Genomic DNA, 55741 nt, shown 5'->3' on the forward strand with positions numbered 1-55741 from the left:
TCTTCATTCAGGTATGCAAAACCGACGTCCGGTTCCAGTGGAAGGTGGGGCTGGCGCTGCACATAGAAGTCGTCCTCAACTACATACGGCAGGTTTTCAAGCAGCGGGTCAACCTCTTCTCCCTTTACAATGTGCGTTTCAAAATAAACGTTGGGCGTTCCCGGATGAATCTCGATGGCGTCCTCCGCCATGGCCGCGGGTGCGCTCATATAAGCCGGCAGTTCCTCGATCTCGACTTTGACCTTTTTGGCAGCCTCTTCCGCAATGGATGGAAGATAGGCCAGCACCATGGCAATGGCGTCGCCAAACTGAAAAATCTTCTTGTCGTTCAGGATCGGCCGCTCCTTGCCGCTGCCTTTATTGGAAGGAAATGCCAAGCCGTTGATCCGGTTGGTGCCGGGAACATCCTTGTAGGTGAGAACTCTGTAAACGCCCGGTACCTTTTCGGCCTCCGACGTATCAATGGACAGGATGTTGGCATGGGATACCTGGGCCTGGACCAATTTGATATGCAGCGTACCCTCGGGGAGGTGCAGCCCCAGGTCCGCGCCAAACTCCCATTTTCCCGTTACCTTGGCAAGGGCCGATGGGCGGGGCATACTGGAGCCCAGCATGGTGTCGCCGTTTTTCAGCTTTGGCCACAGCTCCTCCTTGGTCACTTCGCCGCGCATCATTCTGGCCGCGTCCATAACCGCGTCCACCAAGGGCTGATAGCCGGTGCAGCGGCAGACATTCCGATTCTTTTGGAACCAGTCTCGGACCTCTTCTCTGGAAGGATTCACATTCGCGTCAAGCAGTGCCTTGGCGGAGACAATAAATCCCGGCGTACAAAAACCGCACTGCGCCGCGCCGTGGATCATCCACGACAGCTGCAGCGGATGGAGACTCTCCTTGGTCCCCACTCCTTCAATGGTAATGATCTGCGCCTCATCCGGCACCCTTCTCATTTTCACAATGCAGGATCTGACCACTTTTCCGTCCAGAATGACGGTACATGCTCCGCATTCGCCTTTTCCACATCCGACTTTTGTCCCGGTAAGAAGCAATCGTTCCCTTAATACGCTAGCTAGAGTTGCGTCGGGATCTACTACTAAGCGGGTTTCATTTCCATTGACAAACACTGTTTTCTTAAGCATTGGATAGCCCTCCTTGAATAGCACTCCATGAATTGTTTATAGCTAGCTTCTTATTAACAAGCTACAAAGTGCTCTTAAATTTCAACTGTATTATTGGACATTTTGGGAAAATTAATGCAGCTGAAAAAGTAATACGGCTTTCTCCATCATTACCGACTACGCCAAGGATGAGACGCAAAAAAGCGCTATGGTGAGATCGCGGACTATCGGAATCCGGGCGGGAAGAGCGGCGACGCCTGCACCGGTTCCAATCCCCGCCAGCCCAGCCAGGAGGAGATGGTGGAGCTGCTAAAGTGCTGCTATTACGATTCAGACGTTGATTTTTGATAAAAACGCAGGGCCGCCGTCTTTTAAAACGGCGGCCCTATCAGGAAATTTGGGGAAATCACATGGAATTGATCATTAAAAAAACGACAATTAGGATTGAAACAATTTCAAAAGGATGGGACCCCTTCGCTATGCGAGGGGGTCCCATCCTTTATTCCATAATGAACCTGGGCATTGCTTCGTGTATCAGCGCCTTACGCCTTTTTCCGGCGTGCCATCGCGGCCAGCACCAGCAGCATCATAGCCACGCCCAGCGGCAGTGCCAACCACGTCGGAAGTCCGACTGCGGCAAAAATACCCGCCGCAATGTAGGCAATACAGCTCACCGCCGCCGCCGTCATGGCGTAGGGCAGCTGCGTGGTCACATGGCTCACATGGTCGCACTGTGCACCGGCGGAAGCCATGATGGTGGTATCAGAAATGGGAGAACAGTGATCGCCGCAAACCGCGCCCGCCATGCAGGCGGAAACACACACGATGCTCAGCGGATTTCCGCTCTCCAGCGGGAATACGCTCAGTACAATTGGGATCAGAATGCCGAAGGTACCCCAGGATGTGCCGGTGGCAAAGGACAGGAAGCAGCCGATCACGAATATGATGGCGGGCAGGAACAGCTGGAATCCGGCGGCGGAACTCTTGACCACGGCGGCGACAAATTCCCCCGCGCCCAAAGAATCGGTCATGGCCTTCAGGCTCCAGGCAAAGGTCAGAATCATGATAGCGGGGACCATGGCCTTGAACCCCTCCGGGATGCAGTCCATCATCTCCTTGAACTTCATTCGGCGGCGAAGCAGGTAGAACACCACCGTGAACACCAGTCCAAACGCGCTGCCCAGCAGCAAACCCACGGAGGCGTCAGACCCGGAAAAGGCATCCACAAAGCTGGCTCCGGAGAAGAAGCCGCCGGAATAGATCATACCGATTACGCAGCAAATTACCAGCACCAAGATGGGCGCCACCAGATCCAGCACCGTTCCGTTTTCAGCGGCGGCACTCTCGTCCGCCCCGGCATAGGGATTCTTGCCGGAGAACAGATCGCCCTCGATTGCGTTGGCCTCGTGAACAGCCATGGGGCCAAAGTCCGCTTTCATCACCACCAGCCCCACCATCATCACGATGGTCAGCAGTGCGTAGTAATTATAGGGAATAGCCCGGATAAACAGCGCCAGACCCGACCCATCATCCACGAATCCGCTGACGGCGGCAGCCCAAGAGGAAATCGGCGCGATGATGCACACAGGCGCGGCGGTGGCGTCGATCAGATAGGCCAGCTTTGCCCGGGAGACCTGATGGCTGTCCGTCACGGGACGCATCACGCTGCCCACGGTGAGGCAGTTAAAATAGTCGTCAATAAAAATCAGAATCCCCAGTACAATGGTGGCCAACTGCGCACCCGCCCGGGTCTTGATGTTTTTCTGGGCCCAGCGCCCAAAAGCGGCGGAGCCGCCCGCCCGGTTCATGAGACACACCATGGCCCCCAGAATCACCAGAAATGCCAGAATACCCACGTTGTAACTGTTCGCCAGAACTGAGACAATTCCGTCCTGAAACACATGGGTAATCGTTCCCTCAAACGCAAAGCCGGACCACAGCAGCCCTCCGGTGAGAATACCGAGAAAAAGCGAGGAGTAGACCTCCTTGGTAATCAGCGCCAGCGCGATGGCCACCACCGGCGGAAGCAGGGACCAGAATGTCTCGTAAAACCTGGGATCCGCCCCGGTTCCCTCTTCGGCGGCAAAGGCCGGAACTGCCAGCAGAACCAGCAGCACAGCGACCAGCCCCACCGCTGTCCGCGCACGGCGCGTTTTGTTTTTCATGGGTTTTCCTCCAAAAAAATGAAGTCATGACATTGCGTCATGACTTCATACATTCGGCCTGTACGAATCACGACAGCGCTCCGCCCCGTGGGGCGACAGTCCGGCGGATATTCTCCGTCGGCCCGGCTCCGTCTCCCGTCAGGCCACGGAAAACGAAACCTCGGCGGCAGTCCCTTTCCCGTTTTCCCCCGTTAGGCCCGCTGTTGGAAAAACGCTACTTTTGGCTGCCGCGCCTCTATCATGCAGTAAGTTTGATTATAGCAAACTATCTATAAATGTCAACCGTTTCAGCCTTAAATTCGATAATCCGCCCAATTTCCACATCTTTCTTCCGTTCAAGGAAGCAGCTCTCCGATTCGTGACTCCCCGTACACAGGGATGCCTTCGGACTCCAGCAGCGCAGCTGTCACGCCGTCCCCGGCCGTGAGGCCATGGGAAAAGGTCCCGTCATGAATGACTCCTCTTCCGCAGGAGGGGCTGCGCTCCTTCAGCACCGCCGCTTCGCATCCGTACAGCCGCGCCAAATCCAGCGCGGCCGTGGCACCCCGCTGGAATTCAGCGGTCACATCCGCGCCGTCCACTGTATAAACGCCCTCGCCCCGGCGCTCCGCCGGCGGACGGGGCGTGTGGAGTCCGCCCATCTGCTCCGGGCAGACGGGAATACAGGTATGTTTCTGCAAAAGCTCCTCAATTTCGGGACAGCGCTTCGATCCGCCGTCATACCGGCACGGAACGCCCAAAAGACAAGCGGAAACCAAAATCCTCATCTTCCTCACTTCCCCTTTCGACGCTCTTCGATGACTCGCCTCTCTTTTTGAAGCTCGGCAAACAGCGCGATGCCGTCCCACTCCTGATTCCAGGCGGTTAGCACCGCCTTATAGCATTCCGGGCCAATCCCGGCCTGCCGCAGGGCGGGCAGAAGGTCATCCATCTGGCTGTCCATATCGCAAAAGACCATCATCTTCCCACCCAGCTTTCCGGAGAACACACCCTCCCGGGCCGGGCGGGTCTTTCGACCCACCAGCGCACCGATGGGGGTACGCCAGCCGTCGTGCCAGACGGGCTTCACCTCCGCCTGAAACGGTCCGGCGGCGGCCTTTACCGCCAGAATGTCGTTCAATTCCTCAAAGCCATAGAGTAAAATCGTTCCCATCTTCTATTCCCCTTTCCAGCGCTCAGAATTTAAAAGGCTTCCCATTCAGCGCGGCCCCCGCCAGCGTCTCTCCCTCGTAGCGCAGCTTCAGGGAGAAAAAGGGCGCGTTGGACTCCAGCAAGTCCAGGAAAATATGGTCACCCTTCCACAGCGGCAGCTTCCGCAGCTCCCGTTTGCCGATCCACTGGAGGTCCCCCTCGTTGCAGACGATCTGTTCTCCCGTCCACCGGTCCGCGGTGAAAAGATGCATATACTCGCCCTCCCATGTGTCGGAGAGGAATGTGACAAGGCCCCGATAGCGCCAGTTCGTCAGCGTCAGGCCGGTCTCCTCCTTTGCCTCCCGCAGAACGCACTCCTCCGGTGTCTCGCCCTCCAGAAACTTTCCGCCCACGCCAATCCATTTGTCGTGGTTCAGGTCATTTTTCTTCTTCACGCGGTGGAGCATCAAGTATTGATCTCCCCGCTCCAAATAGCATAATGTGGTGTTTAACACAGCAGGTTCCTCCATGAGTGCTTTTTTCTCATTATAACCGATTTTGCGCAGATGGCAAGACACAGCCGCGGGTTGCGGAACGGAGACCCGCCGCCGTCAGGCAGCGCTCACCCTTCCTCAACCCGCGGCTAATTTCCCCGTGGCCGCGCTTCGCGGACTCAGCTCTTTTTCCGATAGAAGCAGTTGCCCACCAGCATAAACACGGCGTAAATTGCCAGATAGTAGAAGACCTTCACACCGTATCCGGCAAAGGCTGCATACACCATAAATACACAGCCGCACAGCGCCAGCATCGGCATTACAAACCGCTTGAAGCCGTTCAGCTCCCGTTCCTTGCGCATAAACTGGACAAACATGATAATATACATGCCGTACAGCGTGATGATGGGCAGCTCCGAGGAATCGAAGCAGAACGGGCCGAACCACCCTGCGGTCAAATTCGCGCCATAGAAATACAGCAGCCAGAACGCCGCGAACGCCAGGGAGAGAATTGCGGAGTTATTGGGCATATTGGTCACCGGATCCACCTGGCGGAACATCTCTGGTTTGGGTCCCTCGCCTCTGGCCGCCAGAGCGTAGAAGCTGCGGCAGTTGGAGAGCATCAGCCCGTTGAGTGTCCCCAGGCAGGAAATCACGATCATCACGAATACCACGGTGCCCGCAGCCCCGCCAAATACCCGCTGGAAGGCCATCTTCGCGGCGGCTTCGCCGCTGGCCATCAGCTCTTCGGTGGTCACCGCGCCGTTCAGCCCTATATAGTATAGGATGTAAGTGGCCACCACAATGAAAGACCCAAGCACCAATGCACGGGGCAGATTCTTTTTGGCGTCCTTCAGCTCTGCGTTGATGGAAGTGGCCAGAATCCAGCCCTCATAGGCAAAGGCCACCGCCACCATAGACTTCATCAACCCAGTTCCGGCGGAGACCGTACCGGCGGAGATCGTGGCAAAGTTCTGCGCCATCTGGCCGTTGCTGAGACCCACAACGGTGCCCACCACCGCCATCAGCAGCAGCGGTATCATTTTGATAACCGTGGTGGAAATCTGGAATTTTCCCGCAATACGGGGGGACAGAGCGTTCAAAGCGTAGTCCACGCACAGAAAGAAGCAGGCCAGCACCAGGCAAGAGCCGCCGGTGATGTCCCAGCCCATCAGCACGGAAAAATACCGCGCGGACACCCAGGCCAGCACGCTGGTCAGCGCCGGCGTATAAATCGTTGCCATGAACCACCCAATCAGGTAGGCGTACCGGTTTCCCACCGTGGCCTCCGCGTAGTCCACCAGACCGTTGACCTTCTCATACCGCGTCGCCATCGTGGCAAACACATAGGAGCAGACGATCATGATCGCGCCCACGATCAGCCACGCCAAAATACCCAGCGGCATATTGCCGCCAGTTTGTACCAGCACCGCCTCTGCCTTGAAGAACACACCGGAGCCGATAACGATACCCACCACCATACAAATGGCCGTGGGAAGTCCATACTTTTTTTCCAATCCGTTTTCCATGTTTTCCCCTCACTCACTTACTTTAAAGCGTTGTATTCTTGCACAATACGATTTATACAGCATAGCAGATCTCTGTGCATTTCGCAAGATGCTTTTTAATTCTTTTTCCTGGGTCATAGCTCTGGCAGAAGAGCTGCGCGTCATGCCGCACCGGAAAACCGGCGGTACAACGGACCTCCGTAGCTGAGCAAAAAAGCGGCCCCAAAAGGGGCCGCTTTCATCTGTCTGGTTCAGTTCATCTGCCGCCGGCGGCTCAAGTTCTGGGTGCCGTCCTGCATATTGTTCAGCTCATCCAGGCTCTTGCCGGTGCCCAGCGCCACGCAGGAGATGGCATCCTCCGCCACCACCGTGTGGATACCCGTCCGGGCCGCCACAAGCTTGTCAAAGCCGGATACCAGACTGCCGCCGCCGGTCATGACGATGCCGTTGGTGGAAATATCCGCCACCAACTCAGGGGGCGTCCGCTCCAGCACGGAGTGGATGGCCTCCATGATGCGCTCTACCGGCTCTTCAAAGGCATCCATCATCTCCGTGGAGCTGACCGTGATGATCTTGGGAAGACCCGTCAGCAGACACCGGCCCTTCACATCCAGCGTCTCCTCCTCGTCCTTGGGGAATACGCAGCCGATCTTGATCTTCATGTCCTCGGCGGTCCGTTCGCCCACCAGCAAATTGTGCTTGCGGCGCATATACTTCACCACAGCCTCGTTCAGCTGGTCGCCCGCCACCTTGATCGAGGCGGACTCCACCACGCCGCTCAGGGAGATTACCGCGATGTCGGCGGTACCGCCGCCGATGTCCACCACCATGTGGCCGTCGGGCTTGGCAATGTCAATCCCCGCGCCGATGGCCGCGGCCACCGGTTCCTCAATCAGGTATACCTTCCGGGCGCCGGCCTGAATACCCGCGTCGATGACGGCACGCTCCTCCACTTCCGTGATGCCGGAGGGAATGCAGATGATGACTCTGGGCTTGAAGAAGGAGAAGCCGGCTACCTTCCGGATAAACTCCCGGAGCATCCGCTCCGTCATGTCATAGTCGGAAATGACCCCCTCCCGCAGGGGACGGATCGCAATGATGTTGCCGGGGGTACGGCCCAGCATCGCCTGAGCGTCCGCTCCCACCTGAAGCAGTTTCCCGGTGTTTTTATCCAGCGCCACCACGCTGGGCTCGTTGAGAACGATTCCCTTTCCCTTGACGTATACCAGAACGGAAGCGGTACCAAGATCGATACCGATATCTTTTGCCATGGACATATCCTCCACCTCATGCTCTTTCTTCAGTATTTTCTGCCGGTTTCTTCAAAATTATGAGAAGCGGTTTTCACCGCGCACAGTCATACGGATATATTATACCGACGGCGTTAACGGAATGCAAGCACATTCTCCGAAAATGAAAAATTTAATGCTCTTGCGCCACGCACGGAGTCTCCCGCTCCGAACGGGTCCGTGCCACCGCGGCACAGACCACCCGTTCCGCTCCGCCGCTTCTCAGCGTACGGACGCACTCCGACAGCGTGGAACCGGTGGTGCAGATGTCGTCGATCAGCAAAATCCGACGCCCCGCCACCTGTGCTCCCGGCGCAATTTGGTACATACCCAGTACGTTGGCCCTGCGCGCTGCGGCGTCGGCAAGGCCCGACTGGGCCGGGTTATCCCCTATTTTCACCAAAAGCCGCTCCGGCGCGGTGTTCCACAAACGGCAGGCAGATTCCGCCAGAAGACTCGCCTGGTCGTAGCCTCGTTTTTTCAGCCGCTTCGGCCCAACCGGCACCCAGGTCACCGCGTCGAACTCCCCGGAAAACCGCTCCGCCGCGCACTGGGCCAACAGCTCGCCCAGCGGTTGCGCCAAATGATCCGCGCCGTAGAATTTCAAGCGCAGCAAAGCGTCCCGCGCCGTACCCTCATAGATAAGCGGCGCGGCGCAGAAAAGCCCGTCCGCCCCTGTGTAAAGTCCCTCTTCCTCTTTTGTCCAGGGCAGGGATTTTTCACAGGCCTCGCAGATTGCCGCCCCGTCCACGACGCGGCGGCAGAAGGGGCATTTCGGTGGAAACAGCAGGTCCAAAACTACCCCGAAAACGTTCATTTTGCCCGCCGCCTCCGGGGATAGGGCGCCGCCTCGTCCGTAAGGCTCACCAGATAATCCAAGCTGACGCCGTAATACTCCGCCAGCTGAACCGCCAGCCGCAGCGGCAGTTCCCTCTCTCCCCGCTCGTACTTGGAATAGAGCGACTGGTCACACAGCAGGTATTGTGCCACCTTACTCTGGGACAGGTCGTTGTCTTCCCGTAAATCCCGAATTTTTAAATCCACATCTATCACCAATGCAATTTTACAGTTTGGACAAATAGTACTATTCTATTTTGGACCATTTGTCCTAATATATTTGTGCGGGCAACCGGTGTATTTTGGTGTCACCAGGCGGGAGCAATTGCTCCCGCGGAGCGCGGCTAGCCCATCACATAGCGAACCGCCAGAAGTGCCAGCACCCCCGATATCCCCGCTTGAACGGCCTTGCCCAAAAGACAGTTTCGGGTTGAAAGCCCGCTGTCCGCCAACACCGCCAGTGTTTGGCACAGCACCGAGGCTCCGCCCCAGCCTGAAAGAACCGATGCCAGAATGAACCCGGCGTGCCCGCCGGGCAGCAGCGGAATCACGGAGAACAGCTCCAAAGCCCCCACCGCAGCCGCCCCGGCTATGCCGGGAAGCCTCTGCAGGGGCCGCGCCAACACGTAAAACACTGTAACAAACGCGCAGATGTTTAAAACCGACTCCAGCGCCCGACGCACCGACCCTACTACGGCCGCAGAAAACGGTACGGCCCGCGCGGTAAACCTTGGCCGGGGCTGGGCGCGTCGGGCGGCCCCGCCTCGAAACAAAATTCCCGTCAGCAGGGCGGACAACACATGGATGAGCCACAGCCAGATGCCCACCCGGACGCTGCCGAACACTCCCGCACCCAAAACGCTGATGAGGAAAGCGGGGTTGGCCGTGTTGCAAAACGCCAGCAGCCGCTCCGCCTCCACCTCGCTGACCAGATTTTCGCGGTACAGCTCCGCCGCGGTCCTCGCCCCGATGGGGTAGCCCCCTACCAGGCCCAGGATCAGCGCCGTAGCTCCCGCGCCGTCCACCCGGAACAGCGGCCACATCAGAAATTCCAGTCTGGGCGCCAGAACCTCTCCAACGCCCAGCGAAACCAGCAGGGAGCTGGCGGCGAGGAAGAGAAACTGGGAGGGAATCACTGTCCCGGCACACAGACTCAGCGCCTCGCTCACACTCTGCCGCACTCCCTCCGCATCTGCCAGCATCGCCGCCAGCCCTAGCGCCGCCAACAGACACAGGATCGTTCTCTTCTTCACCCAACCGCCCCCTCGGGACACCCTATGCGCCCGCGCGGGCGGTCATGCCTGCGGGATAGGCGGAAAAGTGCGCCCTTCAGGCAAGTTTTCCCACCTGCCCTCATACAGTTGAGCGAGGTGAGACGATGGAAAAACGTAAGCGGCGGGATACGCCGCTGACGGAGCTGGCGGAGCTGTTTGATCTCCCCGGCGACGTGGTGGCGGGGCTGTGCCATCTGGAGATGATCGGCGACAGGCGGCTGTTTCTGGAGCATCACAGCGGCATTTTATCTTACAGTGACCATTCAATCGACGTAAACACCCCCGGCGGCATCCTGCGGGTTACGGGCCGGAATTTGACGTTGGAGGCCATAACGGGGGAAGAACTGCGGATCGGCGGCATGGTGGACAAAGTGGAATGGGTGAGGTCAGATGCTTGAGAGTCTTGTAAACCATCTGCGGGGACAGGTGCGTCTGCGGGTGGAGAGCGCCTTTCCGGAACGGATACTGAATCTCTGCGCCCAGCGAAAACTGGAGCTGTGGGACGTTCGGTGGGAGAGCGCCACTGTGTTTTCCTGCGTCCTCACCCGGCGGGATTTTCGCATTCTTCGGCTTCTGACCAGGAAGCTGGACTGCACGCTCCACGTGCAAAAGCGGGAGGGCGCGCCCTTTTTGGTCGGAAAGCTCCGGAGGCGGCAGGCGTTGGCGGTCTGCCTGATCGTCTGCGCTCTGGGGCTGTTTTTCAGTTCCTTTTTCATCTGGGACATCACGGTGGACGGCGCGGTAACGGTGCCTGAGGAGGAAATTCTGCGGGCTCTGGAAAAAAACGGCGTGGGCTTTGGCACCTTTGGTTTTTCCATTGACAGCGAGGATCTGCGCAATCACATCCTTTTGGACATTCCTGAGCTGAGCTGGCTGACGGTGAACGTCTCCGGCTGCCGGGCCTATGTCCAGGTACGGGAGCGGGTCATGGCGCCGGAGTTGGTAAACCGCCGCGCTCCGTGCAACGTGACGGCCCGGCGGGACGGACTGGTTTTGAAGGTCCACGCCTTTCTCGGAAAAAAATGCGTTCTTCCCGGCGACACCGTGGAAAAGGATCAGATTTTGATTTCCGGGATTGAGGATCTGGACACCTTCGGCGCACGAATCACCACGGCGGCGGGCTCCATCACCGCCCGGACCTGGTATCGGCTGAATGCCGACTTTCCCCTGACGGTTCAGGAAAAAAGCGGTGAAACCAAGGCGGAACAGCGCTGGTCGCTGATCTTTGGAAAACGAAGGATAAAATTCTATGGAAGCAGTAGCTATTTCGGGGCAATCTATGATAAAATGGTCAAAAGACAGCGTTTGGAGGTCTTCGGTCTGCCACTCCCCGTCACCCTGGAGACGGAGACCTACCTTCCCTGCCAGCTGACCGCCCGCACCCGCACCGCTGCGGAGGCGGAGGCCGCGGGCAAGGCGGCTCTCACCGCCTACCTGACCTCTTTGATGGGCGAGAGCGGCGAGATCCGGTCCACCCTCGTCTCATCCCGGCAGCAGGGAGACATTCTGCGCGTCACGCTGACGGCGGAGTGCGTGGAGGAGATCGGGCAGACGACGCCCCTTGAGGCAGAGGCGGGCTGACCGTCCTTTCGAGATTCCTTATGCAAAGCGGCGCCCGCGCAGACAGCGGGAAATTTCATCAGAATTCGGGCGGCGGGACGCGCCCCGCCGCCCGGCAAACAGGAGTGGTCACATTTTGGAACAGCGAATCAGCATCGAGCGATTGGAACAAGCGATAAATATTTTTGGGTCCTTCGATGAAAACATCCGTCTGGTGGAACAGGAATTTTCCGTGGCCGTGGTGAACCGGGACGGTGAACTGCGGGTGGAGGGTGAGCCGGAGGACGTCATGCTGGCCGTGAAGTCCGTACAGGGGCTTCTGACCCTGTCCTCCCGGGGCGAGGCCATTGGGGAGCAGAACGTGCGGTACGTCATCTCTCTGGTCCGGGCTGGCAAGGAAACGCAGATTGCGGAGCTGACCGGCGACGTGCTGTGCGTCACTGCCAAGGGCCGACCCGTGAAGCCCAAGACCATCGGACAGAAGCAGTATCTCAAATCGGTGCTGAAAAATACCGTCACCGTGGGCGTTGGCCCGGCGGGCACCGGCAAGACCTATCTGGCCGTGGCCGCCGCGGTGGCTGCCTTCCGGGACAAGCAGGTCAACCGCATCATCCTCACCCGTCCGGCCGTGGAAGCCGGGGAACGGCTGGGCTTTTTGCCCGGAGACCTGCAAAGCAAGGTTGACCCGTATCTCCGGCCCCTCTACGACGCGCTATTCGATATGCTGGGGGCGGAGACCTACCAGAAATATCTGGAGCGGGGAAACATTGAGGTAGCGCCTCTGGCCTATATGCGGGGCCGGACTCTGGATGACAGCTTCATCATTCTGGACGAGGCTCAGAACACCAGCCGGGAACAGATGAAGATGTTTCTCACCCGCCTTGGCTTCGGATCCAAGATCGTCATCACCGGCGATGTGACCCAGATCGACCTGCCCGCCGACAAGGCCTGCGGCCTGAAGGAGGCCATACGTGTCCTTCAGGACGTGGAGGGCATCGGCATCTGCCAGCTGACCAACGCGGATGTGGTGCGCCATGTCATGGTGCAGCGCATCGTGGAGGCTTATGAAAAAGACGAGCTGTCCCGGATGAAACACACCGGGGGAAAGGTGAAACGGTCATGAGAAAGAGCCACTATATCCCCGTCACCGCCGACGTGCCGGGGGCGTCCAACGAGCGAACCTGTTCCCTGCTCCGCAAGGCGATCAAGACCGCCCTCCGGCTGGAGGGCGTGACGCTTCCCTGCGAGGTGGACGTGCTGCTGACCGGGGACGCGGGCATTTGTCAGATTAACCGCGAACAGCGGGACGTTGACCGGCCCACCGACGTACTGAGCTTCCCGGAATTTGATTTCAAGCCCGGTCAGCCGCCCACGCCAGAAACCGCCGGGGACCTGCTGGACTCCACAGGACTCCTCGCTCTGGGGGATATGGTGATCTCCATGGAGCGGGCGGCCGCTCAGGCAAAGGAGTACGGACACTCGGGCCGCCGGGAGCTTGCGTATCTGGCAGTCCATTCCACGCTTCACCTGCTGGGGTACGACCATCTGGACGAGGGCCCGATGAAGGCGCAGATGCGCGCCCGTGAGGAAGCCGTGATGGAGGAACTGGGATTGGAAAGGTAGGCGGAAACCGTGGCCGGAAGTTTTATCGGTCTGTGGATTTTATATTTAATGGTGACCATTCTCGCATTTTTTGGCATGGGCGCAATGGGATTACAAGATGAAACGCTTTGGGAAATTCTGATTCAATCAGCCTTTTTCGCTGCGCTGACCTGTATGTATATCAAACAAAGAGACATCGAAAAAAAGCTGGACAGACTGCTGGAACAGCGGGAGCCGTCCGCGCCGGACAAACCGGACGCAAAAGCCCCGGAACAGCCGCAGGACTAACCGCCGCCGCCCCTATTGCATACACTGTTCTGAGGTGATCTTATGGAACTCATTCAGGATGGTGCCATTGCGTTTTTGTCCGCCGTGGGGCTGACGGCCTGCGTCTGGCTCATTGCCGGAGCTTTCCTCACGGGAAAGTGCCGCAATTCGGAAGTACGGCTCATCCTCCCCCTGCGGAACGACGCGCCCGGCTTGGAATCTGACCTGAGGGAGCTGCTGCGAACCCGACACACTCTGCCGCTTGCAAAAATTTTGCTGGTGGACTGTGGCATGACGGGCGAGGCACGGCAGACTGCGGAGTATTTCAGCCGCCGGTGGCGAAATGTGGAGCTGGTGGACGCAAAGGACATGAAGTTCGGCTAAAATCCCGCAATCACACAAAGAAAAGGAAGACAAAACGGCATGGACGAACTCTGCTGCCTGGACGGCACGGTACATAGTCTCATTTTTCAAAACGCCGAAAACGGCTATACCGTCCTGCGGCTGGTGACGGAGGAGGGAGAACTCCACACGGTGGTGGGATGCATTCCCTGCGTTGCCCCCGGCGAACACCTGACGGTGAACGGCGTGTGGGAGACCCATCCCCAGCATGGGGAGCAGTTAAAAGCTATGGAGCTGGAGCGGCGACTACCCGAGGATGCAGACGAGATCTTCAACTATCTCTCCTCCGGCGTGTGCAAGGGCGTGGGTCCCGCCACAGCCCGGGCCATCGTGGACCGCTTCGGTGAGCAGACGCTGGACGTGCTGGAACAGGAGCCGGGAAAACTGACCTGCCTGCGGGGCGTCACCGAAAAAAAAGCGCAGCAGATCGGAGAAAGCTTCCGCCAGCAGATGGGTCTGCGTCGGCTGATGGCGTTTTTGGCCCAATACGAGCTGCCCCCTGTTCTGGCGATTCTGCTGCGAACGCTATATGGCGACGCGGCGCTGGACGCGGTACGTTCCAACCCGTATCTGCTCTCCGCCGACGAATGCGGCATCCCCTTTTCGGCCACCGATGAGATCGCCATGAGTCTGGGCATTGCCGCCGACAGCGACGAACGGCTCCAGGCGGCGGTGATCTTCGAGTTGAACCACAACGAGAGCAACGGCCACGTGTTTCTCCCCCGCGACAAGCTGGTCTTCGCCACGGTGCAGCTTCTGAACTGCGGCCAAGATCTGGTGGAAAAGGCGCTGGATGATCTCTGCGTCCGGGGCGCAGTGGTGCAGGAGCAGGTAGCCAATGTGACCGCCTGTTACCTCCGCCGCCTGTGGGCGGCGGAGGTAAGCGCTGTCGCCCGGCTGCGGGCGCTTCTGTCTGTGGACGCGGATCAAGGGCGGCAGGTGGACAAGGTCATCGCGGAAATAGAAAAGGCGCAGGGAATCACCTACGCCGACCAGCAGCGCCAGGCCGTGGCGCTGGCGGCCCGGACCGGAGTCCTGATCTTAACCGGCGGCCCCGGCACCGGAAAGACCACCACCGTCCGGGGCATTGTGGCCCTGTTTCAGCGGATGGGACTGGACGTGATGCTGGCGGCTCCCACCGGCCGGGCGGCCAAGCGGATGAGCGAGCTGTGCGGCGGGCTGGAGGCCCAGACCATCCACCGGCTGCTGGGCGTCACCTGGAACGAAAACACACGGGAGACCGCCTTCTCCAAGTGCGAAAAGGAGCCTCTGGAAGCCGACGCGGTGATCGTGGATGAGATGAGCATGGTGGATGTGTCCCTGTTCGCCGCGCTGCTCCGCGCTCTGCGGCCCGGCACCCGGCTGGTACTGGTGGGGGACGCCGATCAGCTTCCCTCGGTGGGGGCGGGAAATGTTTTTTCCGACCTGATCCGCAGTAAAAATGTAGAGACCGTTTTTTTGCGGGAGGTCTTTCGCCAGGCGGAGCAATCCGCCATTATCCGCAATGCCCACGCGGTGAATCTGGGCCAGCCGCCCCGGTTCGTCAACGACCAGAACGACTTCTTCTTCATGTGTCGCCGCAGTGCGGACCGGGCGGTGAGCACCGTAGTGGAGCTGTGCACGACTCGTCTTCCGGAGAAGATGGGCGTTCCGGTGGACCAGATTCAGGTCCTCTCTCCCACGCGAAAGGGCGAGAGCGGCACGGAAAACCTGAACCGCCTGCTGCAGGCAGCGCTGAATCCCCCCGCTCCGGACAAGCACCAGCGCCAGTGGGGTGAAAAGGTGTTCCGGGAGGGAGACCGCATCATGCAAACCCGAAACGACTACGACGTGGTATGGGAACGATCGGACGGCGCCGTGGGCACTGGCATTTTCAACGGCGACGTGGGCTGCGTGGTGCAGATCGACCCCAGCGGCGAGTGGCTTCAGTTGAACTTTGACGACCGGATAGCCACCTATACCGCCGACCAGCTCTCCGAGATCGACCTGGCCTACGCAATGACGGTCCATAAGGCGCAGGGCAGTGAGTACCGGGCGGTGATTCTGGCGGCGATGCCCGCCGCTTCGGCGCTGATGGTCCGGGGTGTGCTGTATACCGCCCTGACCCGGGCCAGAGAACTTTTGATTGTGGTGGGAGACGACTCCGCTGTGTCCGCCATGGCGGAAAACGACCGCCGTCAGCGGCGGTATTCGGGTCTGAAGTGGCGGCTATGCAACGGCGCTTGAGGTTAGCAAAAATCACCATATTTTTTTGTGCTGACATTTGAAACGCGGGGCCTTTCCCAGTGGGAAAGGCCCCGCGTTTTTTAGTCTTGATTTACCGCTGGCCCTTGTCGTAGGGGATGCCCTCCGCCTTGGGTGCGCGGGACTTGCTGGACGTGAACGCCAGCACCACCAGTGAAATGATGTAGGGCAGCATATTGTACACGCCGCTGGGAAGGTTCAGCGCCACCAGGAAGTCAAAGCCGGTATAGACGTTGCTCAGCGCCCGGAACAACCCAAACAACAGCGCTGCAAGGGCAATGCGGGTGGGTCTCCACTGGCCGAAAATCATAACGGCCAGAGCCAGAAAACCGAAGCCGGCGGCGCCGGTCTCGAATTTCCATTCGCTGACGCCGGCGGTGATGTAAACGATACCGCCGAGGCCTCCCAGCATACCGGAAATCAATACGCCCGCATAGCGCATTTTATAGACGTTGATGCCCACGCTGTCCGCCGCCTGAGGATGCTCTCCGCAGGCCATGAGCCGCAGGCCGAAGCGGGTCTTATACAGCACCACATAGGCCAAAACCAGCATGATTACCGCCATCAGCATGAACCAGTTGAACTCGAAGCCGCCGATTCGGACGATGAAGGCCTTTTTGGCAGCTACATACTGAATGGTGGAGGACACGTTGTCGGGGCTTTCGGCGGTGTTGATAGCCTTGACGATGACAGTGGCCGCCGCGGTTCCCAGGAGGTTCATAGCGGTACCCACCAGAGTCTGGTCAGCCTTGAAGTTGATGCAGGCCACCGCCAGCAGCAGGGAGTAAAGCATTCCCATTAGAATGGCGCACAGCACCACCACCAGAATCATCTCCAGCGCCGGGGCGCCGGCGGGCAGATACTTCATGGCCAGCGCGCCGCCCAGGGAGCCCATGACCATGATGCCCTCCAGCCCCAGATTGATGACGCCGGAGTGCTCGGAAAAACAGCCGCCCAGAGCCACTAAGATCAGAACGGAGGCAAAAATCAAAGTGTACTGAATCAGAAGCAGCATTACTTCCGCCCCCCTTCTTCAGTCTTCGCGGCGCTGTCCGCGGCCAGTTTTTCCTTCTCCTTCAAGGACTCCCGTTCTTCTTTCCGGGCGATGCGGCTGTTCATGAAGTACTTGAAGAACAGCACAAAGCCGCACAGGTAGATGATGAGGGACGAAATCAGATCGGAGATCTGGGAACAGTACAAAGTCTTATCCACATAGGCGCCGCCGCTGGTGATGTGCTGGATAAAGTAGGAGGCGAAAACCGTGCCGATCGGGTTCAAGCCGCCCAGGAATGTAGCGGCAATGCCATTAAAGCCCATGGCCGGAACAGAGGATTGGGTGCACTGCCACTGCTCGTACCCGCTGAGGTACAAAAATGCGGCGCCGATTCCGGCCAGAGCGCCGCCGATGACCAGCGTCAGGATGATGTTTCGCTTTTCGTTCATGCCGCAGTAGCGGGCTGCGTCCTTATTGCAGCCGGTGGCCCGGAGCTCATAGCCGAATTTGGTCTTGCCCAGCACGATCCACACACCGATGGCCACCAACACCGAAAGCGGAATAGCGATGGTCACGTACTGATTGTTGGTAAACAGCTTCCCCATGCCCAAAGAGGGCAGCAGCGCGGTGGAATTGAAGCTGGCCACCACGTTGGTGTAGGGGCTGGTGGGCTCTTTCACCCCGTTCAGCAGCATGTTAACGGCGTACAGGGCGATCCAGTTCAGCATAATGCCGGAGATAACCTCGTTGACGTTGCAGTAGGATTTCAGCAGGCCGGACAGAGCGCCCAGCGCGGCGCCGGCCGCAGCAGCCAGAATCAGGCAGACCCACCACGGCATATGCCAAGCCAGAGCCGCATAAAGGCAGGCGCCCGCCCCGGCCACATACTGCCCGGCGGCGCCAATGTTGAACAGGCCCACCTTATAGGCAAACTGGATGGACAGGGCGCACATCAGCAGAGGCGCCGTCTTCACCAAAGTGCTGCCGAAATACTTCATGGCGGCCGGGCGGCTGGGATATGTAAAGAAGTTCTTCAAAACCGTGGAAATCGCGTCCCACGCACCGGTGGGATTGATAAAGAGAAGAACAATGTAGCCCAGCAGCAGGCCCAGCAGGATACAAAGCAGAGAGGCCAAAATGGACTGCACGGCGCCGTTTTTCAAAAGGCTGGTCTTTTCTCTTTTCATACCTGCTCCGCCTCCCTCTTCGCGCCGGCCATATAAAGACCCAGCTCCTGCACATTGGTTTTCTTTGGATCCAGCTCGCCCACAATCTCACCCTCGTACATGACCAGAATGCGATCCGATACGCTCATGACCTCGTCCAGCTCCAGTGAAACCAGCAGCACCGCTTTTCCGGTGTCCCGCTCGGCCACGATTTGCCTGTGGATATACTCAATCGCACCCACATCCAATCCGCGGGTGGGCTGCACCGCCACAAGCAGTTCCGGGTTCTTGTCGATCTCCCGGGCCACGATGGCCTTTTGCTGGTTGCCGCCGGACATACTCCGGGCGGCGGTGACGGGTCCCTGACCGGAGCGCACATCGTATTGCTCAATCAGGTGGTCGGCGTATTCCCGGATATTGCGGCGCTTGAGAAAGCCGCCCTTTCCGGTGAACTGCGGTTCAAAGTAACGCTGCAAAACCAGATTGTCCTCCAGCGAGAAGTCCAGCACCAGACCGTGCTTTTGCCGGTCCTCCGGAATGTGGCTCATTCCCATGACGGAGCGTCTGCGAATGCTGGATTTGGTGATGTCCTGCTCCTCCAGCAAAACGCGGCCCGACTCCAACGGTTCCAACCCGGTGAGGCCGTAGACCAGCTCGGTCTGGCCGTTGCCGTCGATGCCTGCGATGCAGACGATCTCCCCCGCCCGAACCTGAAAGGAGACGTTCTTCACGGCCTTGTTCTGGTGGAGCTTGGAGGCCACGGTCATATTCTCCACCTGAAGGATGACCTTGCCCGGCTCCACAGGCTTTTTGGTGACCTCGAACTGTACATCTCGGCCCACCATCATGTGACTCAGTTCCTCCCGGGAGGTATCCGCGATGCTGACGGTACCGATGTACCGGCCCTTGCGCAGGACGGAGCAACAGTCTGCAACCGCCATGATCTCGTTGAGCTTGTGGGAGATGAAGAGAATAGACTTTCCCTCCGCCGCCAGATTGCGCATAATCCCCATCAACTCATCAATCTCCTGCGGCGTCAGAACGGCGGTAGGTTCGTCGAAAATCAGGATCTCATTGTCGCGGTAGAGCATTTTCAGGATCTCGGTGCGCTGCTGCATACCCACGGTGATGTCCCGCACATAGGCGTCCGGGTCCACCATCAATCCGTATTTTTCTGACAGAGCCACCACCTTTTGCCTTGCCTCCGCCTTTTGCAGAAAGCCGTGCCTGCAGGGCTCCACGCCCATGATAATATTGTCCAGTACGGTGAAGCACTCCACCAGCTTGAAGTGCTGATGGACCATACCGATGCCCAAGGCGTTCGCGTCGTTGGGGTTCTTAATGGAAACCTCTTTTCCATTCATGCGGATGGTCCCCTCCTCCGGCTGGTACAGACCGAACAGGACACTCATCAGCGTAGATTTTCCCGCGCCGTTTTCCCCCAGCAGCGCGTGGATCTCTCCCTTTTTCAACTGCAGAGTAATATTGTCGTTGGCAATAATGCCCGGAAACCGCTTGGTAATGTTCAGCATTTCAACTGCGTATGTTTCCTCCAAGCTCCACGACCTCCTTTGTCCCTCAAATCGTCCGCTTCGCTCTGCGCATCCGAGGGGCAGAAGCAAAACTATAGGCTGATATTACATTATACTATAGCTGTCATCGTATTTCAAAGTTTTTTTAAATTTTTCGCCGCAGCGCGGCAAGACCGGGGGAGCAGGCCGCAGAGTGAAAAAGGAGGGCGGGCAAAAGCCCGTCCTCCTTGATGGGAAAGCGCTGAAATTACTTGATGTTCCCCTGGAAATTGACAGTGATATTGGTGGCGGAGGGCTGCTCGGCGGAAATGTCGTTGGAAACCTTCACGGTACCGTCGAACATCTTGCTCACCAGAGCCTTATAATCGTCCTGCTTGAAGCCGTCGCCCCACTGCGTGGTATCCATGGGGATCTGGACATAGTTCTGAGTGGGATCGTCACCGGACACCAGACCCAGGGTCTGAATCTGGCCCTTATAGGAATCCCAGTTGTTGTTGAGGATGATCTCGGTGAGCAGGGTGTTGACGGTAGCAGCCAGGCCCTTCATGGCGGAGGTAACCGTCATGCCCTTGCCGTACTGCCCGTCGATGATCGCGGACTGGTCCACGTCCACGCCGATGACCTTGCCGTTAACCTTGGCGGCTGCCTCGGCTGCGGAGGTATACACGCCGCCGCCGCAGGCAAAGACGCACTTCGTGCCGGCAGAATACCAGGTATCCATAGCGGCGGTGATGTCGGCGTCGCCCTTGAACTGGTTGGCGTAGGTGTAGTTCAAGGTGACTTTTGCTCCGGTCTCAGCGGCAGCAGCGTCGGCGCCCTGAACAAAGCCGTAGCCGTAGCGCATGACGGCGGGCACAGCCATGCCGCCCAGGAAGCCCAGCTGGGTGTAGCCCAGCTTCACAGCCGCGTAGCCGGCCATGTAGCCGCACAGCTCTTCCTGATAAACCGCGCAGTAGACGTTGTCGGAATTATAGTAGTCGGTGACTTTCCAGTTGGCGGGGTTATAATCGTACTTGTCGCCCAGAGCGGCGCCCAGAATATCGCCGGCGGCAACATCCAGAGCAACGAACTTCACTTCGGGATAGGTGGCGGCGGACTCAACAATGGTGCCGGCAAACGCATAGCCGGGCATCACGATGACGTTGTAGCCGTCTGCCACAGCCTTGTCCACCATGGCCACGCGGTCGGCGGTGGAGTCTCCGGCGGGCTTATAGTATGTAAAATTGACGGTGTTGCTCTCACAGAACTGCTTGCAGGCCTCATAGGTGGTCTGGTTAAAGGACTGGTCGGTAATATCGCCGTAATCGGTGATCATTGCCACGCGGTAATCGGATGCTGCCGCAGCGCTTCCGGAAGCGGACGCAGAACTGCTGCCGGAGGCGGCAGCTGAACTGCTGCCGCTGCCGCCGCAGGCGGCCAGAGACGCGGTCATGACCAATGCCAGCGCCAGTGCAAGAAACTTCTTCATTGGAATCAAACCTTCTTTCAAAATTTTGGCTCGGGAAAAACAAAAGGTCGCCCTTCCCAAGGCCATGGAAAATTATATCAATTTTTTATGAGAATTTCAACTGAATTTAAAATAGTTTTCTCTTTTGACACATTTTCGTGAAATTTTCGGTCATTTTTCCGACATTGCCACGGCGGTATCCAGAGCGATCTCCATCATCTGGGTAAAGCTGGTCTGCCGCGCCTCAGCGGGCAGGCCCTCGCCGGTGACGATGCTGTCGGACACGGTGCAGATGGTCAGCGCCCGCTTGCCCGCCTCCTGCGCGTTCCAATAAAGCGCCGCGGACTCCATCTCCACCGCCACCACGCCGTAGTCCGCCCATTTCATGGTATTCTCGGCCTTGTTGTAGAAGATGTCGCTGGAAAAAAAGCTGCCCACGACCCAGTTGGCCTCGGACTTCCGGGCCACATTTACCGCCGTCTCCAACAGCTCGTAATTCGCAACGGGGGCCAATACTCCGCCAAGGCCAAACTGGTGGGCAAAATTGGAATCCGTGCAGGCGGCCTGACCCAGAACCACATCCCGCAGCTTCAGCTTCTTTGAGACGGCTCCGGCGCTGCCCACGCGGATGATGTTATCCACGTCGTAAAAGTGGAACAGCTCATGGGAGTAGATGCCGATGCTGGGCATACCCATGCCGGAGGCCATGACGGACACCGGGGTGTCCTTGTAAAGGCCGGTATAGCCCTGAACGCCCCGGACGTTGTTCACAAGCTTTGCATCCTTCAGGAAGTTTTCCGCGATATACTTTGCCCGCAAGGGATCTCCGGGCATCAGGACCGTTTTTGCGAAATCGCCCTTCTCTGCGCTGTTATGGGGAGTGGACATAGTTACTTCCTCCTTGATTTTTGTTATTCTCACCTGTGGGGCTTTTCGTCCCGCGGTTTTCTCATTTTTTTGTCCGACGCTTACTTTTCCAGCGCCTTGACCGCCTTCACCACCCGGGAGGTACCCAGTCGGTCCGCGCCCAGATTGATAAAGTCCTCTGCATCCTTCAATCCGGCAATTCCACCCGCGGCTTTGATCTTCACGCCAGGACCCACATGGGCCTTAAACAGCGCCACATCCTCCCGGGTAGCTCCGCCGCCGCCAAAGCCGGTGGAGGTCTTGATAAAGTCCGCGCCGGAATCCGTGACGATCCCGCATAGCCTGATCTTTTCCGCATCGGTGAGGAAGCAGGTCTCAATGATGACCTTCAGGAGCTTTCCCTTACACGCGGCCTTCACCGCCTTGATCTCCTCAAGGATCTGATCCCACTTTGCGTCCTTCACCCAGCCCACGTTAATGACCATGTCGATTTCCTCCGCCCCGTTATCCACGGCATCGGACGCCTCGAAACATTTGGTCTTCGTGGTGGAATATCCGTTGGGAAAGCCGATAACGGTGCAGATGGTCAGCTTTCCCGCCACATACTCCGCCGCCTGGGCGACGTAGCCGGCCGGGATGCAAACGCTGGCGCAGCCATACTTCATCCCGTCGTCGCAAAGAGCTCTGATCTCGTCCCAGGTAGCCGTCTGGGCCAGCAGCGTGTGGTCGCATCTGGATAAAATGTCTTTCAGTTCCATTTCAGTTAACTCCTTTATATTCATTGATAGGATAATACCGTTCCTTTTCATTTTCAAGCCGACGGACCACACCACCCCGAACCTCCAGCCAGTCCAGATGGGCCATTGCTTCTCCCACCGCGAAAAACTTCTGGGTCAGCGGAAATTCGGCCCAGTTTCGGGCGTGGATACTCCACTGCATCCGACCGGTAATCTCATAGGCCGTCAGCCCCGGCGTCTCCGCCACGATCTTCCGTGCGTCGTCAAGCCGCTTAGCATGGTGGGTCTTCAGCTCCTCCGCCCGGACCCGCAGGTCTCCGGTCTCCGCCCTGTGGGCGGGCAGCAGGAGTTTAACCGGCAGTTCCTTCACCCGGTCCAGACTCTCCAGATAATCCCCCAGCGCATCGGGAATCCCCTCCCACCGGCAGATGTTCGGTGAGATATGGAACAGGACGTGATCGCCGGAAAAAAGCGTCTGGTTTTCCGCGTCGTACAGGCAAAGGTGTCCCGGCGTATGCCCCGGCGTCAGAATGCAGCGGAGCTTCCGCCCGCCGTATTCCAGTACCTCACCGTCCTCCAGTCGGTCAAAACCCCGGCCCAGTGGCTCAGGCCCCTCCATTTTGGCAGGATTGCTGTTCCACAGCCAGTTCATTTCGTCCCACGTAAAACCGTTTTCCACATAGCTGGCATACTTTGTCCGCCAGACCTCCTCGCGGCTGTATTCCTCCCGCCGGACTGCGTCCGTTTTGCTAAGGAACACGGCGCAGCCTGGCCGGTGAAGATAGGTTGAAAGGCCCGTGTGGTCACTGTGGAGATGGGTCATGAAAAGGTCCGTCCGCCCCAGATCCGCGCCGATCTCCCGGAGCTGGGCGTCCATCGCCTCCTTGCAGGCAGGCTGGTTGAACCCAGTGTCGATCAGGAGATTCCGCTCTCCGACAATCAGGAAGCTGTTGAGGTTTTTCAACGGATTTCCCACCAGAGGGATATTCAGGCGCCAGAGTCCCGGCGCAATCTGTTCCGCCATGCGTTTCTCCTTTTGATTCTCTCGTTTTGGTTTATTGTAGCAGTTTTTTTGCGGCTTGTCCACGGCTGCCGCTTAAAACCCGGGAAAAGACGACCATCGCGGTGTTTATAGTCCTGCCGCCCGCTGTATTTTCCCTCCCCGCCTTGAAAAGCATGCTTTCGCATGTTAGAATAAAGAATCTTTAGTTGTGGAGGTCACTTTTCACCATGAAGAAACACTTTTTCGCACTGGCCCTGGCGGTTTTGCTGCTGATCTGCGCCGTTCCCGCCCAGGCGCTCACCGGCGAGGGGACCCGTGCCGCCCAAACGCTGTCGGCCCTGAACGTGGTCCGGGGAGCCTATAACGTGAACGACCCTGCCACTCGGGCGCAGGCCGCCGTACTGCTGGTCCGCCTGGCCGGGGCCGAGAAGTCCGCCGCCGCGGACAGGACCCACACTCCCTTTCAGGATGTACCCGCCTACGCGGTGCAGTCCGTTCGGTACGTATACGGACAAGGCTGGCTGGGCGGCGTCACCGGCAACACCTTCGGCGCGTCTCAGGCGATCACAACCAGGTCCTACTGCGCGGCCCTGATGCGGATGCTGGGCTATACCGGCAGCGACTTTTCCTATGAGAACTCCATCGCCTTCGCCCGGCACATGGCGGTGATCTCCCGAAATTACGGAGATACTCTTACACGGGGCGACCTGTTTGAACTGACTGTCGGCGCTCTTTATGCAGCCTATAAGAACAGCGACGGAACCATTCTGGACCGTCTGATTGCCTCCGGCACGGCCTCCGCCGCCACCGCCGACACTCTGAGCCTTTACAATCAGGCGCTAACCGTCCGGCAGGCCGCTGACCGGCTTACCGCCGCCGTATTCCAGCTGAGCATGTACGCAGAGGCCAAGGGCTACAACCTCGACGAGCCAGACAGTACCGCCAGCGGCTTCTTTATCAGCGGGGACGGTCTGGCTGTCACCAATTACCACGCCATTAGGGGCTGCTCCGCTGGCATCGTCACCCTTATCAGCGGCGAGCAGTACCCTGTGGAAAAGGTCCTCTACTATGACGAAGGCATTGATATTGCCGTTTTGCGCATCGGTACCAAATCCATTACCGGTGTGAAAACGCCTAGCTTCGTACATCTGGAAATGGCCGCGCGGGACACGTTGCGGGTGGGCGACGAGGTATACACCATCGGCAGCCCTCTGGGGCTGGGGCTGGCCATCTCCACCGGCATCATCAGTGACGTCAGCCGGGTCGTATCCAGCTATGACGCTCCCTGCATCATGTCCACCGCCGACATCTCTCAGGGCTCCAGCGGCGGCGCATTGCTGAATGTCTACGGTCAGGTGGTGGGCGTCACCTCCGGCGCGTTTGTCTTCGGCAACAACATGTATCTGGCTGTGGCCATCGATCCGGTGCTGGCCGCCGACCTCACCGTAGAGGGCCAGACGCTGGATCAGGTGAAGCAGTTCGAGGCCAGCCAGACCAAAAATGCCGCCTGATTGTTCTGAAGGAGACCGCCCCCGCGGCACCCGAACCTGACATACCTGCATGAATGAAAACGTCCGGCATCCCAAAGGCGGGATGCCGGACGTTTTTGTGTGCTTCTTCTATTTTTCCGTCCCGGATAGCTCCACCAGCCGTCCGCTTTCGTCCATCTGGGCGGGGATAATGGTGTTGTCGGTACATTTGGCAATGTTGTCAATCCGCATTTTCGCCGGGTAGTCCGCGATCAGGCTCACCGCGATGCCGTGACGCTTCGCCCGGCCGGTACGGCCGATGCGGTGGACATAGTCCTGATTCTCATCGGGCACATCGCAGTTGAATACCACGTCCACATCGTCCACATCAATGCCCCGGGCCGCCACGTCGGTTGCCACGAACACCTGCAGCTGGCCCTTGCGGAATTTGTCCATCACCTGCTCCCGCTTCTTCTGGGGAATATCACCGTGGATACACTCGGCGTCCATCCCCCGCATCTGCAAAAATTTGGCGATGCGCTCTGTGGACCCCTTTGTGTTGCAGAAGACCATGGCCCGGTCGTAGTTCCCGCCGTTCATAATTCCGGCGATGGCCTCCGCCTTGCCGTCGTAGCTGACCTCCAGTCGGTACTGAAGGATGTCCGGCTTGTTCTGCTCGTCCGCCCGGACGGTGATCTCTTCCGCGTCCCGCTGATACACCCAAGCAATGTCCAACACCTCCCGGGAAATCGTGGCAGAGAACATGCCCAGGTTCTTCCGCTGGTTCATCCGGTCCAGCAGACGGGTCACATCATGGATGAAGCCCATGTCCAGCATCCGGTCCGCCTCATCCAGCACCACGGTCTGGGCGGTGTCCACCCGAACTGTGCGGCGCTTCATGTGGTCCGCCAGGCGGCCCGGGGTGGCAACGACAATCTGGGGCTTCCTCTTCAGAATGTCAATCTGCTTGCCGATGGGCTGTCCACCGTAAAGGCACACCATCCGCACACCCGGACGGAACTCCGCGATGTCCCTCAGCTCGTCGGTGATCTGGATGGCCAGCTCCCGGGTGGGCGCCAGAATGACCGCCTGAACAGTCTCATCCTCCGGGGCAATGTGTTCCACGATGGGAATGCCGTATGCAAAGGTCTTACCGGTGCCGGTGGGAGCCTTTGCGATCACGTCCTTCCACGCCAGCATGGGAGGGATACACCCGGCCTGCACCGGGGTGGATAGTTCGATATTACGTTTTTCAATGGCGCGCATGATCTCCGGTGACAGTCCAAGACTGTCAAACCGGACGCCTTGTGTCAATTCCATAAGCTGTTTCTTCCCTTTTCCGATTTGGTTTTTCAGCGTCTCCGAGCCTGACCGGGACGCGGTTCTTCATATTTGTTACAAATCTCTGTTATTATATCCGCTTTGGCGGAATTTGTAAAGTCTGGTGCCTAAAAGGCTGTTTGGAACAAAGTATTTAAAAATATGAAGCGCAGTCTCATTTCTAAGACTGCACCTCGAATTATAATTTGTGTTGTCTTTATCCGCTCGTAAAACAGAACTGTATAAGAGCTAAGTGTCAAAATGCTTTTCTTACCTGTGCGAATCTGTTTCCGCTGCTTCTCCGGTCTGTGGGAAACCAAAAATCCAAAGCAGCCCGCCAAACAAGGCATATGCAGCCGGGCATCGAATGTCGACTTTCATAATAAAAGAAACAATTTCCTGATACACGGGAACATATGGGAAACTCATTTGAACAATGCCAGCGGTAACAGATTCAATCAACACAATCACCGACCATATCGCATAAGGCAGCTCCAAGACAAAACAGAGTAAAAGAACGATCATAACAGTCCGCCTTGCTTTTTTCGTCCACGGTTTATTCAAACCCTTTGTCTGCATCACAACGCCAATTCCCTGCATAATCCACCATCCAAGCACAAGCATCAAAATTGGATCGTAGAACATGCTCATAAGGAAGGACGGAGTTGTTATGTATTTTTCCGCTTGCAAGGAAAGGCACAGAGGATGTAGAATAATTGCTCCAACCGCCATCATCAGGAGAACGATAGAAGAAACCATCATCCTTCTGAACGCTGTTTTCCTGCTTTCAGGAACAGGAATGCCATAAAAGACAGCGTTTGCATCGACGTTCAATATATCTGCAATCCTCATAATCATATCCACATCCGGTCTTGTTTTGCCGTGTTCATAATTCGATACGGTCTGCCGCGTCACAAACAGTTTATCAGCCAATTCCTCTTGAGTCAGTCTCTTTTGTTCCCGCAAATTGAAAATGTTCTTTCCAATATCACGCATAGCAAATCACCTCATCCACACCATAGCATCAAACCTGATTTATGTCACGCAAGGCCTCTTTTACATGGTCAGTTTGGCCTGCCGCAAGAACAGCTGTCTCTCCCGATCAACCCCAAAAAGTGGCCGGTATCGAGGATACCGGCCACTTTTTTATAGTTTACGGATACCGCCTTTGGCCGCTCTTTACCGGTGGGGAACATGCCAGATTTTGTCCGCATACTCCGCCACGGCCCGGTCCGCCGCGAACACGCCGCTGCGGGCAATGTTGTGCAGACTCATCGTATTCCACTTCGCCGCGTCGGCGTAAGTCGCGGCCATTCGCTTTTCCGCATCGCAGTAGGCAGTAAAGTCCGCCAGTAGCAAATACTCGTCCGCCGGAGCGCCCCGGTCGCCGAACAGAAGCCTTCTGTACAGGTCCTCGTAGTCCACGCCGTCCCGGAAGCCGGTCTTCAGGGCGTTCAGCACCTGCTGGAGCACCATGTCCCGGGCATAAAGCCGCTGAGGAATATACCCTCCCCGCTGCAAAGCCGCCGCCTCGTCGGAGTGAAGTCCGAAAAGGAACATGTTTTCATCTCCCAGAACGTCGTGCATCTCCACGTTGGCCCCGTCCAGAGTCCCCACAGTCAGCGCACCGTTCATCATGAACTTCATATTGCCGGTGCCGCTGGCCTCCTTTCCGGCGGTGGAAATCTGCTGGGAGACCTCGCTGGCGGGCATCAGCCGCTCCGCCAGCGACACCCGGTAGTTCTCCAGAAACACCACCTGCAGTTTATCCTTGCAGACAGGATCATGGTCAATCTGGTCCGCCAGCGAGTTGATGAGGCGGATAATCCGCTTTGCCACCGCGTACCCCGGCGCGGCCTTTGCGCCGAAGATGAAAGTTTGGGGCTGGACAATGGCGTTGGGGTCTTCCTGCAACCGCTGATAGAGGGCGATGATATGCAGGACGTTCAAAAGCTGCCGCTTATACTCGTGCAGGCGTTTGACCTGTACGTCAAAAATGGCGTCCGGGTTCAGAAGGACTCCCTGCTCCTGTTTCGCATAGGCGGCAAAGTCCTCCTTGTTCTTCCGCTTAATTTCCGCCAGACGAAGCTGGATCTCCGGGTCGTCGGCGTAATTGTCCAACTTTTTCAGCGCCTGGGGGCGCATCAAGTAGGTCTCTCCCCCCGCAAGATCGCACACAAGGCTGTGGAGCCTCGGATTGATCTCCGCCAGCCAGCGGCGGTGGTCGATGCCGTTGGTGACGTTGGTAAACTTTTTCGGCTCCATGGCGCAGGCGTTTTTGAACACGTCGCTTTTTAAAATCTCCGTGTGAAGCCCGCTGACGCCGTTGACGCTCATCCCCCCAGCGATGCACAGGTTCGCCATACGAATCACGCCGTCCCAGATCACCGCGGTGTCTCGGACCTTCTCAGAGTCGTGGAAAAAGTTCTCGCACTTCTCCTGCCAGCGGTGGGCAATCTCCGCCGTGATCTGCCAGATGCGGGGCAAAAAGCGCTGAAACAGATCCTGGGGCCACTTCTCCAAAGCCTCTGCCAGCACCGTATGGTTCGTGTAGGCAACGGAGTGGGTGGTGATCTCCCACGCTTGGTCCCACTCCATACCCGCGTCGTCGATTAAAACCCGCATCAGCTCCGGAATCACCAGAGCCGGATGGGTATCGTTGATCTGGAGGACATTCTTCTCATGGAAGTTGGTCAAAGCCCCGAACTCCGCCAGATGCTTTTCCGCAATGCTCTGCACCGTGGCGGATACGAAAAAGTACTGCTGCTTGAGCCGCAGGGACTTGCCCTCGATATGGTTGTCTTCGGGGTAGAGGACCTTGGCAATCACCTCTGCCATGGCCTCGTCCTCCGTGGCCTTGAAATACTCCCCCCGGGAATAGAGGCTCATATCCACCGGCTTGGGGGACTTGGCGTCCCACAGACGCAGGGTATTGGTGTGGCGGGTGTCGTATCCGGCGATCTCCATGTCGCAGGGAACGGCCAGCACCGTGGTGCCGCCCTCCTGAACGATGTGGAGGTGCCCGTCGTCCCAAAACTCCCGCAGGGTACCACCGAAGCGGACCTGCTTGGCTTCCTCGGGCTTGGGAAGGAGCCAGGCGGAACCGATGCCCTTCCAGTTGTCGGGCAGCTCCACCTGCTGACCCTCCACAATTTTCTGCTTGAAAATACCCAGATCATAGCAGATGGAATACCCCGCAGCGGGAATCTCCAGCGTGCTCATCGAGTCCAGATAGCAGGCCGCGAGACGACCCAGTCCGCCATTGCCAAGACCCGCGTCCGGCTCCAGCTCGAAGATGTCTCCCGCATGAAAGCCAAAATGCTCCAGCGCTTCCTTCAGCTGGGGCAAAACCCCCAGATTATAAGCGTTCTTTTGAAGGCTCCGACCCATCAGAAATTCCATAGACAGATAGTGCACCTTCCGCTTTCCCTTTCGGCGCGTCTCCTTCCGGGTCTCCACGCTTCGCAGGGCCATGACATCCCGCAAAACCAGCGCACTGGCGCGGAGCATCTCCGTCTCGCCGGCCTCCTCCGCGGTCTTGCCGAAGTTGACCATCAGCTTCGCGGTCAGGGCATCTTCCAGTTCCTTTGTCGTAAATGCGGTCATTCTTTTTCCTTATCCGCGATTTCTTCTCTCTTATCCGCGGGTCCTTTCATTTGGGTCGCCTTCTTTGCGGCAGATTTGTCCGCCCCGGGCTTTTTAGCGGCGGTTTTCTTCTCCGCCGCTTTTTTCATCCCTGTCACTTTGAACAATTTTTCCGCCGCGGGCTGCGTGGATTTCTCCGCCAGTCTGGGGTGATCCGGCTTTGCCGCCAGCTTCGCCTGGTCGGGCTTTGCCGTCAGCTTGGCTTGATCGGATTTCGCCGTCAGCTTGGCTTGATCGGATTTCGCCGTCAGGCGGAGCTGGGCAGGTTTCTCCGCCTGTTTTTCTGCGGGCTCCTCGGGCTTTTCAGCGGGGACCTTCGGCTCTTGGGCCGGTTCCTCGGTTTTTAGGGCAGGGGGCTCCTCTTCAGCGTGCCTTTCATCCGGTTCCTTCGGCGGGGCGTCTTTCTCTGGTTCTCCCCCCGGGACAGCAAGGCGGGGTTTTCCGGAGATATTGCAATAGATCCGCAGATATTCCCCGGCACTGCGCCTCCAGCTGAAGTCCCCCGCCATGCAGCGCTGCTGCAAGCGGCAGAACTGATCGCCATTGTCCCAGTAAAGGCCCACGGCCTGCCGGATCACAAACAGCATATCCCCGGAGTTATAAGCGGCAAAGGTAAAACCGTTGCCCGTGTCCCTCCACGACTCATAGGGGTGGACGGTATCCTTCAGTCCGCCGGTCTCCCGGACGATGGGTACCGTGCCATACCGCATGGCAATCATCTGGCTCAGGCCGCAGGGCTCGCTCTTGGAGGGCATCAAAAACAGATCCGCACCGGCGTAGATTGCCATGGACAGAGCCTCGTCATAGTCCAGCCGCGCGGCCATCCGTCCGGGATACTGCGTCTGCGCCCAGGCAAAGAAATCCTGATACTGCTCATCGCCCTTGCCCAGCAACACCATCTGCACCGGCAGCTCCATGATGTCGTGGAAGACCTCTTTGATGAGGTCCAGCCCCTTGTGGGACACCAGCCGACTCACCACCGCAAGAATCGGCGTGTCCGGCTCCTGGCGCAGCTCCATCATCCGCTGCAGCTCCGCCTTGTCCTTCACCTTCCCGCTCAAGTCTCCGGCCGTGTAGTTCGCTGCGATCAGAGCGTCCGTGTGCGGGTTGTAACGCTCCATGTCGATGCCGTTCAGCACACCGGAGAGCTTGTAGGCGCACCGGCGCATAACACCCTCCATCCCGTGGGCAAAGAAGGCGTATTTCAGCTCCTCGGCGTAGGACGGGGACACGGCGGTGACGGCGTCGGCGCAGAGAATGGCGGCCTTCAGCAGATTCACGTCGCCGTCCATGATAATGGTCCCGTCGTCCACCCAGCCGTGGTCCAGCCCGAACAGGTCGCCCATGACCTCCGGCCCATACCGGCCCTGATACTCGATATTGTGAATGGTCATCACCGTCCGGATGGAGCGGAAGCGCTCCTCTCTCACTCCGTCGTCCTTCAAATAGATGGGAATGAGCGCGGTCTGCCAGTCGTTGCAGTGAATCACATCCGGCCAGAAGGCCATGTGGGGCAGCATCCGCACCACGGCCCGGGAGAAAAAGCCGAACCGCTCCCCGTCGTCCACATAGCCGTAAAGGTTCCGGCGATTGAAATACTGCTCATTGTCCAGGAAATAATACGTCACCCCGTCCCGGAGAAGGCGGAACAGCCCGCAGTAGCAGCGCCGCCACGCCAGATTCACATAGTCGTAGCACAGGTACTCCAGCTCCGGACCGAACTGCTCTCGTATCCGCTGGTACAGCGGCAGTACCACGGCCATCTGGACGCCCTCCGCCGCGATGGCGGCGGGAAGAGAGCCGGACACATCGGCCAGTCCCCCCGTTTTGCAGAAGGGCACGGCCTCGCTGGCCGCATATAAAATTTTCATGGCAGTTTCCCCTTTCCGTTCTCATTTTACCCGGTCCGAAGAGGCGGACCGCCCGGGCTGCCTTATACGCAGGCCCCCTTGCTCAGCACCAGCGGGTAGGATGAGTGGCCGATCAGCGTCCGATCCGCCAGCACCTCAACCTGCTTATCCGCAATGATATGCGCCAGATCCGCGTTGCGGCGGATCACGGTGTCCGGGAACAGCACGCAGTTGCGCACCCGCGCACCCTCTTCCACCACCACGCCGGGAAAGAGGATGGAGTTTTCCACGACCCCCTCCACATTGCAGCCGTCTCCCACCAGAGAGTTGACGCAGTGGCCCGTCGGGCCTGCATAGCTGGAGGATTTATCGGCATTTTTCGCCCGGATAGGCCGTTCGGGAGTGAACAGGTCCGCCCGGATGGCGGGGTCAAGTAGCTGCATACTCCGGTCGTAATATTCCTGCACGGAGCGAATCTGGGCGGCGAAACCAGTCCAGATGAAGGAACGGATATTCAGTTCCCCCACCTTAGCCTGAAGTATATCGTGCCTCCAGCTGTACTGATCGCGGCTGATGCACTCGTCTACCAGATCCTTCAAAAGCCGGGTGGAAATGATATAGACCTCCAGCCCCCGATAACCCCGGGGCGTGTGCATATGATAAAGAACCCCGCGCACCCGCCCCGTCCCGTCGGGTTCAAAATAGGTGCCGTTGTCCACGGCGAAGCTGTCGTTTCCGCACACGGCGGTGATGTCCGCCCCGGAGCGGATGTGCTGCTCCAGAATTTCGGACAGGGGCAGGTTCACCACAAGGTCGCCGTCCATCAGCGCCACATAGTCCTGACGGATGGTGTCCAGATAGCTGCGGACTCCTGAAAGCGCCTCCATCTTTCCCCGGAACTCCCCGGTGCCGCCGCGCTGCCGCTCATAGGCGAAAGGAGGCAGCAGCTTCAGCCCGCCGCGCTTTCGGCTCAGGTCCCAGTTCTTGCCGCTGCCCAGATGGTCAATCAAGCTTTGATAACGCCCGTGCAGCACGATGCCCACGTCGGTGACCCCGGCATTCACCAGATTGGAAAGGCCGAAATCAATGGCCCGGTACCGCCCTCCGAAGGGCATGGAGGACGCGGAACGGGTATCCGCCAGCTCTCTCAGATCATTTCGCTTCTCATAGCAGAAGATGATTCCGTGCAGTCCATTCATCTTGCCACCTCCTCGCCGTTTTTACTCAGCATGGTCTTGGGCGGGACGGCGGTCCCCGCCTCCAGCGCGCAGCCCGGAGCCAGCACTGTAAGCCCCCAGGCCTGCGGGTCCACGCCCTCCGGCGACGCGCCTACCCGGCAGTTTTCTCCGATCAGTGCGTCCTGCCCGACGATGGCGTATTCCACCATCGCTCCCGCTTTCACGGTGACGCCGGGCATCAGCACGGAATAGCTGACTCTGGCTCCCTCCTCCACGTTGACTCCGGCGGAGAGGACGGAATTTTCAACGGTCCCCTCCAGATCACCGCCGCGATTAAAGGCGCTGTGGCTCACCTGTGCGTGCCTGCCAAGATAAGCCGTGGGCATGGAGACGGATTTGGCATAGATGGGCCAGGACTCGTCCAGCAGGTCCAGCCCGGATTCCGGGGACAGCATATCCATGTTGGCGTCCCATAGGGACTCCAGCGTCCCCACGTCCTTCCAATAGCCTTCAAAGCGATAGGCCGCCATCTTCTCTCCGCTGCCCAGCATGGCGGGAATCACGTTTTTTCCAAAGTCATTCTCCGAGCCAAGGTCCGCTTCGTCCGCCTCAAGATAGGCCCGCAGGGTCTTCCACGTGAATACGTAAATTCCCATGGAGGCCAAATTGCTTTTGGGCTGTTTGGGCTTTTCCTCGAACTCCTGCACCAGGTCGTGTTCATCCACATTCATGATGCCGAAGCGGGATGCCTCGGCCCAAGGGACTTCCATGACAGAGATCGTGCAGGCGGCGCCGGACTCCCTGTGCCGCTTCACCATGCGGGAGTAATCCATCTTATAAATATGATCGCCGGAGAGAATCACCACATATTCCGGGTCGTACCGGTCCACAAACGCGATGTTCTGAAAGATGGCGTTGGCCGTACCCTTATACCAGGTTCCGCCCGCAGCGGATTGATAGGGCGGCAGAATGTGGACGCCGCCGGTGCTGCTGTCCAGATCCCAGGTCTGTCCGTTGTCCACATATGCGTTCAGCTCCAGCGGGCGATACTGGGTCAGCACACCCACGGTATCGATGCCGGAGTTAGCACAGTTGGACAGAGGGAAATCGATGATGCGGTACTTTCCGCCAAAGGGGACTGCGGGCTTTGCCATCTCGCCGGTCAGCACGTACAGCCGACTGCCCTGGCCGCCGGCCAGCAGCATGGCGATACATTCTTTTTTCATGCCTCTGCCTCCTTATTTTACGGGCTTCGCCGCCGGTTTTTTCGCGGCTTTCTTCCCTGTATCTCTCTCTTTTTTCACCGTCGGACTCGCTTTGGAGGATTTTGGAGTTTTTGCCGGTTTTTCTGCCGCGGGCATCGACGCCTCTGTCGGCGCGGGCTTTTCGCCCTTCGCCGCCGCCTTTTTCGCCGGAATCTTTCCCTCTCCCCGAAGGAACACGCCGCCAAACGGCGGGATCCGCAGGGATACCGAGCAGTCCCGCCCATGGGAGGGAACGGTCTCCGCTTCCACCGGCTCCGCATTTCCGTATCCACCGCCGCCGAATTCCCCGGCGTCCGTGTTAAATACCTCCACAAACCGCCGGTGATCCGGCACCCCCACCCGGTAGTCGGGATAGGCGTTGGGCGAGAAGTTCACCGCGCACAGAAGATCGCTGCCCTCGGCGTCCCTGCGGAGAAAGACAGCCACGTTGTTGTGGTTGTCGTCCGGCACCAGCCACTCAAATCCCTGCCCTCGGAAGTCCATTTCCCACAGCTCCGGCGTTTTCTGATAAAACCGGTTGGCGGCCCTGAAAAACGCCTGGGTCTTGCGGTTGATCTCCGCGTCCAGCAGATACCAGTCCAGCTGACCGTTTGCGTCCCACTCGTGCCACTGGCCGATCTCCGGGCCCATAAACAATAGTTTCTTTCCCGGATGTGCCAGAAGGTATGCGTAAAATCCCCGGAGGGAGCGGAGCTGATTTTCATAGTCGCCGGGCATTTTGCCCACCAGCGATCCCTTCATATGTACCACCTCGTCATGGGACAGGGGGAGCACATAGTTCTCGGAAAACGCGTACATCAAAGAAAAGGTGATATCCTTGTGATTAAACTGCCGGAAATAGGGGTCCAGCTTCAGATAGTGGCACATGTCGTTCATCCATCCCATGTTCCACTTCAGATTGAAGCCCAGACCGCCTGCCTCCGGCGGGCTGGTCACCAGCGGCCAGGAGGTGGATTCTTCCGCCACCATCAGCACACTGGGGTCCACGGAAAAGGCCATCCGGTTCAGGTTTCGCAGAAATTCGACGGCCTCCAGATTTTCCTTTCCCCCGTTTTTGTTGGGGGTCCACTGGCCGTCCGGCCGATCATAGTCCAGATAGAGCATGGACGCCACCGCGTCCACCCGCAGTCCGTCGATGTGGTACATCTCCAGCCAGAACCGGGCGGAGGAGAGCAGAAAACTGACTACCTCCTGCCGTCCATAGTCAAAAATGCGGGTTCCCCAGCCGGCGTGCTCCCGCTTTTTCGGGTCGGAATACTCATAGCAGAAAGAGCCGTCAAACTCGTACAGGCCCTGCTCATCCTTGCAGAAGTGGGCGGGAACCCAGTCCAAGATCACGGAGATTCCGTTTTGGTGCATATGGTCCACAAACCACATGAAATCGAACGGTGTGCCATACCGGGACGTAGGTGCGAAGTACCCAGTGCACTGATAGCCCCAGGAGTCGTCCAGTGGGTGCTCCGTCACCGGCAGCAGCTCGACAGCGTTGTATCCCATGTCCTTCACATAGGCTGCAAGGTCTCTGGCAATGGTGCGGTAATCATAAAATCCCTCGTTCTCCGGTCTTCGCCAGGAGCCCAAGTGAACCTCGTAGATGTTCAGAGGCGAGGTATAGACGGGGCGGTCTCCCTTTTTCTCCCGAAATTTCGCGTCGGTCCAGGGAAATCCCTCGATGTCAATGAGCTTGCTGGCCGTGGCGGGGCGGGTCTCCGTGTGGAATCCGTATGGGTCCGCCTTGTAGTGCACGGCGCCGTCCGCTCCGGTCACGGCATATTTATAGGAGGTATACCGGGGCAGATCCGGCAAAAATCCGGTCCAGGTCTCACCCTCCCGCTTCAGCGGCGCGGCGGAGGCATCCCATTGGTTGAAATCTCCCACCACGCTCACTGCCGCGGCGTGGGGCGCCCAGACCCGGAATGACCATCCCTCCCGTCCCCGGCTGAGCGCGGGATGCGCGCCGAACCAGGCCCAGCCCTCCGTCAGCGTTCCCGCGTGGAATCTGGAAGCCTGTCCATTCTCCCCCATGACCTCACTCCTCTCCCACCAAGACAATCCATTCGCCGGTGGTCACTCATTTTCGTATACCCTCCGGCCTTTGTCTTTCTTATCGTTCAATTATACCCCATGGCAAAATTAGCGTCAAGAATACGGCCTGTCGAAATATGGGTTATGCTTTCGTGGATTTAACGTCTTCTTATGCAAAGCACAGCAATTTTTTAACTTCTTTTTCTTTCCCCTCGGCGGATCAAAGCCAAAGGGCGGCCGTCAAAGACGGCCGCCCTTTAAAATCAAGTCTTTCCGCGGATCTTCGCCCCGCACTTGGGGCAGGTGATCTCCACGCTTCCCTTGCCCACCGGCACCCGGCAGATGGTCTTGCAGCTCTTGCAGGTAAAATACTTATGCTCCTTATCGGCATGGCGCTCCTTCGCGCTCTGACGACCGCCCAGAAGCCTCGAGCGCAGCTGCATCCATCGGCTGTTTTCCTCTCTGCGCTTATAGAGATTCTTTGAAAACATCCGGAAAATCGCCAAAGCCCACAGAGCCATAGCTGCCCAATACAGCACCGCGCCCGCAACCGGTACGCGCCGCTGAAGGAACATGGAGATAATGTCGAGAACCAGACAGGTCCAGACCGTTGCCATTCCCAGCTGGTCTGCGCCGTTGCGTCCGTACATCAGACGGACAAATCCTTTTTTCATCCCTTGCATAAATCCCATAGAGAAAGGCTCCTTTTCGAAAAACATATCCCAGCTGGGACTTAGAATATATTTTACTCGCAATTTTCTTTTCCCACAACTATTTCCGATTGAAATTTACAAATTGGTCATTTCTTTCCGGATCCGCCAAGCCGCGTGGGCAAATTTCGGGCAGCTTAAGCTTTCGCAGGCAAAAATTTGCAATTTGATATTTATTTCTTTTTTTCAGAATGTTATAATAAGGCTGTTTTGAAAAAATAGAAAATAAAAAGGAGTGTATCATCCATGGCAAAGAAACAGTTCAAGGCAGAATCCAAGCGGCTGCTGGATCTGATGGTGAACTCCATCTACACCCATCACGAGATCTTTCTCCGGGAGATCGTCTCCAACGCCAGCGACGCATGCGACAAGCTGTTCTACAAGGCGCTGACTGACGACAGCGTGGGCCTTGGCCGCAAGGATTTCAAAATTGAGATCAAGGCGGACAAGGACTCCCGCCTCCTCACCGTCTCCGACAACGGGATCGGCATGGACAAGGAGGACCTTGAAAGCAACCTGGGCGTCATCGCCTCCTCCGGGTCCTTCCAGTTTAAGCAGGAGGTTGGGGACGACGCGAAGGACACCGACGTGATCGGTCAGTTCGGCGTTGGATTCTACTCCGCGTTTATGGTCTCCGACCACATCACGGTGGTGACGAAGAAGTACGGCTCCGACACGGCCTGCATGTGGCAGTCCTCCGGTGCGGACGGCTACACCGTCACGGAATGTGAAAAGGAGAGTATCGGCACCGACGTTATCATGCACATCCGTCCCGACACCGACGACGAGAAATTCAGTGAATTTTTGGAGGGTTGGCGCGTTCAGGAGCTGGTGCGCAAATACTCCGACTATATTCGCTTCCCCATCCGCATGGAGGTCAGCAAGTCCCGCAAAAAAGAGGACTCTCCCGAGGACAGCCCGGAATACGAGACTTACAGCGAGGTGGAGACGCTGAACTCCATGATCCCCATCTGGCAGCGGCAGAAGTCCAAGGTGAAAAAAGAGGAGTACGACAAATTTTATCGGGACAAGTTCAGCGATTATGCGGAGCCCCAGCGGGTGATTGCGGTATCCGCCGAGGGTTCGGTAACCTACAAGGCCCTGCTGTTCATTCCCTCCCAACAGCCCTTTAATTACTATTCCAAGGACTTTGAGGCGGGCTTGCAGCTCTATTCCAACGGCGTACTCATCATGGACAAGTGCGCGGACCTCCTGCCGGAGCACTTCCGGTTCGTCCGGGGTGTGGTGGATTCCCCCGACCTGAGTCTGAACATCTCCCGCGAGCTTTTGCAGCATGACCGGCAGTTAAAGGTCATCGCCGCCAATCTGGACAAAAAAATCCGCGCCGACCTTGCCAAGATGGTGAAGGACGAGCCGGAGGAATACGCGAAATTCTGGAAGAATTTCGGCCGTCAGCTGAAATACGGTGTGGTGGCTGAGTTCGGCGCCCACAAGGAAGACCTTCAGGATCTGCTGCTGTTTTATTCCTCCACGGAGAAAAAGCCGGTGTCCCTGGCGGATTACGTCTCCCGCATGAAAGAGGGACAGGAGAGCATCTACTACGCCGCCGGCGAAACGGCGGATGCCATCGACCGTCTGCCTCAGCTGGAGACTTTGAAGGACGTCGGTACGGAAGTTCTTTATTTTACGGAGGATGTGGACGAATTTACCGCCCAGGCCCTCATGACCTATCGGGAGAAAAAGTTCCAGTCCGCCCTGTCCGGCGATGCCGCCCCCGCCGACGAACGTGAGAAGAAGCCGGAGGAAAGCGAAGAAAGCGATCACAAGGCCGTTTTCGATTTCGTCAAGGAGGCTTTGGGCGAACAGGTGAAGGAGGCCAAGGCATCCAAAATTCTGAAATCCCATCCCGTCTGCCTCACCGCCGGACCGGGGCTGAGCTTTGAGATGGAGAAGTATTTTGCCGCCGTTCAGCCGGACCAGAAGCTGAAGGCCGACCGCATTCTGGAGCTGAATACCTCCCACCCCGTCTTCGCCGCGCTGGAAAAGGCCGTGTCGGATGACCCGGAGAAGGCGAAAAAGTACGCCTCCCTTTTGTTTGACCAGGCGCTGCTGATCGCAGGCCTGCCGCTGGACGACCCCTCCGGCTACACCGACCTTGTGTGCGAGCTGCTGGTCTGATTTCAACTAAGAAGCGCCGCGCTGCGTTGCAGCGCGGCGCTTGCGTCCTCATGAAGAAAACGTATGATCAAACTGGTTCTTTCTGCATAAATCGGAGTATCCGGGTTTGAATGCAGCTGCATTCAAAGAGAGGCGGAACATTATGAAAGCTGTATTCTTAGGCGCAGTATCGGAAGAAACGGGACCGGACCTCTGCTGCCGGTTTCTGGCGAATAGGGCCGTGAAATGCATGCGCGTTTCCTCCGCCGGAAATTTTTTACTGCAAAATACCCTGCAAATCGGCAGGGCTTATGAAGTTGATGTGGCGGACGGGCTTGTCACCGCCGTTCGAGCCTGCGAAATTTTGCCGACTCCGCCAGCCTCGCCGTCAGGGGCCATTCCCGGTCTGCGGACGCTGAAAAACCTGTTGGCCACCGCCATGACGCCGATGGGCCGGGCGCTGTATGTCTACGGCGGAGGCTGGAACTGGCAGGACACCGGCGCGGGGCCTCAGGCGGTCTGCGTGGGTTCCGCGCCGGAGTGGCCCGCGTTTTTTCGCGCCCAGAACGGGCACTACTGCTACCGGGACTTCTATCCCACCGGCGGGCGGAATTCTTACTATTGCGCGGGGTTGGACTGCTCCGGGTATCTTGGCTGGACCGTATACAATACGCTCCACGACAAAAGCGGACTCTCGGGATATGTCTGCCCCGCCCAGGGAATGGCCCGTGACTATGCCCGCCGGGGCTGGGGCCGCTGGATGGAAAAAGCAGACTGCCTCCGTCCGGGAGACGTTTGCAGCATCGCGGGACACGTCTGGCTGTGTATGGGGACCTGCGGCGACGGCAGCGTCCTGCTGGCCCACTCCACCCCCTCTGAAAGCCGCGCCGGCTGTCCCGGCGGGGGCGTCCAGCTCAGCGCGCTGTCCCCCGCCGACGCGGACGGCTGCGCCGCGCTGGCTCTTGCGGAGTCGGTCATGAAACGACTCTGTCCCGCGTGGTACCGGCGCTATGCGCCGGTGCAAAAGCCCTATGCCGTCTACACGGATTTCTCCGGCGGCGTGTTCCGCTGGTTGTTGGACGGCAGCGGCGTCCTCTCCGATCCGGATGGTTTTGCGGCACTTTCCGCGGAAGAAATTTTGAAGCGGCTGCTTCGGGGCGCGTAAGGAGGCGCGCGATACACAGCTCATCGGACCGTCTTTATTTTGTGTTCAAATTTCAAGTCCGCCAAAGATGGAAAACGGCTCCGACCCCCGCTCCTGAAGCTTTTGGCTAAGCCAGGAACGGATTTGCGCCATGCCCTCCTCTGTCCAGGGGAAGGTCTCCGTTTCAACGTGCTGTGCCTTTTCAAAGCAGATATTCTCATATACGCTGGCCTGAATCGTCCCCTCGCCCGCCTTGCCGTCCCGCGCCAAGCGGTAGCGAAATGCACCGACGCTCCCGGGAAACACCGGCGCCCGCTTGGGAATCGTCAGCGTGATAAACGCAAAGGGGTCTTTTTCTTCGTTCATATGTATGCTATCCTCCCAATTCATCCAATGGCGGCGGCATCAGACCTCGGCCGCCATGCAGCCAACAACGCAGTTATGGCGCTGCGTCAGACTGAAATTTATATAAGTGCTATCTATCAGCATTATACCAGCTTCTCACCTGATTTTCCATCAGGCGGGAAGCTGCTTTGATTTTAGGCAAAGCAAGGGTATTTACCCAAAAATTAGGCATAGCCGTTCTTTTGCCCATTGTAGAATCATCCCTGAACTTGTTAAGCTGATTATAAAGGCAGCGGAATCGGCTCAGGAGGGGGATGATATACCTGAAGCGACTTAGATTCGCACGGCTCGGATATATTCTGATTTCGGTTTTGTTCTATATCGCGGGGTTTTTTTGTATTCTGTCTCATAGACTTAATCCAGGAGAATCGGCCATCTCAAGCGGAATCATTCTGATCGTTTATGGAATTATTAAAATTATAGGGTATGTGTCAAAAGACATTTATAGTCTTGCTTTTCAATTTGACTTTGCCTGCGGCGCACTGCTGATTGTTCTTGGACTAATCTTGCTTTTTACTTACGTCAGATTCTTCGGATATCTGGCACCTAGCCTTGGCGTTTTGATTCTTCTGGACAGTCTGCTTTCCATTCAGACATCCATTGACGCCCGGAAATTTGGTATCCGTCAATGGAATGTGATTCTGCTGGCTTCGATTGTTGGGGGAACCTTCGGCGTCCTGCAAATTATAGCCGGTTCGCATTTGACAGCAGGACTTGCTTTGCTGGCGGAGGGTTTTTTAAGGCAAAGCGTCGTTTTATTTACCGTTCCGCCGGCACATCATGCATAGTTTTACAAAGCGCCGCGCATTTGCGGCGGCGCCTGAAATTAAAACAAGCAGGGTTATCAAGGCTATAAATAAGCAAACGTTATGGGAGGTATCTATCATGGACGTAGCAACCACAATCAAAAAGTTTGGATTGGAGCAAGCATTTGACTATCTCTACAAGGATCCGGAAAAAAATCTGCGGAAGCTGATGGATTGGGCGGATAAGTTTTCCGGGGGCGAGTTTGCTCCTCAGCGAAAGGCAATCCGGGAAGCAATTACGAATCCGGAGCATCCGTATTATTCCTATGTTCGCAGGCTTGTCACGGAGGTCGACTCCAACGTCATGAAAACGCTGACGGTCAATCTCTTCATCAATGCCAGTCTTGACGGATGGTCCAGGCAGGAGGAATACCGGAAGAAATACGACTGCAATATTCCGTGGACGATCCTTCTCGACCCAACCTCGGCCTGCAATCTGCACTGCACCGGCTGCTGGGCAGCCGAATACGGAAACAAGCTGAATCTGACCTATGATGAGATTGACGACATTATCCGACAGGGCAAAGAGCTTGGCGTCTATATGTACATCTATACCGGCGGCGAGCCGTTGGTTCGCAAAGCCGATCTGATCCGTCTGTGCGAAAAACACAGCGACTGCGTATTTCTGTGCTTCACCAACGCAACGCTCATCGACGAGGACTTTGCCGATGACATGCTCAGAGTGGGAAATTTTGTCCCCGCGATCTCTTTGGAGGGCTTTGAAGAAGCCACTGACGGGCGGCGCGGCAGCGGCGTTTTTAAGAAGGTCACCAAAGCTATGGAGCTTCTTCGGAGTAAGAAGCTCGTCTACGGCATTTCTTCCTGCTATACCAGTTCCAACTATGAATCCATTACCTCAGAGGAATTTTATGACAGTCTGATCGACATGGGCGCCTATTTTATCTGGTACTTCCACTATATGCCGGTGGGCAACGACGCAGTTCCGGAGCTGCTGCCCACGCCGGAGCAGCGGAAAGGCACCTATGAGCGCATTCGTCATTTCAGAGCTTCCAAGCCCCTGTTTGCAATGGACTTCCAGAACGACGCCGAATATGTGGGCGGCTGTATTGCCGGCGGCTACCGGTATCTCCATATCAACGCCAACGGAGACGTCGATCCCTGCGTCTTCATCCACTACTCCGATTCCAACATCCGGGAAAAGAGCCTGCTGGATGCGCTCCGGTCGCCTATGATGATGGCTTATCACCGGAGACAGCCTTTCAACAAAAACATGCTTCGTCCCTGTCCTATGCTGGAAAACCCGCAGCGGCTCAGAGAAATGGTTGCAAGCGCGGGGGCCCATTCCACCGATCTCCAGTCCCCGGAGTCCGCGGAGCATCTGTGCGCAAAATGCGACCGATACGCCGAAAACTGGGCGCCCATTGCCGAGGAGCTTTGGGAAGAAACCCTCGCTGCCAAAGCAACCAAGGCTTAAGGCATTTGACTGAAAAAACCAACAGGAATGCGGCGCAGGTATGCCTGCGCCGCATTCCTGCTCTACTCTCTCAATGGTCGGAAGCCGAAGGACCCGGGTCAATTTCGGCCGCAGGCTCCGAAAATTCCTTTTGCGCTTTCAGGCGTTCTTTTCTGCCGGCTTCCGCAAAGAAATCGCAAATCTTGTCCGCAAAATCAAGAAGGTCATATGTCATTCCCTGGTCCAGCCAGTCCAAAACAGTCCCTGTCAACATGCACTTGTAAAACCAGAGCAAAGCATCCCTGTCTTCGGTGGAAACAGCAGCCTCTTGCGCCGCATATTCCAGATAGGCTTTGACAATATGACGGTTGATTTCATCCAAATAGTGCATAAACGCTTCGCGGTGAACAGAGCGATAGATGTGGAGGATGGCGCTCTTGCGTTTGATGCACCCCTGGATAAGAGGCATAATACAGCTGGCAGGCGAACCAAACTTATAATGCTGCTGGATTATCTCATCCGCCCAGTCTTTAATCGTGTACTCCGTCAGTGATGGAATATCCTCAAAGTGATAATAAAATGTGTTCCGATTCACCTGGCAGCGATCCACAATGTCCTTTACGGTAATTCTGTTATACGGCTTTTCTTCTAAAAGCTGCCAAAAAGCGTCGCTGATATCTTTTTCAGTTCGATTCATAATGCACCTCGTGCAGCTTGATCAGTACAGTATAGCAGAATTGGAGCTGACTGGCAATATCCAGCGCCTTTGCAAATCTGAAACAAGCGGATGCGTATCCATGAAAACCCTGTCCGTCAGGCAGGTATCCGTGTATAGGGTAATACATACGGGAGTTAAAACGAATTAAGGCTCTGATCGCGCATGCTGGCGCAGTATGAATCGAGGCATCTGGGGAAAACTGTCCCATAATTAAACCACTTGAGACCGTCTCTGGTTACGTTAAGAAATTCTTTCAACAAAAAGTTAATTTTTTGACAATCATGGCGGATTCCTCTTGACAAGAGCTATAAGTCCTGATAATTTAGCAATTATAGGAGAAATACGTCGCCGCGAGGCCGATACGCAGTTCTCGAGCTTCTTGTGAGCCACAAAATATCATAGAAATGCTAAAAAAACATGGAGGTAATACTATGGCAAGATTTACTTTACCAAGAGATTTGTACCATGGCAAGGGCACTCTGGCGGCGTTGAAAACCTTTGAAGGAAAGCGCGCAATTATCTGTGTCGGCGGCGGCAGCATGAAGAAATTCGGCTTTCTGGACCGTGCCGTTTCCTATCTGAAGGAGGCCGGCATGGAGGTGGAGCTGTTTGAGGGCATTGAGCCCGATCCGTCGGTGGAAACGGTCATGAAGGGTGCCGAGGTCATGCAGAAATTCCAGCCCGACTGGATTGTTGCCATGGGCGGCGGTTCCCCGATCGACGCGGCAAAGGCTATGTGGATCAAGTATGAATATCCCGATGTTACCTTCGAGGATATGTGTAAGGTGTTCGGTCTGCCCAAGCTCCGCAAAAAAGCCCATTTCTGCGCGATCTCCTCAACCTCCGGCACAGCTACCGAGGTGACGGCTTTCTCCATCATTACCGACTACGCCAAGGGAATAAAATATCCCATCGCGGACTTTGAGATTACCCCGGACGTAGCCATTGTGGACCCCGATCTGGCGGAAACCATGCCCAAAAAGCTGGTGGCCCACACCGGGATGGATGCCATAACCCATGCCATTGAGTCCTATGTCTCTACCGCCCACAGTGATTTCACCGATCCGCTCGCCGTCTTTGCCATCCGAATGGTTCAGAGCGACCTCATTGATTCCTACAATGGCGACATGGCCAAGCGCGACAGCATGCATAATGCGCAATGTCTGGCAGGAATGGCATTCTCCAATGCGCTGCTGGGTATTGTACACTCCATGGCCCACAAAACCGGAGCAGCTTTCGCCGACTATGGCGCCCACATTATCCACGGTGCGGCCAACGCTATGTATCTGCCGAAAGTGATTGCATTCAACGCCAAGGATGAGGCCGCGAAAAAGCGCTATTGTGAGATCGCGGACTATATGAATCTGGGTGGGAAGAGCGACGATGAAAAGGTCTCTCTGCTGATTGCCCATCTGCGCGGCATGAACGACGCACTGAACATCCCCCACTGCATCCGGCACTATGGTCCGGACAGCTATCCTGTGGAAGACGGCTTTGTTCCGGAAAAAGTATTTTTGGAGCGTCTGCCGGAGATCGCAAAGAACGCGATCGGCGACGCCTGCACCGGTTCCAATCCTCGCCAGCCCAGCCAGGAGGAGATGGAGAAGCTTCTAAAGTGCTGCTATTACGATTCAGAAGTTGATTTTTGATAAAAACGCAGGGCCGCCGTTTTATAAGACGGCGGCCCTGTCTGCAAATTTGGGGGAATCACATGGAATTGAGAGATAAAAACGGACTCACCGAGGCGGAATATCTCGCCCAGTACCGGCCAAAAGATTACAATCGCCCCTCTGTTACCGCCGATATTGTCGTCTTCCGCACAGTCAAGACAGGCTGTGAGCTGCTCTTGATTCAACGTGGAGGGCATCCGTATCTTGGAAAATGGGCGCTGCCGGGCGGGTTTTCCAAAGAGTCCGAGCCGGTGAGTGAAACCGCGCGCCGGGAGCTGGAGGAGGAAACCCATCTGACCGGCATTTTTCTGGAGCCGGTGGGGCTTTTCAGTACGCCGGGGCGGGACCCCCGCATGTGGGTCATGTCGGAAGCGTATGTTGCAAAGCTGAGTGAAAAAGCGGAAGTAGCTGCTGGGGATGACGCCGCCGACGCCGCATGGTTTGCAGTCAGCGCCGAAGACGGCAAGCAAACACTCACGCTTGCTTTTTCCGGCGTGAGAGGAAATTTCCGCGCAGTGTTGCAAAAGCACATCGTTCCCGGTATTTTAGGCCTGCGCACGGAATATGCCATTCAGGACAGCGGCGGTCTGGCCTTTGACCATGCCGTGATCATCGCCTCTGCCATGCTTAAGGCCGACCTGATCTGACCGCCTGACTGATTCACATTTGGGCCCCCGGAGAGCATGGCTCTCTGGGGGCCCTTGGTGCTGCATCTGGATATCTCGCTGAATTAAGCGTCTATTTCATCGGCCTTGCCGCACGCGCTGCAGAATTCCAGCTTCGCGGCAATCTGCTCTGCTGCGCGGCTTTTTCGCAGCGACTTTCTTGTTTAAATGATTTTACGAGTTGACATAATTCAGCAAAATGCTGCCCGTATGTGGAGTATTCTTGTCCACGTCAAATTTTTAGAAAGAAGATTCATTACCCGTGGAAAATCTCACAAAAGAGTACTTGGTTTTATTTAATGCAATCATTGATACTCAAAACTTACTTGAAGAATTAAGATCAAAGTTAATCTCAGCACTAAATAAAGCGGAAGAACTGTACATTCGTCAAGGGGAGTACCCACGGACGCAAGACGGGGCAATCGGCTGCTTTTGATATCCCTCAAATTCCGGTCTCTGCGGAAGCTGTCCTGCGATTAATGCTTCCTTTTCCCGCTTTGCAAGCAGCTTGATGTTTCGCTCCAGGCGGGAAGCCGCAGAGCGGTCCTCCGCCGTCCAAATGGCTTCCATTCGCACTGCCCGTCGGGCAGCGGTATACTTCGCCCCACGTCCCCCTTGCCCCTGATGCTCTGCAAGGCGACGTACCGGATCGGTCGTGATACCGGTATAAAGCGACCCATCCCCGCAGCGCAGCATATAAACATAATACATACTCTCGTTATCCTATCCCGTGCTGGCTGCGATACGCCATCTTCTTCTCATACATTTCAGCGTCCGCTTTGACCAACGTCTGATCCACAGCCCATCCGTTTTCTCTGACATAACCGCAGGAGATAGACAGCGAATGTCCCTCCCCAATTTTCTGAGCGGAGACCGCCTGTGTGAATTCCTCTGCCACCGCAGCAAATTCCTGCTCGGTATACTGTTCGGAAAGCACGCAGAACTCATCGCCTCCGATCCGATAACAGTAACAATTGCAGAAATACTTCTCCAATAAATTTGCAACGATCACCAACGCCTGATCGCCTGCTTTATGGCCCAGATTGTCGTTGATCCACTTCAACCCATTCATATCCGCCATCATGATCATCAGACTGCTCCTGCTGCTTATCTGACGGTATCGTTCCATCTGTTCTTCAAATGCCGTCCGATTCTTCAAGCCTGTCAAAATATCGGTATACGCCAGTTTCCTGTATATCTCCCGTTCAATGTGCTCCGCCTTATTCTGGGCCTCCTGCCGCACGGCAGAGTAGCCGAGGATCAGTACAAAGCAGAACAGTCCAATACTGGAATACAGTGTGGCTATGTTGGTAATGGGTATATAAAAACGCACAATATCCATCAGGGCAAAAATGGAAAACACAAGCAACGCCGTAAACAGCATTCGACTTTCACGATTCAGCTTATGCCCTTCCCGCTTTCCCCGTATGTAAACCTTTAAGATGCCCCACATCGTCAAAAGCAGCATTAAGTGAACACTTAGAATGGATATCAAATAGTCGACCAGTCCCAGAAAGCGAAGCACGTGCAGCACAATGCAGTTAATGGAGGACGCTACCAGTATAAATCGTATATACCTGCTTTTCTCAAACTCAGAATAGGTCAAAAGGTAACAGGCATTAAATACTGGCACCAAACTGAACAGTATAAAGACCAGGTTCATGTTCAGCAGAATATCTCCAGAAAACAGCTGTGTTATGTGTGCCTCCAGCAAAATCCATGCAGCAGTCGTCGCTGTGAACAGTCCAAGATAGCGTAATCTTTTTCCTGCCTGCTCATGAAAAAACAAGCTGACCGCCAGCATGATAAGGCCGCACAAGAGAGTGGTAAGTGATGGAATCAAAATTGGGAGTGCACCCTCGACTATATCATACAAAAAACCGGCCTTAGTGCCTATTTCTACGCCCAGCAATTCCCCCGCATAATAGTCATAATAGCCAACCAGTTCAATGGTCAGTTCTCCCCCCACCCAGTTGGAAGGAAGCCGGACATTCTGCCATGCAGATCCAGGAGACATTGGAACAGGCGTCTTCTGCGCCCTTCCATAGCTGGTGAGCAATTTTCCATCCAGGTAAATTCTGACATGCTGATGCGAAGAATGAAACAGCACGGAGTTGCAAAAGGTTGGCTGCTCCTCCAAGACCGTTGTATAAACCACGCAGTCGCCGGCTCGGGCGCTTGGATATGCCGGCAGCGTCACTGTGCCGCGCTCCTCCCCGTTCACGGAAACCCGCCATGGCCCGGTGATCTGATAGGTCGGTTCACTGTCAAGTGCTACATTTTCTGATACCGTGGTCAGGCAGACCCACAGAATCATCAGGATGCACACCAGTACCGCTGGGAGGGCCGCCAGCGTTTGCAGGGAAGGTCTCCTGTGTTTTTTTCCCGGTTTCCACCCATCCATAGCATATCTCCCTTGCTCTGCACATAGCCCGTCTCATGCATTTCCGAAATCACTTTCAGAATGGAACCAGTATGGAACGAGCTGGATTCGAGTATGGCTCTCTTTATTATTGAATGATTATAACATGTTTTTTTCCTAAAACAAACCCACTTTTTAAATCGCCCGCGTCATAAAAATTCCCCTGCCGTGCAGTAAATACTGCCTGGCAGGGGAACTTTCTGCGGTTTTTACTTTACCAGTTCGATAATTGCCGTCTCCGCGGCGTCTCCGCGGCGAATGCCGGTGCGAACAACGCGGGTGTAACCGCCGTTACGCTCAGCATAGGTGGGTGCGATTTCCTTAAAGATCTTCTTGCACACATCCTCGCGAGTGATAAAACTCATAGCCTTACGATAAGCGGCCAAATCGTTTTTCTTTCCCAAGGTAATCATCTTCTCGGCCAGGGGCTTGATCTCCTTTGCGCGGGTAACGGTGGTTTCCATGGCGCCTTTGTCCAGGAAATCGGTGACCTGCTGGCGGAGCATCGCCATACGCTGGTCCGTTGTCTTACCGAGTTTACGGGTTCCGGGCATTTCGGTATTCCTCCTTATCGGGAATTTTCTGCCGCGGCGGTCTCCCGCCGGGTCTTAAGTCAATTGTTCTCTTCGTCTGCCAAAGACAGGCCCATCATGGACAGCTTATTGATAACTTCCTCCAGAGACTTCCGTCCCAGATTACGAACCTTCATCATCTCGTCCTCGGTCTTGGAGATCAAGTCCTCGACCGTGTTGATGTTGGCACGCTTAAGGCAGTTAAAGCTGCGCACGCTGAGATCCAGCTCTTCAATGGTCATCTCCAAAACCTTGTCCCGCTGCGTCTCTCCCTTTTCCACCACCGTAGGCTTGCTGCCCACGTTCTCAGAGAGATCGGTAAACAACGTGAAGTGATCGCAAAGGATCTTGGCCCCCAGGGACACGGCGTCCCGGGCAGAAATAGTACCATCGGTCCAGACTTCCAGAGTCAGCTTGTCGAAGTCGCTGGACGTACCCACGCGGGTGGGCTCCACAGTGTAGTTGACTTTGTACACCGGGGTATAGATCGAATCAATGGGGATCACGCCGATTACCTGCTGGGGCATCCCCTGCTTGTTCTTGTCGGCAGACACATAGCCCCGGCCGTGGGACAGAGTGATTTCCATATTCAACGTCGCGCCGCTGTCCAGCGTGGCAATGTGAAGCTCGGGATTGAGAATCTCCACCTCACCGTCAGCCTTGATATCGCCGGCAGTAACCTCGCAAGGGCCAACTGCCTCAACATAGACCGTCTTCCCGCTCTCGCCGTGGAGCTTGGTCAAGAGACTCTTGATATTCAGGACAATCTCCGTCACATCTTCCTTGACGCCGGTAATGGTTGAAAACTCGTGCTGGACGCCGGCGATCTTGATGGAGGTCGCAGCGGTGCCGGGCAAAGAGGAAAGCATAATGCGGCGAAGCGCATTGCCCAGCGTGGTACCATAGCCCCGCTCCAGAGGTTCCACCACGTACTTGCCGTAGGTGATATCGCCGGGAGCCTCGATACACTCGATTTGGGGCTTTTCGATTTCGATCATGCAGTTACCCTCCTTCATCTTCTCATTGCGGCCAGACTTAACAGCAGACCGCGTTCGGTTCCTGTCATCTTCGAGGGTGTCCTCCGATTACTTGGAGTACAGCTCGACGATGAGGTGTTCCTCAATGGGAAGATCGATATCCTCGCGAGTAGGCATCCGGGTAACGGTGCCCTTGAGGGTGTTCTTCTCACGCTCCAACCACGCGGGCAGCAGGAACATCACCGCATTCTCACCCACCAGACGCTTGAACGCAACGGAGGAACGGCTGGATTCCGCAACCTCGATCACGTCCCCGGCCTTGACCAGATAAGAGGGGATGTTGACTTTCTGACCATTGACGGTGAAGTGCGCATGATTCACCAGCTGACGGGCCTCACGACGGGTCATGGCAAAGCCCATACGGTATACCACGTTATCCAAACGGCGCTCCACGGTAATCAGCAGGTTGTCACCGGTCTTGCCGGGGGTCGCCACAGCCGCCTCATAGTAGCTGTGGAACTGCTTTTCCAGGATTCCGTAAATAAACTTGACCTTCTGCTTCTCGGTCATCTGAGTCGCATACTCACTCTTTTTCTTTCTCATCTGGCTTCCGGGATTACGCTTGGTGTCCTTTTTGGCGTAACCCATCACAGCAGGAGAAATACCCAGAGTCTTGCAGCGCTTGGCAATGGGCTGCATATTCTTAGCCATAAAGCTTTACCTCCTTCAAATCAGACACGGCGACGCTTCGGGGGACGGCAGCCGTTATGAGGAATGGGGGTGACGTCCTTAATCATCGTCACTTCCAGACCCACGGCCTGCAGTGCCCGGATAGCGGCCTCACGGCCCTGACCGGGTCCCTTCACGAAAACCTCGACGGTCTTCAGTCCGTGCTCCATGGCGGCGCGGGCGGCAGTCTCAGCCGCTGTCTGCGCTGCAAAGGGCGTGGACTTCTTGCTTCCACGGAAGCCGAGGCCGCCGGAGGAAGCCCAGGAGAGCGCATTGCCCTGCGTATCGGTGACAGTCACCATGGTGTTGTTGAAAGAAGAACGGATATGGACCTGTCCACGCTCGATGTTCTTCTTTTCGCGGCGGCGGCGGACGACTTTCTTTCCGCCGGCTGCATTCGCTGTTTTAGCTGCTGCCATTTTCGTTCTCCCTCCTTACTTCTTCTTATTTGCAATGGTCTTCTTGGGACCCTTGCGAGTACGTGCGTTGGTCTTGCTGCGCTGTCCGCGGACAGGCAGGCCTCTGCGGTGACGGATGCCGCGATAGCAGCCGATCTCCGTCAGGCGCTTAATGTCCAGCGCGGTCTGGCGACGCAGGTCGCCTTCCACGGAATAACTCTCGATGGCGTCGCGGAGCTTCTGCTCATCGGCGTCCGTCAGGTCTTTCACGCGGATGTCGGGGTTGATGCCCGTCTGCGCCAGGATATCCTTGGCGCTCTTTCTGCCGATTCCGTAGATATAAGTCAGTCCGATTTCGATCCGCTTATCCTTCGGCAGGTCAATGCCGGCGATACGTGCCATACTCTTAAAGCACCTCCATATTTAATTAGCCCTGTCTCTGCTTGTGCTTGGGGTTCTCGCAAATGACCATGACACGGCCTTTGCGGCGAATGACCTTACACTTTTCGCACATGGGCTTCACGGACGGTCTTACCTTCATTGTCTAACCATTCCTTTCAGCTTTTGTTCCCAGCCGCCCAAAGCGGCGCAGGCAGTGTTGTTACTTGGTACGCCAGGTGATCCGGCCCCGGGTCAGGTCATAGGGGGACATTTCCACCGTGACCTTGTCGCCAGGCAGGATCCTGATGAAATTCATTCTGAGTTTCCCGGAGATGTGCGCCAGGATCATGTGTCCATTGCCAATGTCCACCTTAAACGTGGTGTTGGGCATAGATTCGACCACGACGCCCTCTACTTCAATCATATCGGATTTTGCCAAGCCTTATCCCTCCTGGTCCGGATGAACCTCCTCGCGGTACTCCGCGAGGACTCTGCGAAGCTCACTGTTTGTGACTTTTTCTTCGCCCCTAATTTTTGCGGAAAGCCGGGTGTCGTCATCGGCAACAAAGAGCACATGTCTGCGCTTTTTGCGCTTGGGCAGCTCCACCTTCCGTGATTTTCCGTCTGCCAGCAGCAGGTACTCTCCCTCCACGCTCATCACGCAGAACAGCTTTCCCTGGTCTCTGCCGGCATTCGATCGTACGATATTTGATTTTGCGATCTCCATACGCGCACTCTCAAATCGCGGGAGCCGTCAAAATTTCCGGCTCACCGTCGGTAATCAGGATCGTGTTTTCATAGTGCGCGGCGTTTTTCCCGTCCGCTGTGCGGACCGTCCAGCCGTCGCTCATCTGATATATGGAAGCAGCCCCGGCGTTTACCATAGGCTCGACCGCAATTGTCATTCCCCGCAGCAACCTGGGACCCCGCCCGGGGTGGCCGTAATTGGGGATCTCCGGAGATTCGTGCATATCCGCGCCGACGCCATGGCCGACGTATTCCCGCACGATGGAGAATCCATGGGATTCTGCATAAGCCTGGACCGCCGCAGAGATATCTCCGATGCGGTTGCCCTCCTTTGCCTGCTTGAAGCCCTCGAAAAAGCTCTGTCTGGTCACATCGATCAGATCCTGAGCCTCCGCAGATATCTTGCCGCAGGCGAAAGTCGCCGCGCAGTCGCCGTGAAACCCACCGATGTACGCACCCACATCCACGCTGACGATATCGCCCTCCTGCAGCACCCGTTTACCGGGGATGCCGTGAATGATCTCGTCATTGACGCTGATGCAGACGGACGCCGGATATCCCTGATAATGCAGGAAGGACGGCACCGCGTGTTCTTTACGGATAAATCGCTCCACTTCGTCGTTGATCTCCTGGGTTGTTACGCCGGGCTTTACCAATTCCCCTGCCAAAGCACGGGCAGCCGCGGTAAGTTTTCCTGCTCGGCGCATCAAGTTGATCTCCTCTGTGGATTTGAGAATAATCATGATACTCTCATCTCCCTAACGTGTGGAGGATCGCCTGAGAGGTAGCAGCCACGGTGGGCTGATTCTCTACAGACTTCAGAACGCCTCTGGACTTATAAAAGTCTTTCAGCGGCTCTGTCTCTTTGTGATAGACCTCCAGGCGCTGTTCCACCACCTCGGGGTCATCATCGTGCCGGCGGTTCAATTTACCGCCGCACTTGTCGCAAACGCCCTCTTTTTGAGGAGGGACCGCAACCACATGATAGCTGGCTCCGCAGTGTTCGCACACCCGGCGGCCCGCCATGCGCTCCTCGATCTCTTGATCGGAGATCTCAATAGAGACCACATCGTCAAACTTGATTCCAGCCTTCTCCAAAGCCTCCGCCTGAGCGATGGTGCGAGGCACCCCGTCCAGAATGTAGCCATTGGTACAGTCCGGCTCCGCCAGCCGATCCGTGATGACGCCGATAATGACGTCGTCAGGGACCAGCTTACCCGCGTCCATGAAGGACTTTGCCTTCAGACCGGTGGAGGTGCCGTTTTTGATGGCCGCACGGAGAATGTTGCCGGTTGAAATTGTGGGAATGGAAAACTCTTTGCACAGGATCTCGGCCTGTGTGCCTTTACCGGCGCCGGGAGCGCCCAATAGGATCAGTTTCATTCCAATTTGCCTCTTTCTTATTCCAGGAAGCCCTTATACTGGCGCATCAGCATCTGGGATTCCAGCGCCTGCACTGTCTCCAGCGCGACGCCCACAATAATGATCACCGAGGTACCGCCAATGCCCAAATGCCTGCTGCCGATAACCATGCCCGCAATCAGAGGGCACATGGCCACGATGCCCAGATAAATGGCACCGAACAGCGTCACCTTGCTCAGGACCTTTTTGATGAAGTCCACAGTGGGCTTGCCCGGACGGAAACCGGGAATAAATCCGCCCTGCTTTTTCAGGTTATTGGCAATCTCTACAGGATTGAACTGAATGGTGGAATAGAAATAGCTGAAGCCGATGATCAGAATGAAGTACACAACCATATAGAGGACGGACTTGGTGTCCAGGAACTGAGACAGCGCATAGCTGAAGGTTCCTTCCTTACCCACGCCGGTAAACGCCATAACGGTGGCCGGCAGGGAGGCGATGGACTGTGCGAAGATGATGGGCAGCACACCGGACATATTCACCTTCATGGGAAGGGTAGAGTTCTGACCGCCGTACATCTTCCGACCCACCTGCCGCTTGGCATACTGGACGGGAATGCGGCGCTCAGCACCGTTGATGAAGACGATGAACACGATCAAAGCCAGAATGCCGATCACGATCAAAGCCAGACTCCAGGGGGCAAGGGACTCCGCCAGTGCATTCTGCGCCTGAGCAACCGTATATCCGGCGGAAGTCAGAGACTCCTCCGTGAGGCTCCCGCTCCGAATTCCGGACCAGGTGCTCACACCTTTGGCAAACGAAGACACCATGCTGGGAACACGGGACAGGATGCCCGCGAACAGAATAATGGAGATACCGTTGCCGATACCGAATTCCGTGACCTGCTCGCCCATCCACATAACAAAGGAGGAGCCCGCGATGAAGGACACCATAATGACCAGTGCAGCCCAAATACCGGTGTTAGTCAGGATGCCGTAGCGCTTCATGAGCGCATAGTAGCCAAACGCCTGCAAAATCGCAATGGCCACCGTGGCATACCGGGTAATGGACTGGATCTTCTTCCGGCCTTCTTCGCCGCCGTCCTTGGCCAGCCGCTCCAACGCGGGAATGGCCACAGTCAGCAGCTGAATAATAATGGAACTGTTGATATAGGGCTGAATGCTCAACGCGAAGACCGTGGCCTGCGCGAACGCGCCGCCGCTCATCACGTTATATAGCCCCAGGATTGTGGTGGACTGGCTGTTCAGATAGTTGGACAGCGTCGCCACATCCACGTAAGGGACGGTGATGGCGTTACCGATGCGGAAAATGAGCAAAATCAGCAACGTGAAAATGATCTTCTTCCGCAGCTCGGGGATGCCCCACGCTTTGCGAATCGTTTGGATCACGTCACTTCACCTCGGCCTTTCCGCCGGCTGCCTCGATTGCCTCCTTGGCAGACGCGGAGAAGGCAGAGGCCTGCACCGTCACCTTCTTGGTGACTTTGCCGTTGCCCAGCACCTTGAAACCATAGGTGCACTTGGAAAGGATGCCCTTGCTGAGCAGTGCTTCCGCCGAGACGGTATCGCCGTCATCGAAGGCGTTCAGCGCACTGAGATTAACAATCTCCAAAGGCTTTGCAAAGATATTGTTAAAGCCGCGCTTGGGGATGCGGCGGGCCAGAGGCATCTGGCCGCCTTCGAATCCGACGCGGACCTTGCCGCCGCTACGGGCTTTCTGGCCCTTGTGGCCGCGGCCGCCGGTCTTGCCGTTGCCGCTGCCGGCACCCCGGCCCTTGCGGTAAGTCTCCTGAACGGAGCCTTCGGCGGGAGACAGTTCATTGAGTTTCATGTTTCCGTGCCTCCTTATTTCACTTCAGTGACCTGCAGCAGATAGCCGATCTTGGCGATCTTGCCGCGGGTCTGATCGTTGTCGGGCTGCACGGTGATGTCACCGATCTTGCGCAGACCCAAGGAATTGGCGGTCAAAATCTGCTTCTCCAGACGGCCGCTTAGGCTCTTGACGAGCTTAATATTTAAGTTTGCCATTTTAAGCCCCTCCTTAACCCACAATCTCGCTGACGCTCTTGCCGCGGATACGAGCTACTTCTTCGGGTC

At 56.7% G+C, this 55741-nt stretch carries 57 protein-coding genes and 1 riboswitch (2 of these 58 cut by a window edge); of the genes, 14 read left to right on the forward strand and 43 right to left on the reverse strand.

The window, feature by feature from the left end; all coding sequences use genetic code 11:
• The 10 genes from ABWQ15_RS02260 to ABWQ15_RS02305 all read right to left on the reverse strand — a co-directional run.
• On the reverse strand, window positions 1-1136 hold the beginning of the coding sequence (locus tag ABWQ15_RS02260) for a molybdopterin-dependent aldehyde oxidoreductase (RefSeq protein WP_353907200.1). The gene continues 1594 nt to the left of window position 1, outside the view; only the first 1136 of its 2730 coding nucleotides appear in the window; the start codon lies at window positions 1134-1136; the stop codon falls past the left edge of the window.
• A 521-nt stretch (window positions 1137-1657) separates the two neighbouring features.
• The gene (locus tag ABWQ15_RS02265) at window positions 1658-3280 is read right to left on the reverse strand and encodes a Na+/H+ antiporter NhaC family protein (RefSeq protein WP_353907201.1); all 1623 of its coding nucleotides are present in this window, start codon (window positions 3278-3280) and stop codon (window positions 1658-1660) included.
• Window positions 3281-3345: 65 nt separating this feature from the next.
• Window positions 3346-3526, reverse strand: a riboswitch (Lysine riboswitch).
• A gap of 89 nt (window positions 3527-3615) precedes the next feature.
• Window positions 3616-4047 carry a 2-thiouracil desulfurase family protein gene (locus tag ABWQ15_RS02270; RefSeq protein ID WP_353907202.1) on the reverse strand — a complete coding sequence of 144 codons (432 nt, stop codon included), beginning with the start codon at window positions 4045-4047 and terminating at the stop codon, window positions 3616-3618.
• 5 nt (window positions 4048-4052) lie between these two features.
• Window positions 4053-4433, reverse strand: coding sequence for a DUF3783 domain-containing protein (locus ABWQ15_RS02275; protein WP_353907203.1), 381 nt, complete (start codon window positions 4431-4433; stop codon window positions 4053-4055).
• Window positions 4434-4455: 22 nt separating this feature from the next.
• The gene (locus ABWQ15_RS02280) at window positions 4456-4941 is read right to left on the reverse strand and encodes an NUDIX hydrolase (RefSeq protein WP_353907204.1); all 486 of its coding nucleotides are present in this window, start codon (window positions 4939-4941) and stop codon (window positions 4456-4458) included.
• Between the two features lie 143 nt (window positions 4942-5084).
• The gene (locus ABWQ15_RS02285) at window positions 5085-6434 is read right to left on the reverse strand and encodes an APC family permease (protein WP_353907205.1); all 1350 of its coding nucleotides are present in this window, start codon (window positions 6432-6434) and stop codon (window positions 5085-5087) included.
• Window positions 6435-6664: 230 nt separating this feature from the next.
• Window positions 6665-7690, reverse strand: a complete 1026-nt coding sequence (locus ABWQ15_RS02290; protein WP_353907206.1) for a rod shape-determining protein — start codon at window positions 7688-7690, stop codon at window positions 6665-6667.
• 145 nt (window positions 7691-7835) lie between these two features.
• Window positions 7836-8519: a ComF family protein gene (locus ABWQ15_RS02295; protein ID WP_353907207.1), complete on the reverse strand. Its 684-nt coding sequence runs from the start codon at window positions 8517-8519 to the stop codon at window positions 7836-7838.
• The gene (locus tag ABWQ15_RS02300) at window positions 8516-8746 is read right to left on the reverse strand and encodes a helix-turn-helix domain-containing protein (RefSeq protein ID WP_353907208.1); all 231 of its coding nucleotides are present in this window, start codon (window positions 8744-8746) and stop codon (window positions 8516-8518) included. The genes ABWQ15_RS02295 and ABWQ15_RS02300 overlap by 4 nt, the downstream gene beginning before the upstream one ends.
• Window positions 8747-8883: 137 nt before the next feature.
• A complete protein-coding gene (locus tag ABWQ15_RS02305) occupies window positions 8884-9792 on the reverse strand; it encodes a nucleoside recognition domain-containing protein (RefSeq protein ID WP_353907209.1) in 909 nt (302 codons plus the stop codon).
• A gap of 125 nt (window positions 9793-9917) precedes the next feature.
• Between ABWQ15_RS02305 and ABWQ15_RS02310 the strand changes: the two genes are divergently transcribed.
• The 7 genes from ABWQ15_RS02310 to recD2 all read left to right on the forward strand — a co-directional run bounded on the left by ABWQ15_RS02310 (window position 9918) and on the right by recD2 (window position 15870).
• Window positions 9918-10211: a YabP/YqfC family sporulation protein gene (locus ABWQ15_RS02310; protein ID WP_353907210.1), complete on the forward strand. Its 294-nt coding sequence runs from the start codon at window positions 9918-9920 to the stop codon at window positions 10209-10211.
• Window positions 10204-11394, forward strand: a complete 1191-nt coding sequence (gene yqfD / locus ABWQ15_RS02315) for a sporulation protein YqfD (protein WP_353907211.1) — start codon at window positions 10204-10206, stop codon at window positions 11392-11394. The genes ABWQ15_RS02310 and yqfD overlap by 8 nt, the downstream gene beginning before the upstream one ends.
• A 112-nt stretch (window positions 11395-11506) precedes the next feature.
• The gene (locus tag ABWQ15_RS02320) at window positions 11507-12496 is read left to right on the forward strand and encodes a PhoH family protein (RefSeq protein WP_353907307.1); all 990 of its coding nucleotides are present in this window, start codon (window positions 11507-11509) and stop codon (window positions 12494-12496) included.
• The gene (gene ybeY, locus ABWQ15_RS02325; RefSeq protein ID WP_353907212.1) at window positions 12493-12996 is read left to right on the forward strand and encodes an rRNA maturation RNase YbeY; all 504 of its coding nucleotides are present in this window, start codon (window positions 12493-12495) and stop codon (window positions 12994-12996) included. The genes ABWQ15_RS02320 and ybeY overlap by 4 nt, the downstream gene beginning before the upstream one ends.
• Before the next feature lie 9 nt (window positions 12997-13005).
• A complete protein-coding gene (locus ABWQ15_RS02330) occupies window positions 13006-13263 on the forward strand; it encodes a hypothetical protein (RefSeq protein ID WP_353907213.1) in 258 nt (85 codons plus the stop codon).
• 42 nt (window positions 13264-13305) lie between these two features.
• On the forward strand, window positions 13306-13626 hold the full coding sequence (locus ABWQ15_RS02335; protein WP_353907214.1) for a hypothetical protein: 321 nt from the start codon (window positions 13306-13308) through the stop codon (window positions 13624-13626).
• A 39-nt stretch (window positions 13627-13665) separates the two neighbouring features.
• Window positions 13666-15870: an SF1B family DNA helicase RecD2 gene (gene recD2, locus ABWQ15_RS02340; RefSeq protein WP_353907215.1), complete on the forward strand. Its 2205-nt coding sequence runs from the start codon at window positions 13666-13668 to the stop codon at window positions 15868-15870.
• A gap of 91 nt (window positions 15871-15961) precedes the next feature.
• Here recD2 and ABWQ15_RS02345 read toward each other — a convergent pair whose 3' ends face one another.
• The 7 genes from ABWQ15_RS02345 to ABWQ15_RS02375 form a co-directional block, all read right to left on the reverse strand.
• On the reverse strand, window positions 15962-16903 hold the full coding sequence (locus ABWQ15_RS02345) for an ABC transporter permease (RefSeq protein WP_353907216.1): 942 nt from the start codon (window positions 16901-16903) through the stop codon (window positions 15962-15964).
• Window positions 16903-18069 carry an ABC transporter permease gene (locus tag ABWQ15_RS02350; protein WP_353907217.1) on the reverse strand — a complete coding sequence of 389 codons (1167 nt, stop codon included), beginning with the start codon at window positions 18067-18069 and terminating at the stop codon, window positions 16903-16905. Before ABWQ15_RS02350 ends, ABWQ15_RS02345 begins: the two co-directional genes overlap by 1 nt.
• Window positions 18066-19580, reverse strand: coding sequence for an ABC transporter ATP-binding protein (locus ABWQ15_RS02355; protein WP_353907308.1), 1515 nt, complete (start codon window positions 19578-19580; stop codon window positions 18066-18068). Before ABWQ15_RS02355 ends, ABWQ15_RS02350 begins: the two co-directional genes overlap by 4 nt.
• A 247-nt stretch (window positions 19581-19827) precedes the next feature.
• Window positions 19828-21048, reverse strand: a complete 1221-nt coding sequence (locus ABWQ15_RS02360; RefSeq protein ID WP_353907218.1) for a BMP family lipoprotein — start codon at window positions 21046-21048, stop codon at window positions 19828-19830.
• A gap of 150 nt (window positions 21049-21198) precedes the next feature.
• The gene (gene deoD, locus ABWQ15_RS02365; RefSeq protein WP_353907219.1) at window positions 21199-21915 is read right to left on the reverse strand and encodes a purine-nucleoside phosphorylase; all 717 of its coding nucleotides are present in this window, start codon (window positions 21913-21915) and stop codon (window positions 21199-21201) included.
• 80 nt (window positions 21916-21995) lie between these two features.
• Window positions 21996-22652: a deoxyribose-phosphate aldolase gene (gene deoC, locus ABWQ15_RS02370; RefSeq protein ID WP_353907220.1), complete on the reverse strand. Its 657-nt coding sequence runs from the start codon at window positions 22650-22652 to the stop codon at window positions 21996-21998.
• A 1-nt stretch (window position 22653) separates the two neighbouring features.
• Window positions 22654-23655: an MBL fold metallo-hydrolase gene (locus ABWQ15_RS02375; protein ID WP_353907221.1), complete on the reverse strand. Its 1002-nt coding sequence runs from the start codon at window positions 23653-23655 to the stop codon at window positions 22654-22656.
• Between the two features lie 206 nt (window positions 23656-23861).
• Between ABWQ15_RS02375 and ABWQ15_RS02380 the strand changes: the two genes are divergently transcribed.
• A complete protein-coding gene (locus tag ABWQ15_RS02380) occupies window positions 23862-25145 on the forward strand; it encodes a S1C family serine protease (protein WP_353907222.1) in 1284 nt (427 codons plus the stop codon).
• 108 nt (window positions 25146-25253) lie between these two features.
• On the opposite strand, the gene ABWQ15_RS02385 is transcribed toward ABWQ15_RS02380, so the two are convergent.
• The 8 genes from ABWQ15_RS02385 to ABWQ15_RS02420 all read right to left on the reverse strand — a co-directional run bounded on the left by ABWQ15_RS02385 (window position 25254) and on the right by ABWQ15_RS02420 (window position 37078).
• A complete protein-coding gene (locus tag ABWQ15_RS02385) occupies window positions 25254-26423 on the reverse strand; it encodes a DEAD/DEAH box helicase (RefSeq protein ID WP_353907223.1) in 1170 nt (389 codons plus the stop codon).
• A 270-nt stretch (window positions 26424-26693) separates the two neighbouring features.
• Entirely contained in the window at window positions 26694-27419 is a 726-nt protein-coding gene (locus ABWQ15_RS02390; RefSeq protein ID WP_353907224.1) for a helix-turn-helix domain-containing protein, read from the reverse strand.
• A gap of 183 nt (window positions 27420-27602) precedes the next feature.
• Entirely contained in the window at window positions 27603-30029 is a 2427-nt protein-coding gene (locus ABWQ15_RS02395) for a glycogen/starch/alpha-glucan phosphorylase (RefSeq protein ID WP_353907225.1), read from the reverse strand.
• Window positions 30026-31939 (reverse strand): glycogen synthase GlgA, encoded by a 1914-nt coding sequence (gene glgA, locus ABWQ15_RS02400; protein WP_353907226.1) that lies wholly within the window; start codon window positions 31937-31939, stop codon window positions 30026-30028. Before glgA ends, ABWQ15_RS02395 begins: the two co-directional genes overlap by 4 nt.
• 62 nt (window positions 31940-32001) lie before the next feature.
• Complete coding sequence (glgD, locus tag ABWQ15_RS02405; RefSeq protein WP_353907227.1) at window positions 32002-33117, reverse strand: glucose-1-phosphate adenylyltransferase subunit GlgD; 1116 nt, start codon at window positions 33115-33117, stop codon at window positions 32002-32004.
• On the reverse strand, window positions 33114-34322 hold the full coding sequence (locus ABWQ15_RS02410; protein WP_353907228.1) for a glucose-1-phosphate adenylyltransferase: 1209 nt from the start codon (window positions 34320-34322) through the stop codon (window positions 33114-33116). The genes glgD and ABWQ15_RS02410 overlap by 4 nt, the downstream gene beginning before the upstream one ends.
• 12 nt (window positions 34323-34334) lie before the next feature.
• Window positions 34335-36386 (reverse strand): 1,4-alpha-glucan branching protein GlgB, encoded by a 2052-nt coding sequence (glgB, locus tag ABWQ15_RS02415; RefSeq protein ID WP_353907229.1) that lies wholly within the window; start codon window positions 36384-36386, stop codon window positions 34335-34337.
• A 263-nt stretch (window positions 36387-36649) separates the two neighbouring features.
• The gene (locus ABWQ15_RS02420) at window positions 36650-37078 is read right to left on the reverse strand and encodes a ribonuclease P Rpr2/Rpp21/SNM1 subunit family protein (protein WP_353907230.1); all 429 of its coding nucleotides are present in this window, start codon (window positions 37076-37078) and stop codon (window positions 36650-36652) included.
• A 264-nt stretch (window positions 37079-37342) separates the two neighbouring features.
• Between ABWQ15_RS02420 and htpG the strand changes: the two genes are divergently transcribed.
• Both htpG and ABWQ15_RS02430 read left to right on the forward strand, forming a co-directional pair.
• Window positions 37343-39235: a molecular chaperone HtpG gene (htpG, locus tag ABWQ15_RS02425; protein WP_353907231.1), complete on the forward strand. Its 1893-nt coding sequence runs from the start codon at window positions 37343-37345 to the stop codon at window positions 39233-39235.
• Between the two features lie 142 nt (window positions 39236-39377).
• Entirely contained in the window at window positions 39378-40379 is a 1002-nt protein-coding gene (locus ABWQ15_RS02430; RefSeq protein ID WP_353907232.1) for a hypothetical protein, read from the forward strand.
• 45 nt (window positions 40380-40424) lie between these two features.
• On the opposite strand, the gene ABWQ15_RS02435 is transcribed toward ABWQ15_RS02430, so the two are convergent.
• Entirely contained in the window at window positions 40425-40724 is a 300-nt protein-coding gene (locus ABWQ15_RS02435) for a hypothetical protein (protein ID WP_353907233.1), read from the reverse strand.
• A gap of 293 nt (window positions 40725-41017) precedes the next feature.
• On the opposite strand from ABWQ15_RS02435, the gene ABWQ15_RS02440 reads away from it, so the two are divergent.
• The gene (locus ABWQ15_RS02440) at window positions 41018-41551 is read left to right on the forward strand and encodes a DUF308 domain-containing protein (protein WP_353907234.1); all 534 of its coding nucleotides are present in this window, start codon (window positions 41018-41020) and stop codon (window positions 41549-41551) included.
• Window positions 41552-41648: 97 nt separating this feature from the next.
• Entirely contained in the window at window positions 41649-43004 is a 1356-nt protein-coding gene (locus ABWQ15_RS02445) for a radical SAM/SPASM domain-containing protein (RefSeq protein WP_353907235.1), read from the forward strand.
• A gap of 70 nt (window positions 43005-43074) precedes the next feature.
• Here the strand turns inward: ABWQ15_RS02445 and ABWQ15_RS02450 are convergent, their stop codons facing one another.
• Window positions 43075-43680, reverse strand: coding sequence for a TetR/AcrR family transcriptional regulator (locus tag ABWQ15_RS02450; protein ID WP_353907236.1), 606 nt, complete (start codon window positions 43678-43680; stop codon window positions 43075-43077).
• A 452-nt stretch (window positions 43681-44132) separates the two neighbouring features.
• On the opposite strand from ABWQ15_RS02450, the gene ABWQ15_RS02455 reads away from it, so the two are divergent.
• Both ABWQ15_RS02455 and ABWQ15_RS02460 read left to right on the forward strand, forming a co-directional pair.
• Window positions 44133-45350, forward strand: a complete 1218-nt coding sequence (locus ABWQ15_RS02455) for an iron-containing alcohol dehydrogenase (RefSeq protein WP_353907237.1) — start codon at window positions 44133-44135, stop codon at window positions 45348-45350.
• A gap of 62 nt (window positions 45351-45412) precedes the next feature.
• Window positions 45413-46018 carry an NUDIX domain-containing protein gene (locus ABWQ15_RS02460; RefSeq protein WP_353907238.1) on the forward strand — a complete coding sequence of 202 codons (606 nt, stop codon included), beginning with the start codon at window positions 45413-45415 and terminating at the stop codon, window positions 46016-46018.
• Between the two features lie 405 nt (window positions 46019-46423).
• Here the strand turns inward: ABWQ15_RS02460 and ABWQ15_RS02465 are convergent, their stop codons facing one another.
• The 16 genes from ABWQ15_RS02465 to rpsE form a co-directional block, all read right to left on the reverse strand.
• Window positions 46424-46747: a GIY-YIG nuclease family protein gene (locus ABWQ15_RS02465; RefSeq protein WP_353907239.1), complete on the reverse strand. Its 324-nt coding sequence runs from the start codon at window positions 46745-46747 to the stop codon at window positions 46424-46426.
• 7 nt (window positions 46748-46754) lie between these two features.
• Window positions 46755-48440, reverse strand: a complete 1686-nt coding sequence (locus ABWQ15_RS02470) for a GGDEF domain-containing protein (protein ID WP_353907240.1) — start codon at window positions 48438-48440, stop codon at window positions 46755-46757.
• Between the two features lie 227 nt (window positions 48441-48667).
• Entirely contained in the window at window positions 48668-49012 is a 345-nt protein-coding gene (rplQ, locus tag ABWQ15_RS02475; protein ID WP_353907241.1) for a 50S ribosomal protein L17, read from the reverse strand.
• Window positions 49013-49071: 59 nt separating this feature from the next.
• Window positions 49072-50028 (reverse strand): DNA-directed RNA polymerase subunit alpha, encoded by a 957-nt coding sequence (locus ABWQ15_RS02480; protein ID WP_353907242.1) that lies wholly within the window; start codon window positions 50026-50028, stop codon window positions 49072-49074.
• Window positions 50029-50115: 87 nt separating this feature from the next.
• The gene (gene rpsD, locus ABWQ15_RS02485) at window positions 50116-50718 is read right to left on the reverse strand and encodes a 30S ribosomal protein S4 (protein ID WP_353907243.1); all 603 of its coding nucleotides are present in this window, start codon (window positions 50716-50718) and stop codon (window positions 50116-50118) included.
• Between the two features lie 20 nt (window positions 50719-50738).
• Window positions 50739-51155 (reverse strand): 30S ribosomal protein S11, encoded by a 417-nt coding sequence (gene rpsK / locus ABWQ15_RS02490; RefSeq protein ID WP_353907244.1) that lies wholly within the window; start codon window positions 51153-51155, stop codon window positions 50739-50741.
• Window positions 51156-51170: 15 nt separating this feature from the next.
• Entirely contained in the window at window positions 51171-51536 is a 366-nt protein-coding gene (rpsM, locus tag ABWQ15_RS02495; RefSeq protein WP_353907245.1) for a 30S ribosomal protein S13, read from the reverse strand.
• Between the two features lie 25 nt (window positions 51537-51561).
• On the reverse strand, window positions 51562-51675 hold the full coding sequence (gene rpmJ, locus ABWQ15_RS02500; protein WP_014116882.1) for a 50S ribosomal protein L36: 114 nt from the start codon (window positions 51673-51675) through the stop codon (window positions 51562-51564).
• A 60-nt stretch (window positions 51676-51735) separates the two neighbouring features.
• The gene (gene infA, locus ABWQ15_RS02505) at window positions 51736-51954 is read right to left on the reverse strand and encodes a translation initiation factor IF-1 (RefSeq protein WP_353907246.1); all 219 of its coding nucleotides are present in this window, start codon (window positions 51952-51954) and stop codon (window positions 51736-51738) included.
• A 3-nt stretch (window positions 51955-51957) separates the two neighbouring features.
• On the reverse strand, window positions 51958-52242 hold the full coding sequence (locus tag ABWQ15_RS02510) for a KOW domain-containing RNA-binding protein (RefSeq protein ID WP_353907247.1): 285 nt from the start codon (window positions 52240-52242) through the stop codon (window positions 51958-51960).
• Window positions 52243-52252: 10 nt separating this feature from the next.
• A complete protein-coding gene (gene map, locus ABWQ15_RS02515) occupies window positions 52253-53005 on the reverse strand; it encodes a type I methionyl aminopeptidase (protein ID WP_353907248.1) in 753 nt (250 codons plus the stop codon).
• A gap of 7 nt (window positions 53006-53012) precedes the next feature.
• Window positions 53013-53645 carry an adenylate kinase gene (locus ABWQ15_RS02520; RefSeq protein WP_353907249.1) on the reverse strand — a complete coding sequence of 211 codons (633 nt, stop codon included), beginning with the start codon at window positions 53643-53645 and terminating at the stop codon, window positions 53013-53015.
• Between the two features lie 17 nt (window positions 53646-53662).
• Window positions 53663-55033, reverse strand: a complete 1371-nt coding sequence (gene secY, locus ABWQ15_RS02525; protein ID WP_353907250.1) for a preprotein translocase subunit SecY — start codon at window positions 55031-55033, stop codon at window positions 53663-53665.
• 1 nt (window position 55034) lies between these two features.
• Complete coding sequence (gene rplO, locus ABWQ15_RS02530; protein ID WP_353907251.1) at window positions 55035-55475, reverse strand: 50S ribosomal protein L15; 441 nt, start codon at window positions 55473-55475, stop codon at window positions 55035-55037.
• A 14-nt stretch (window positions 55476-55489) separates the two neighbouring features.
• Window positions 55490-55672, reverse strand: coding sequence for a 50S ribosomal protein L30 (gene rpmD, locus ABWQ15_RS02535; RefSeq protein ID WP_353907252.1), 183 nt, complete (start codon window positions 55670-55672; stop codon window positions 55490-55492).
• 13 nt (window positions 55673-55685) lie between these two features.
• A protein-coding gene (gene rpsE, locus ABWQ15_RS02540; protein WP_353907253.1) for a 30S ribosomal protein S5 crosses the window boundary here: on the reverse strand, window positions 55686-55741 show its 3' portion. It continues 445 nt past the right edge of the window; the window shows 56 of its 501 coding nt (coding positions 446-501); its start codon lies beyond the right edge, outside the window; it ends in the stop codon at window positions 55686-55688.

The organism is Oscillibacter sp. (assembly GCF_040505565.1).
Lineage (GTDB): Bacteria > Bacillota > Clostridia > Oscillospirales > Oscillospiraceae > Oscillibacter.

What these genes read in the sequence shown, in the direction of transcription:
- ABWQ15_RS02285 (WP_353907205.1), bottom strand. Translation starts at nt 6,434, where the DNA reads ATGGAAAACGGATTGGAAAAAAAGTATGGACTTCCCACGGCCATTTGT.
- rpsM (WP_353907245.1), bottom strand. Translation starts at nt 51,536, where the DNA reads ATGGCACGTATCGCCGGCATTGACCTGCCGAAGGATAAGCGGATCGAA.
- ABWQ15_RS02410 (WP_353907228.1), bottom strand. Translation starts at nt 34,322, where the DNA reads ATGAAAAAAGAATGTATCGCCATGCTGCTGGCCGGCGGCCAGGGCAGT.
- rplQ (WP_353907241.1), bottom strand. Translation starts at nt 49,012, where the DNA reads ATGCCCGGAACCCGTAAACTCGGTAAGACAACGGACCAGCGTATGGCG.
- ABWQ15_RS02265 (WP_353907201.1), bottom strand. Translation starts at nt 3,280, where the DNA reads ATGAAAAACAAAACGCGCCGTGCGCGGACAGCGGTGGGGCTGGTCGCT.
- ABWQ15_RS02440 (WP_353907234.1), top strand. Translation starts at nt 41,018, where the DNA reads ATGATATACCTGAAGCGACTTAGATTCGCACGGCTCGGATATATTCTG.
- ABWQ15_RS02420 (WP_353907230.1), bottom strand. Translation starts at nt 37,078, where the DNA reads ATGGGATTTATGCAAGGGATGAAAAAAGGATTTGTCCGTCTGATGTAC.
- ABWQ15_RS02455 (WP_353907237.1), top strand. Translation starts at nt 44,133, where the DNA reads ATGGCAAGATTTACTTTACCAAGAGATTTGTACCATGGCAAGGGCACT.
- ABWQ15_RS02470 (WP_353907240.1), bottom strand. Translation starts at nt 48,440, where the DNA reads ATGGATGGGTGGAAACCGGGAAAAAAACACAGGAGACCTTCCCTGCAA.
- ABWQ15_RS02435 (WP_353907233.1), bottom strand. Translation starts at nt 40,724, where the DNA reads ATGAACGAAGAAAAAGACCCCTTTGCGTTTATCACGCTGACGATTCCC.
- ABWQ15_RS02375 (WP_353907221.1), bottom strand. Translation starts at nt 23,655, where the DNA reads ATGGCGGAACAGATTGCGCCGGGACTCTGGCGCCTGAATATCCCTCTG.
- ABWQ15_RS02445 (WP_353907235.1), top strand. Translation starts at nt 41,649, where the DNA reads ATGGACGTAGCAACCACAATCAAAAAGTTTGGATTGGAGCAAGCATTT.
- ABWQ15_RS02360 (WP_353907218.1), bottom strand. Translation starts at nt 21,048, where the DNA reads ATGAAGAAGTTTCTTGCACTGGCGCTGGCATTGGTCATGACCGCGTCT.
- ABWQ15_RS02310 (WP_353907210.1), top strand. Translation starts at nt 9,918, where the DNA reads ATGGAAAAACGTAAGCGGCGGGATACGCCGCTGACGGAGCTGGCGGAG.
- ABWQ15_RS02430 (WP_353907232.1), top strand. Translation starts at nt 39,378, where the DNA reads ATGAAAGCTGTATTCTTAGGCGCAGTATCGGAAGAAACGGGACCGGAC.
- ABWQ15_RS02280 (WP_353907204.1), bottom strand. Translation starts at nt 4,941, where the DNA reads ATGGAGGAACCTGCTGTGTTAAACACCACATTATGCTATTTGGAGCGG.
- ABWQ15_RS02350 (WP_353907217.1), bottom strand. Translation starts at nt 18,069, where the DNA reads ATGAAAAGAGAAAAGACCAGCCTTTTGAAAAACGGCGCCGTGCAGTCC.
- ABWQ15_RS02460 (WP_353907238.1), top strand. Translation starts at nt 45,413, where the DNA reads ATGGAATTGAGAGATAAAAACGGACTCACCGAGGCGGAATATCTCGCC.
- yqfD (WP_353907211.1), top strand. Translation starts at nt 10,204, where the DNA reads ATGCTTGAGAGTCTTGTAAACCATCTGCGGGGACAGGTGCGTCTGCGG.
- ABWQ15_RS02465 (WP_353907239.1), bottom strand. Translation starts at nt 46,747, where the DNA reads ATGTATTATGTTTATATGCTGCGCTGCGGGGATGGGTCGCTTTATACC.
- ybeY (WP_353907212.1), top strand. Translation starts at nt 12,493, where the DNA reads ATGAGAAAGAGCCACTATATCCCCGTCACCGCCGACGTGCCGGGGGCG.
- ABWQ15_RS02390 (WP_353907224.1), bottom strand. Translation starts at nt 27,419, where the DNA reads ATGCGTGATATTGGAAAGAACATTTTCAATTTGCGGGAACAAAAGAGA.
- ABWQ15_RS02380 (WP_353907222.1), top strand. Translation starts at nt 23,862, where the DNA reads ATGAAGAAACACTTTTTCGCACTGGCCCTGGCGGTTTTGCTGCTGATC.
- ABWQ15_RS02295 (WP_353907207.1), bottom strand. Translation starts at nt 8,519, where the DNA reads ATGAACGTTTTCGGGGTAGTTTTGGACCTGCTGTTTCCACCGAAATGC.
- htpG (WP_353907231.1), top strand. Translation starts at nt 37,343, where the DNA reads ATGGCAAAGAAACAGTTCAAGGCAGAATCCAAGCGGCTGCTGGATCTG.
- ABWQ15_RS02290 (WP_353907206.1), bottom strand. Translation starts at nt 7,690, where the DNA reads ATGTCCATGGCAAAAGATATCGGTATCGATCTTGGTACCGCTTCCGTT.
- rplO (WP_353907251.1), bottom strand. Translation starts at nt 55,475, where the DNA reads ATGAAACTCAATGAACTGTCTCCCGCCGAAGGCTCCGTTCAGGAGACT.
- ABWQ15_RS02395 (WP_353907225.1), bottom strand. Translation starts at nt 30,029, where the DNA reads ATGACCGCATTTACGACAAAGGAACTGGAAGATGCCCTGACCGCGAAG.
- ABWQ15_RS02385 (WP_353907223.1), bottom strand. Translation starts at nt 26,423, where the DNA reads ATGGAATTGACACAAGGCGTCCGGTTTGACAGTCTTGGACTGTCACCG.
- ABWQ15_RS02335 (WP_353907214.1), top strand. Translation starts at nt 13,306, where the DNA reads ATGGAACTCATTCAGGATGGTGCCATTGCGTTTTTGTCCGCCGTGGGG.
- glgB (WP_353907229.1), bottom strand. Translation starts at nt 36,386, where the DNA reads ATGGGGGAGAATGGACAGGCTTCCAGATTCCACGCGGGAACGCTGACG.
- deoD (WP_353907219.1), bottom strand. Translation starts at nt 21,915, where the DNA reads ATGTCCACTCCCCATAACAGCGCAGAGAAGGGCGATTTCGCAAAAACG.
- rpmD (WP_353907252.1), bottom strand. Translation starts at nt 55,672, where the DNA reads ATGGCAAACTTAAATATTAAGCTCGTCAAGAGCCTAAGCGGCCGTCTG.
- map (WP_353907248.1), bottom strand. Translation starts at nt 53,005, where the DNA reads ATGATTATTCTCAAATCCACAGAGGAGATCAACTTGATGCGCCGAGCA.
- glgD (WP_353907227.1), bottom strand. Translation starts at nt 33,117, where the DNA reads ATGAATGGACTGCACGGAATCATCTTCTGCTATGAGAAGCGAAATGAT.
- ABWQ15_RS02355 (WP_353907308.1), bottom strand. Translation starts at nt 19,580, where the DNA reads ATGCTGAACATTACCAAGCGGTTTCCGGGCATTATTGCCAACGACAAT.
- ABWQ15_RS02275 (WP_353907203.1), bottom strand. Translation starts at nt 4,433, where the DNA reads ATGGGAACGATTTTACTCTATGGCTTTGAGGAATTGAACGACATTCTG.
- ABWQ15_RS02270 (WP_353907202.1), bottom strand. Translation starts at nt 4,047, where the DNA reads ATGAGGATTTTGGTTTCCGCTTGTCTTTTGGGCGTTCCGTGCCGGTAT.
- rpsK (WP_353907244.1), bottom strand. Translation starts at nt 51,155, where the DNA reads ATGGCAGCAGCTAAAACAGCGAATGCAGCCGGCGGAAAGAAAGTCGTC.
- ABWQ15_RS02520 (WP_353907249.1), bottom strand. Translation starts at nt 53,645, where the DNA reads ATGAAACTGATCCTATTGGGCGCTCCCGGCGCCGGTAAAGGCACACAG.
- glgA (WP_353907226.1), bottom strand. Translation starts at nt 31,939, where the DNA reads ATGAAAATTTTATATGCGGCCAGCGAGGCCGTGCCCTTCTGCAAAACG.
- deoC (WP_353907220.1), bottom strand. Translation starts at nt 22,652, where the DNA reads ATGGAACTGAAAGACATTTTATCCAGATGCGACCACACGCTGCTGGCC.
- rpsD (WP_353907243.1), bottom strand. Translation starts at nt 50,718, where the DNA reads ATGGCTAAGAATATGCAGCCCATTGCCAAGCGCTGCAAGACTCTGGGT.
- ABWQ15_RS02450 (WP_353907236.1), bottom strand. Translation starts at nt 43,680, where the DNA reads ATGAATCGAACTGAAAAAGATATCAGCGACGCTTTTTGGCAGCTTTTA.
- ABWQ15_RS02345 (WP_353907216.1), bottom strand. Translation starts at nt 16,903, where the DNA reads ATGCTGCTTCTGATTCAGTACACTTTGATTTTTGCCTCCGTTCTGATC.
- rpmJ (WP_014116882.1), bottom strand. Translation starts at nt 51,675, where the DNA reads ATGAAGGTAAGACCGTCCGTGAAGCCCATGTGCGAAAAGTGTAAGGTC.
- ABWQ15_RS02480 (WP_353907242.1), bottom strand. Translation starts at nt 50,028, where the DNA reads ATGATCGAAATCGAAAAGCCCCAAATCGAGTGTATCGAGGCTCCCGGC.
- recD2 (WP_353907215.1), top strand. Translation starts at nt 13,666, where the DNA reads ATGGACGAACTCTGCTGCCTGGACGGCACGGTACATAGTCTCATTTTT.
- ABWQ15_RS02510 (WP_353907247.1), bottom strand. Translation starts at nt 52,242, where the DNA reads ATGGAGATCGCAAAATCAAATATCGTACGATCGAATGCCGGCAGAGAC.